The organism is Methylocystis sp. Sn-Cys, from assembly GCF_016745395.1.
GTDB classification, from domain to species: Bacteria; Pseudomonadota; Alphaproteobacteria; order Rhizobiales; family Beijerinckiaceae; genus Methylocystis; species Methylocystis iwaonis.
The window spans coordinates 114,369-170,425 of the sequence record NZ_JAERVJ010000004.1; the positions used below are offsets into that span (position 1 = coordinate 114,369).

54 protein-coding genes and 1 tRNA gene (1 of these 55 only partly in view) are annotated in these 56,057 nt (G+C 64.3%); 23 read left to right on the forward strand and 32 right to left on the reverse strand.

Translation table 11 applies throughout. The features are described from left to right. Positions 1 to 3: 3 nt before the first annotated feature. The 5 genes from JJT62_RS09920 to rpmG form a co-directional block, all read right to left on the reverse strand. The gene (locus JJT62_RS09920) at positions 4 to 438 is read right to left on the reverse strand and encodes an HIT family protein (RefSeq protein ID WP_202072565.1); all 435 of its coding nucleotides are present in this window, start codon (positions 436 to 438) and stop codon (positions 4 to 6) included. A gap of 15 nt (positions 439 to 453) precedes the next feature. After that, entirely contained in the window at positions 454 to 1,317 is an 864-nt protein-coding gene (locus tag JJT62_RS09925) for a prephenate dehydratase (RefSeq protein ID WP_202072840.1), read from the reverse strand. An 11-nt stretch (positions 1,318 to 1,328) separates the two neighbouring features. Then, positions 1,329 to 2,057: a 3-deoxy-manno-octulosonate cytidylyltransferase gene (locus JJT62_RS09930; RefSeq protein WP_370568519.1), complete on the reverse strand. Its 729-nt coding sequence runs from the start codon at positions 2,055 to 2,057 to the stop codon at positions 1,329 to 1,331. A gap of 26 nt (positions 2,058 to 2,083) precedes the next feature. Then, positions 2,084 to 2,488, reverse strand: a complete 405-nt coding sequence (locus JJT62_RS09935; RefSeq protein WP_202072566.1) for a hypothetical protein — start codon at positions 2,486 to 2,488, stop codon at positions 2,084 to 2,086. Positions 2,489 to 3,040: 552 nt separating this feature from the next. After that, the gene (gene rpmG, locus JJT62_RS09940; protein WP_016918986.1) at positions 3,041 to 3,208 is read right to left on the reverse strand and encodes a 50S ribosomal protein L33; all 168 of its coding nucleotides are present in this window, start codon (positions 3,206 to 3,208) and stop codon (positions 3,041 to 3,043) included. A gap of 253 nt (positions 3,209 to 3,461) precedes the next feature. Between rpmG and ribH the strand changes: the two genes are divergently transcribed. Continuing rightward, on the forward strand, positions 3,462 to 3,944 hold the full coding sequence (ribH, locus tag JJT62_RS09945) for a 6,7-dimethyl-8-ribityllumazine synthase (RefSeq protein ID WP_202072567.1): 483 nt from the start codon (positions 3,462 to 3,464) through the stop codon (positions 3,942 to 3,944). Further along, positions 3,941 to 4,393, forward strand: a complete 453-nt coding sequence (nusB, locus tag JJT62_RS09950; protein WP_202072568.1) for a transcription antitermination factor NusB — start codon at positions 3,941 to 3,943, stop codon at positions 4,391 to 4,393. The genes ribH and nusB overlap by 4 nt, the downstream gene beginning before the upstream one ends. 69 nt (positions 4,394 to 4,462) lie before the next feature. Here the strand turns inward: nusB and JJT62_RS09955 are convergent, their stop codons facing one another. Next, entirely contained in the window at positions 4,463 to 4,585 is a 123-nt protein-coding gene (locus JJT62_RS09955; RefSeq protein ID WP_202072569.1) for a DUF1192 family protein, read from the reverse strand. A gap of 438 nt (positions 4,586 to 5,023) precedes the next feature. Here JJT62_RS09955 and ppdK point away from each other — a divergent pair, with 438 nt between their 5' ends. After that, positions 5,024 to 7,702, forward strand: a complete 2,679-nt coding sequence (gene ppdK, locus JJT62_RS09960) for a pyruvate, phosphate dikinase (protein WP_202072570.1) — start codon at positions 5,024 to 5,026, stop codon at positions 7,700 to 7,702. 18 nt (positions 7,703 to 7,720) lie between these two features. On the opposite strand, the gene JJT62_RS09965 is transcribed toward ppdK, so the two are convergent. Further along, positions 7,721 to 8,425, reverse strand: a complete 705-nt coding sequence (locus JJT62_RS09965) for a Crp/Fnr family transcriptional regulator (RefSeq protein ID WP_202072571.1) — start codon at positions 8,423 to 8,425, stop codon at positions 7,721 to 7,723. Positions 8,426 to 8,717: 292 nt separating this feature from the next. Continuing rightward, positions 8,718 to 11,750 carry a DNA methyltransferase gene (locus tag JJT62_RS09970; protein ID WP_202072572.1) on the reverse strand — a complete coding sequence of 1,011 codons (3,033 nt, stop codon included), beginning with the start codon at positions 11,748 to 11,750 and terminating at the stop codon, positions 8,718 to 8,720. A gap of 88 nt (positions 11,751 to 11,838) precedes the next feature. Between JJT62_RS09970 and JJT62_RS09975 the strand changes: the two genes are divergently transcribed. Next, on the forward strand, positions 11,839 to 12,255 hold the full coding sequence (locus JJT62_RS09975; RefSeq protein WP_202072573.1) for a secondary thiamine-phosphate synthase enzyme YjbQ: 417 nt from the start codon (positions 11,839 to 11,841) through the stop codon (positions 12,253 to 12,255). A gap of 332 nt (positions 12,256 to 12,587) precedes the next feature. On the opposite strand, the gene JJT62_RS09980 is transcribed toward JJT62_RS09975, so the two are convergent. Next, complete coding sequence (locus tag JJT62_RS09980) at positions 12,588 to 13,841, reverse strand: FAD-dependent monooxygenase (RefSeq protein ID WP_202072574.1); 1,254 nt, start codon at positions 13,839 to 13,841, stop codon at positions 12,588 to 12,590. A 181-nt stretch (positions 13,842 to 14,022) separates the two neighbouring features. On the opposite strand from JJT62_RS09980, the gene JJT62_RS09985 reads away from it, so the two are divergent. From JJT62_RS09985 to rlmH, 3 genes are all read left to right on the forward strand, one after another. Next, positions 14,023 to 14,994 (forward strand): quinone oxidoreductase, encoded by a 972-nt coding sequence (locus JJT62_RS09985; protein WP_202072575.1) that lies wholly within the window; start codon positions 14,023 to 14,025, stop codon positions 14,992 to 14,994. Positions 14,995 to 15,477: 483 nt separating this feature from the next. Next, on the forward strand, positions 15,478 to 15,903 hold the full coding sequence (gene rsfS / locus JJT62_RS09990) for a ribosome silencing factor (protein ID WP_202072579.1): 426 nt from the start codon (positions 15,478 to 15,480) through the stop codon (positions 15,901 to 15,903). A 169-nt stretch (positions 15,904 to 16,072) separates the two neighbouring features. Further along, a complete protein-coding gene (rlmH, locus tag JJT62_RS09995; protein WP_202072581.1) occupies positions 16,073 to 16,552 on the forward strand; it encodes a 23S rRNA (pseudouridine(1915)-N(3))-methyltransferase RlmH in 480 nt (159 codons plus the stop codon). 36 nt (positions 16,553 to 16,588) lie between these two features. Here rlmH and JJT62_RS10000 read toward each other — a convergent pair whose 3' ends face one another. Together JJT62_RS10000 and JJT62_RS10005 are read right to left on the reverse strand one after the other, a co-directional pair. Then, a complete protein-coding gene (locus JJT62_RS10000; protein WP_202072582.1) occupies positions 16,589 to 16,807 on the reverse strand; it encodes an AbrB/MazE/SpoVT family DNA-binding domain-containing protein in 219 nt (72 codons plus the stop codon). 133 nt (positions 16,808 to 16,940) lie between these two features. After that, positions 16,941 to 17,390: a DUF2892 domain-containing protein gene (locus JJT62_RS10005; RefSeq protein WP_202072583.1), complete on the reverse strand. Its 450-nt coding sequence runs from the start codon at positions 17,388 to 17,390 to the stop codon at positions 16,941 to 16,943. Positions 17,391 to 17,577: 187 nt separating this feature from the next. Between JJT62_RS10005 and JJT62_RS10010 the strand changes: the two genes are divergently transcribed. Then, entirely contained in the window at positions 17,578 to 18,873 is a 1,296-nt protein-coding gene (locus tag JJT62_RS10010; protein WP_202072584.1) for an adenylosuccinate synthase, read from the forward strand. Between the two features lie 249 nt (positions 18,874 to 19,122). On the opposite strand, the gene JJT62_RS10015 is transcribed toward JJT62_RS10010, so the two are convergent. The 9 genes from JJT62_RS10015 to JJT62_RS10055 form a co-directional block, all read right to left on the reverse strand. Continuing rightward, the gene (locus JJT62_RS10015) at positions 19,123 to 21,831 is read right to left on the reverse strand and encodes an EAL domain-containing protein (RefSeq protein WP_202072595.1); all 2,709 of its coding nucleotides are present in this window, start codon (positions 21,829 to 21,831) and stop codon (positions 19,123 to 19,125) included. Continuing rightward, positions 21,824 to 22,303, reverse strand: coding sequence for a hydrogenase maturation protease (locus tag JJT62_RS10020; RefSeq protein WP_202072596.1), 480 nt, complete (start codon positions 22,301 to 22,303; stop codon positions 21,824 to 21,826). The genes JJT62_RS10015 and JJT62_RS10020 overlap by 8 nt, the downstream gene beginning before the upstream one ends. Next, entirely contained in the window at positions 22,300 to 23,817 is a 1,518-nt protein-coding gene (locus tag JJT62_RS10025; protein ID WP_202072597.1) for a nickel-dependent hydrogenase large subunit, read from the reverse strand. Before JJT62_RS10025 ends, JJT62_RS10020 begins: the two co-directional genes overlap by 4 nt. 1 nt (position 23,818) lies before the next feature. Beyond that, entirely contained in the window at positions 23,819 to 24,760 is a 942-nt protein-coding gene (locus tag JJT62_RS10030) for a hypothetical protein (protein WP_202072598.1), read from the reverse strand. Positions 24,761 to 24,909: 149 nt separating this feature from the next. Beyond that, entirely contained in the window at positions 24,910 to 25,638 is a 729-nt protein-coding gene (locus JJT62_RS10035; protein WP_202072600.1) for a YkgJ family cysteine cluster protein, read from the reverse strand. Between the two features lie 249 nt (positions 25,639 to 25,887). After that, a complete protein-coding gene (locus tag JJT62_RS10040) occupies positions 25,888 to 26,310 on the reverse strand; it encodes a group II truncated hemoglobin (RefSeq protein WP_202072601.1) in 423 nt (140 codons plus the stop codon). Between the two features lie 382 nt (positions 26,311 to 26,692). Beyond that, positions 26,693 to 27,031: a hypothetical protein gene (locus JJT62_RS10045; protein WP_202072602.1), complete on the reverse strand. Its 339-nt coding sequence runs from the start codon at positions 27,029 to 27,031 to the stop codon at positions 26,693 to 26,695. Positions 27,032 to 27,122: 91 nt separating this feature from the next. After that, positions 27,123 to 27,413, reverse strand: a complete 291-nt coding sequence (locus JJT62_RS10050; protein WP_202072603.1) for a YARHG domain-containing protein — start codon at positions 27,411 to 27,413, stop codon at positions 27,123 to 27,125. A gap of 233 nt (positions 27,414 to 27,646) precedes the next feature. Next, positions 27,647 to 27,722 (reverse strand) — tRNA-Glu (locus JJT62_RS10055). 109 nt (positions 27,723 to 27,831) lie between these two features. Between JJT62_RS10055 and JJT62_RS10060 the strand changes: the two genes are divergently transcribed. The 3 genes from JJT62_RS10060 (at position 27,832) to JJT62_RS10070 (ending at position 30,407) form a co-directional block, all read left to right on the forward strand. Further along, a complete protein-coding gene (locus JJT62_RS10060) occupies positions 27,832 to 29,127 on the forward strand; it encodes a glutamate-5-semialdehyde dehydrogenase (RefSeq protein ID WP_202072604.1) in 1,296 nt (431 codons plus the stop codon). A 195-nt stretch (positions 29,128 to 29,322) separates the two neighbouring features. Further along, positions 29,323 to 29,616 carry a GIY-YIG nuclease family protein gene (locus JJT62_RS10065; protein ID WP_202072606.1) on the forward strand — a complete coding sequence of 98 codons (294 nt, stop codon included), beginning with the start codon at positions 29,323 to 29,325 and terminating at the stop codon, positions 29,614 to 29,616. 224 nt (positions 29,617 to 29,840) lie between these two features. Continuing rightward, the gene (locus tag JJT62_RS10070; RefSeq protein ID WP_202072608.1) at positions 29,841 to 30,407 is read left to right on the forward strand and encodes a nicotinate-nucleotide adenylyltransferase; all 567 of its coding nucleotides are present in this window, start codon (positions 29,841 to 29,843) and stop codon (positions 30,405 to 30,407) included. On the opposite strand, the gene JJT62_RS10075 is transcribed toward JJT62_RS10070, so the two are convergent. Together JJT62_RS10075 and rimO are read right to left on the reverse strand one after the other, a co-directional pair. Further along, the gene (locus JJT62_RS10075) at positions 30,408 to 30,707 is read right to left on the reverse strand and encodes a hypothetical protein (RefSeq protein WP_202072610.1); all 300 of its coding nucleotides are present in this window, start codon (positions 30,705 to 30,707) and stop codon (positions 30,408 to 30,410) included. Positions 30,708 to 30,788: 81 nt separating this feature from the next. Beyond that, positions 30,789 to 32,135: a 30S ribosomal protein S12 methylthiotransferase RimO gene (gene rimO / locus JJT62_RS10080; protein ID WP_202072611.1), complete on the reverse strand. Its 1,347-nt coding sequence runs from the start codon at positions 32,133 to 32,135 to the stop codon at positions 30,789 to 30,791. Between the two features lie 700 nt (positions 32,136 to 32,835). Here rimO and JJT62_RS10085 point away from each other — a divergent pair. The 9 genes from JJT62_RS10085 (at position 32,836) to ligD (ending at position 42,887) form a co-directional block, all read left to right on the forward strand. Beyond that, on the forward strand, positions 32,836 to 33,819 hold the full coding sequence (locus JJT62_RS10085; RefSeq protein WP_202072612.1) for a beta-ketoacyl-ACP synthase III: 984 nt from the start codon (positions 32,836 to 32,838) through the stop codon (positions 33,817 to 33,819). A gap of 382 nt (positions 33,820 to 34,201) precedes the next feature. Then, positions 34,202 to 35,278: a signal recognition particle-docking protein FtsY gene (gene ftsY / locus JJT62_RS10090; RefSeq protein WP_202072614.1), complete on the forward strand. Its 1,077-nt coding sequence runs from the start codon at positions 34,202 to 34,204 to the stop codon at positions 35,276 to 35,278. Between the two features lie 5 nt (positions 35,279 to 35,283). After that, positions 35,284 to 35,916, forward strand: a complete 633-nt coding sequence (locus JJT62_RS10095; RefSeq protein ID WP_202072616.1) for a septation protein A — start codon at positions 35,284 to 35,286, stop codon at positions 35,914 to 35,916. A gap of 339 nt (positions 35,917 to 36,255) precedes the next feature. After that, complete coding sequence (locus tag JJT62_RS10100; RefSeq protein WP_246744816.1) at positions 36,256 to 36,978, forward strand: L,D-transpeptidase; 723 nt, start codon at positions 36,256 to 36,258, stop codon at positions 36,976 to 36,978. Between the two features lie 69 nt (positions 36,979 to 37,047). Next, positions 37,048 to 37,191, forward strand: coding sequence for an oxidoreductase (locus JJT62_RS10105; protein ID WP_202072618.1), 144 nt, complete (start codon positions 37,048 to 37,050; stop codon positions 37,189 to 37,191). Between the two features lie 10 nt (positions 37,192 to 37,201). Further along, complete coding sequence (locus tag JJT62_RS10110) at positions 37,202 to 38,161, forward strand: tyrosine recombinase (protein WP_202072629.1); 960 nt, start codon at positions 37,202 to 37,204, stop codon at positions 38,159 to 38,161. A 163-nt stretch (positions 38,162 to 38,324) separates the two neighbouring features. Then, positions 38,325 to 38,915, forward strand: a complete 591-nt coding sequence (locus JJT62_RS10115; protein ID WP_202072630.1) for a polymer-forming cytoskeletal protein — start codon at positions 38,325 to 38,327, stop codon at positions 38,913 to 38,915. 444 nt (positions 38,916 to 39,359) lie between these two features. Then, a complete protein-coding gene (locus JJT62_RS10120) occupies positions 39,360 to 40,283 on the forward strand; it encodes a Ku protein (protein ID WP_202072634.1) in 924 nt (307 codons plus the stop codon). Beyond that, complete coding sequence (gene ligD / locus JJT62_RS10125; RefSeq protein ID WP_202072635.1) at positions 40,284 to 42,887, forward strand: DNA ligase D; 2,604 nt, start codon at positions 40,284 to 40,286, stop codon at positions 42,885 to 42,887. Between the two features lie 155 nt (positions 42,888 to 43,042). Here ligD and JJT62_RS10130 read toward each other — a convergent pair whose 3' ends face one another. Continuing rightward, the gene (locus tag JJT62_RS10130; RefSeq protein WP_202072636.1) at positions 43,043 to 43,195 is read right to left on the reverse strand and encodes a hypothetical protein; all 153 of its coding nucleotides are present in this window, start codon (positions 43,193 to 43,195) and stop codon (positions 43,043 to 43,045) included. A 347-nt stretch (positions 43,196 to 43,542) separates the two neighbouring features. Here JJT62_RS10130 and JJT62_RS10135 point away from each other — a divergent pair, with 347 nt between their 5' ends. After that, positions 43,543 to 43,848 carry a hypothetical protein gene (locus JJT62_RS10135; protein WP_202072637.1) on the forward strand — a complete coding sequence of 102 codons (306 nt, stop codon included), beginning with the start codon at positions 43,543 to 43,545 and terminating at the stop codon, positions 43,846 to 43,848. Positions 43,849 to 44,361: 513 nt separating this feature from the next. Here JJT62_RS10135 and hemW read toward each other — a convergent pair. Further along, a complete protein-coding gene (hemW, locus tag JJT62_RS10140; RefSeq protein WP_202072638.1) occupies positions 44,362 to 45,528 on the reverse strand; it encodes a radical SAM family heme chaperone HemW in 1,167 nt (388 codons plus the stop codon). Positions 45,529 to 45,633: 105 nt separating this feature from the next. Here hemW and JJT62_RS10145 point away from each other — a divergent pair, with 105 nt between their 5' ends. After that, a complete protein-coding gene (locus tag JJT62_RS10145) occupies positions 45,634 to 46,887 on the forward strand; it encodes an SDR family oxidoreductase (RefSeq protein WP_202072639.1) in 1,254 nt (417 codons plus the stop codon). Further along, complete coding sequence (locus JJT62_RS10150; protein WP_202072640.1) at positions 46,888 to 47,361, forward strand: DUF2269 domain-containing protein; 474 nt, start codon at positions 46,888 to 46,890, stop codon at positions 47,359 to 47,361. A 160-nt stretch (positions 47,362 to 47,521) separates the two neighbouring features. Here JJT62_RS10150 and JJT62_RS10155 read toward each other — a convergent pair whose 3' ends face one another. From JJT62_RS10155 to recQ, 8 genes are all read right to left on the reverse strand, one after another. Beyond that, positions 47,522 to 48,817 (reverse strand): L,D-transpeptidase family protein, encoded by a 1,296-nt coding sequence (locus JJT62_RS10155; protein ID WP_202072641.1) that lies wholly within the window; start codon positions 48,815 to 48,817, stop codon positions 47,522 to 47,524. A 136-nt stretch (positions 48,818 to 48,953) separates the two neighbouring features. Next, on the reverse strand, positions 48,954 to 49,229 hold the full coding sequence (locus JJT62_RS10160) for a (2Fe-2S) ferredoxin domain-containing protein (protein WP_202072642.1): 276 nt from the start codon (positions 49,227 to 49,229) through the stop codon (positions 48,954 to 48,956). After that, positions 49,226 to 49,525, reverse strand: a complete 300-nt coding sequence (locus tag JJT62_RS10165; protein WP_202072643.1) for a type II toxin-antitoxin system RelE/ParE family toxin — start codon at positions 49,523 to 49,525, stop codon at positions 49,226 to 49,228. Before JJT62_RS10165 ends, JJT62_RS10160 begins: the two co-directional genes overlap by 4 nt. After that, positions 49,522 to 49,773, reverse strand: a complete 252-nt coding sequence (locus JJT62_RS10170) for a type II toxin-antitoxin system ParD family antitoxin (protein ID WP_202072644.1) — start codon at positions 49,771 to 49,773, stop codon at positions 49,522 to 49,524. The genes JJT62_RS10165 and JJT62_RS10170 overlap by 4 nt, the downstream gene beginning before the upstream one ends. Positions 49,774 to 49,930: 157 nt before the next feature. Continuing rightward, the gene (locus JJT62_RS10175; RefSeq protein ID WP_246744817.1) at positions 49,931 to 50,785 is read right to left on the reverse strand and encodes a carbon-nitrogen hydrolase family protein; all 855 of its coding nucleotides are present in this window, start codon (positions 50,783 to 50,785) and stop codon (positions 49,931 to 49,933) included. 105 nt (positions 50,786 to 50,890) lie between these two features. After that, positions 50,891 to 53,323 (reverse strand): DNA topoisomerase (ATP-hydrolyzing) subunit B, encoded by a 2,433-nt coding sequence (gyrB, locus tag JJT62_RS10180; protein ID WP_202072645.1) that lies wholly within the window; start codon positions 53,321 to 53,323, stop codon positions 50,891 to 50,893. Between the two features lie 183 nt (positions 53,324 to 53,506). Then, entirely contained in the window at positions 53,507 to 54,112 is a 606-nt protein-coding gene (locus JJT62_RS10185; RefSeq protein WP_202072646.1) for a glutathione S-transferase family protein, read from the reverse strand. A 332-nt stretch (positions 54,113 to 54,444) separates the two neighbouring features. Further along, positions 54,445 to 56,057, reverse strand: partial view of a DNA helicase RecQ gene (gene recQ, locus JJT62_RS10190; protein ID WP_202072647.1) — the 3' portion only. It continues 187 nt past the right edge of the window; 1,613 of the gene's 1,800 nt are visible here — the last part of the coding sequence; its start codon lies off the right edge, out of view; the stop codon is at positions 54,445 to 54,447.

Sequence of the window (56,057 nt, forward strand, 5' to 3'; positions counted from 1 at the left end):
CCCTCATCCCACGAACGGCGTCAGAGCCGCTTTGATCTTCTCAGCCTGCTCCGCAAGCTTGTCGTTGTCGCCCATCGTTCCCGGCGGGCGAAGGGAGACGCCATCCCAGCGCGGCAGCAGATGGAAGTGCAGGTGGTAGATCACCTGTCCGCCAGCGCTCTCGTTGAATTGATGCAGGGTCAGGCCGTCGCATTGGAAGGCGGCCTGCAGCCCCTTGGCGACATGTTGCACGCGCTTGATCAGTTCCGCGAGCGTCGCCGGCGACACATCGACGAGCGTGCGCGCGCCCTCTTTGGGGATCACCAGCGTATGGCCCTCGGTGCGCGGCATGATGTCCATGAAGGCAAGAGCGACGTCGTCTTCATAGATCTTGTGCGCGGGGATCTCGCCGCGCAGAATCTTGCCGAAGATATTGTTCGGATCATATGCGGCGGCCATGTCTCTTCCCCCTGGTCAGTCCCCATATTCGAAGGCGCGGATATTGGTGACGCGGAACGCCGCCGCCGGATAAACGCCGAGTATCTCCACTTCCTTCGAGAAGAAGCGCAGCTCCTCCAGCGCGCGGGCGAGGGCCGGCTGCTCGGGATGGCCGTCGACATCGGCGAGAAACTGCGTCGCCGCGAATTCGCCGCCGACCATATAGCTCTCCAGCTTGGTCATATTGACGCCATTCGTCGCGAAGCCGCCGAGCGCTTTGTAGAGGGCGGCGGGCACGTTGCGCACGCGAAAGATGAAAGTCGTCATCGTCGCGCCGCCATTGACGGGCGCCCATTGGCTCGTCTTCGACAGCACGACGAAGCGCGTCGTGTTATGCGCCTCGTCCTCGACATTCTCGCCGAGCACGTCGAGACCGTAGATGTCGGCCGCAAGCCGCGGCGCCAGCGCCGCTTTCGTGGGATCGTTCCATTCCGCCACCTCGCGCGCGGCGCCGGCGGTGTCGCCCGCCGTATGGGCGACGAGCCCAAGATCACGAATCACGCGGCGGCATTGACCGAGCGCATGGACATGGCTGTAGACGGCGCGCAATCCCTCGCGCGTCGCGCCTTTGGGCGCCATCAGATGAAAATGGATCGGCAGAAAATGCTCGCCGACGATATGCAGGCCCGAATGCGGCAGGAAATGATGAATGTCCGCGACGCGGCCGGCGATCGAATTTTCGATCGGAATCATCCCGAGCGCGGCGCGGCCTTCGGTCACGGCCGCGAAGGCGTCTTCGAAGCTCGCGCAGGGGAGGGGGGTGAGGTCGGGATAGGCTTCGCGGCAGACGATGTCGGAGTTCGCGCCGGGCTCTCCCTGATAAGCGATGAACTGGTTCACTTGCGGAACTTTCACGATTCGCTCATCCCTCGGGACGAGGAAACTCGGCGCACGGCTTCGAGGTCGCGCCCGGTATCTACCGATGGGCTCGTTTTGTCCAGCACAGTCGCGTCGATCCGCATTCCCGCCTCGAGCGCCCGCAATTGCTCGAGGCGCTCGCTCAGCTCGAGCGGAGACGGCGCAAGCGACGCGAAGCGCTCCAGCGCGGCGCGGCGGAAAGCGTAAACGCCAATATGCTTGTAATGCGGCCCTTCGCCCCAGGGCGCGCGGGCGCGGGTGAAATAGAGCGCGCGCAGGCGGCGCGGCGTGACATGCGTTCCCACGAGCTTGACCGCATTCGGATCGTCGGCCTCTTGCGGCGCGGCGGGCGCGGCGACCGTTCCGATGTCGACGACCGGGTCATCGAGCAGGGCCAAAGCCCCCGCAAGCGCGTCCTCCGGGAGGAAGGGGTTGTCGCCCTGGAGGTTGACGACAGAGTCGTATCGGCCCTCCGGGTCGATTGCGCGCAGCGCCTCGGCGGCGCGGTCGCTGCCGCACAGATGCGCGCCCGTCGTAAGGAGAGTCTCGCCGCCGGCGGCCCGAACGACTGTCGCGATTTCCTGCGAATCCGTCGCAACGACGACGGGGCCCAGCGCCGCTTCGATGGCGCGCGCCAAGACGTGAACCACCATCGGCCGCCCGCCGATGTCGGCGAGCGCCTTTCCCGGCAGCCGGGTCGAGCCCAGCCGCGCGGGGATCACGACAAGCGCACGCGGTTCCAAGAGACTCAGTAGACGTTGTTGTCTTCGGCCATCCAGCCTTTGTCGGTTTTCACGAAATGCAGCGTGCCTTCGCTCGTATGCACTTCGGCTTTTGCAAAGGTGCGATCCTCATCGAGGCCGAGGAAGGCGCATTTTCCGCGCTCGTGCTCTTCGCGGCACTTGGCCTCGAAGCCTTCGGGGAACTGGATTTCCGCCTCGTACATCAGCTCGAAGGCGTCGACCTTGTCGTGATTGACCTCACGCGCGTTGACCTTCTTGAAGGAGACGATCTTGGCGCCGACGCCATTCTTCTCGAGAATGTTGCGCAACACTTTCGCGCCGGTGGCGTCGCCGGGCTGGTGATCGCCGCAACCAGCGAGCGCCAAAGCGGCCACGAGCCCGATGGACAGGCGCAAACCATGAGCAGTCATCTATTTCCTCCGAAGCGGGCGCGTCTGGGGCGCGCGTTTTTTGGTCTCTTTAGCGGAAAAGCGCCGGTTCGTCGCGGTCTTTCATTTTTCAAATTGCCCCATTGTGAAAAACCATATCAGGCGGTTGCAATTTTGTGCAGCCGGGGTAACTTGATGCCCGCCAACTGGATTACGTGGCCGGGCGGCGGCGCAAGGGCTAGCAATAAAGCCCACGCCGTAAGTTAAGCGTTCGATGCGTAACGGCAGAACTCGAATACCCTGCGGAGTGCTCAGGTCCGCCGCATCTCCTGGGTCCGTGGGGTTGGCCGGCTGACGATGGTTGGAGTGGCCTCCTTGAAGCCATTGTCAGTCGGCCGCCTTCATTCTGTTGGATGAAGGCGGTCGCATCAGGCGCTTCTTCTTTCGACAACTCGTCTCAGCCGATTCGCCTCTTCGCATCCGGAAGGCGATCGTTGGGCGTTGTCGATTCGTGCCTATGGCCAAAAAAATTGGCCCCGCTGTCGGCGAGGCCATTTCGCGACGTTAAAGAGCGGCGGCGTGGCCGCCGACGCTTTACTTGATCTTGGTTTCCTTGAACTCGACGTGCTTGCGCACGACGGGGTCGTATTTCTTGAAAGCGAGCTTTTCGGTCTTGGTGCGCGCATTCTTCTTGGTGACGTAGAAATAGCCCGTATCCGCCGTGGACAGGAGCTTGATCTTGATCATGGCGGACTTGGCCATAGCGCTCGTTCCGATTCGAGTGAGAATAGAAAATCGTCCCCGCCGCAGCGAGCGGCGGGCGACGAATTGGCGCGCAACATACGTGCGGCGCGTGGGATGTCAAGCTATATAGGCGGGGGCCGAAAGGCGCGCGCGTTAGAGACGGGTTCTTCCGTCGCCGCCGCCACCGCCAAAATCTCTCCTGTTTCAACACGCCCCTATGGTGGAGCGTGAGCGAAAAGTGTATCCATCGCCGCCCAAGGAGTTACAGGCAATGGCAGGTTTTGCACCCGGCGACATCGCCGCGGCGCCCGTCCCGGGCGCGCGGATTCTCGTCGTCGCGGCGAGGTTCAACGCCGACATCGTCGGCTTGCTGCGCGAGGGCGCATTGGCGGCGATCGAGCGGCTCGGCGCCGACGCGACAGTGATCGACGTGCCCGGCGCGTTGGAGATTGCAACGGCGGCCGCGATCGCGCTCGATGCGGCCGAGCGGGCCGGCGCGCCCTATGACGGTCTTGTCGCGCTCGGCTGCGTCATTCGCGGCGAGACCTATCACTTCGAGATCGTGGCGAATGAAAGCTCGCGCGCCTTGACTGACCTTTCGGTCGCGCGGCGTCTCCCCTTCGGGAATGGAATTCTGACAGTGGAAAACGACGAACAGGCGATTGTGCGCGCCGATCCGAAACAGGGCGACAAGGGCGCCGATGCGGCGCTGGCGGCGCTGTCCCTCATCCGCCTGAAGCGGAGCCTTGCATGAGCCTCGATCAACGCTCCGCCGCGCGTCTCGCCATCGTGCAGGCGCTTTATCAGATGGAGGTCGCGGGCAAGGGCCTCAACGAGATTTACGCGGAATTCGAGGCTCATTGGATCGGCCGCGAAATCGAGGGCGTGCAATATAAGCCCGCCGAGCTGACGTTCTTCCGCGACGTGCTGCAGGGCGTGCTGACCGATCAGGTGGCGATCGACCGGCAGATCGACCGCGTGCTTTCCGGCGGCTGGCCGCTGGCGCGCATCGAGGCCGTGATGCGCGCCGCCTTGCGCGCCGGCGCCTATGAGCTGCGGTCCCGGAAGGATGTGCCGGCCCGCGCCGTGATCAAGGAATATGTCGACGTCGCCGGCGCCTTTTTCGGGCCGACAGAGTCGGGCATGGTCAACGCCGTGCTCGACAAGGTCGCGCGGGAAGAGCGGGCTGGGGAGATGGGGTAGCCCCCCTTCTGCCGTCTAAGGCCGCTAGGCGCGGGCCATCTCCCCACGAAGGAGAGGGCGCGCCGGCGGTCATTTTCGGAAAAACGCCTCGGCCGCGGACGTCGCCGCGCGTTTGGCCTGCGCAGCCGCCTCGAGGCGGGCGATCTCTTCTTGCAGCATCAGAATTCGCGACTCGATTTCCGCAATCGACAAAAGTTCGAGGGGCTGGCCGACGTCATAGGCGGGGGCGGGGCGCGTCGTCTTCCGTCATGAGCTTTCCTCTCGAGGGTCAATCGACAAAATAGCTCTGATGCGCGCGCATGGAAATGTGACGCGCGCCGGGGCGCCTATTATAGCCCAAGCGGATGTATTTCCTGGAGTAATGCGCATGCGCCGCGTTCGGTCGGCTCATTCCCCCGCGCTCGCGCGCTTTCCGTTCGCGGGGGTCATGCGCGCGATAAGCAATCGCGATAAATAAAAATGCAGGAGGGGCGCCCCAGCGGGCTGGTTGGGGCTCGGGCCGAAAAATCAGCCCTCGTCGCGACAATTGTTTAGGCCTATCTGCTATTGTGCGCCCGCGAAGCCGAACGGGGTTCGTCCGGCCGCGGCAAAGACCGGCATTCGACCGTCATTGGCGGAAAGACGAGAGCGATGACGAAGTGGGTTTACAGTTTCGGCGGCGGCGCGTCCGAGGGCTCGGCGGCCATGCGAGACCTTCTGGGCGGCAAGGGCGCCAATCTCGCCGAAATGGCGGCCCTTGGGCTGCCGGTGCCGCCGGGCTTCACCATCACCACTGAGGTCTGCGCCCATTTTTACGCCAAAGGCCGCAGCTTCCCGGCCGATCTCGAGGCGCAGGTCGAGGCCGCGCTGGCGGAGATCGGGCGCGTCGCCGGCCACGCTTTCGACGACCCGAATTGGCCGCTGCTCGTCTCCGTGCGCTCCGGCGCGCGCGCCTCCATGCCCGGCATGATGGATACGGTGCTCAATCTCGGCCTCAACGACGAGACCGTCGAGGCGCTCGCCACTTACTCGGGCGATGCGCGCTTTGCCTGGGACTGCTACCGGCGCTTCGTCGAGATGTATTCCTCCGTCGTGCTCGGCGTCGAGCATCATATTTTCGAGGACGCGCTGGAGGAGCTGAAAGAATCGAAGGGGCTCACGCTCGACACGCAGTTGACGGCCGACGATTGGCGCGCGGCGGTGAAGCAGTTCAAGGCCATTATCGAGGCCAATGCCGGCGTCGCCTTCCCGCAGGACCCGCGCGCGCAGCTCTGGGGCGCGATCAAGGCGGTCTTCTCCTCCTGGATGAACCACCGCGCCATCGTCTATCGGCATTTGCACAATATCCCGGAAAACTGGGGCACGGCCGTCAATGTGCAGGCCATGGTCTTCGGCAATCTCGACGCCAATTCCGCGACCGGCGTCGCCTTCACCCGCAATCCCTCGACCGGGGTGAAGGAGCTTTACGGCGAATATCTCTTGAACGCCCAGGGCGAGGACGTCGTCGCCGGCCTGCGCACGCCGCAGCCGCTGACCGAAGTCGCCAGCCGCGCCTCGCCGGGCGAGAAGATTTCGCTCGAAGCGACCATGCCCAAGGTCTTCGCGGAGTTCGTTGAGGTCGCCGGTCGTCTCGAACGCCATTACCGCGACATGCAGGACATGGAGTTCACCATCGAGCGCGGCAAATTGTGGATGCTGCAAACGCGCGCCGGCAAGCGCACGGCGCGCGCCGCCTTGAAGCTCGCGGTGGATATGGCGAAAGAGGGCCTCATCACGCGGGAAGAAGCGCTGCTGCGTGTCGAGCCGACATCGCTCGATCAATTATTGCATCCGACGATCGACCCCGCCGCGCGGCGCGACATTCTGGCGACCGGCCTGCCGGCCTCGCCCGGCGCGGCTTTCGGCGAGATCGTCTTCAACCCGGAAGAAGCTGCGGCCTTCGCGGCCTCGGGGCGCAAGGTCATTCTGGTGCGCACCGAGACGAGCCCGGAAGACATCCATGGGATGCACGCCGCCGAGGGCATTCTGACGGCGCGCGGCGGCATGACCTCACATGCGGCGGTCGTGGCGCGCGGCATGGGCAAGCCCTGCGTGACGGGCGTTGGCGCCTTGCGCATCGACTATGAGGAGCAATGCTTCACGATTGCCGGCAAGCGTTTCGTGAAGGGCGACAAGCTGACGATCGACGGCTCCGCCGGCCATGTCATCGCCGGCGAGGTGAAGATGCAGCGGCCGGAGCTTACCGGTGAATTCGCCGTGCTGATGGGCTGGGCCGATCAGGTGCGCCGCCTCAAGGTGCGCGCCAACGCCGAGACGCCGTCGGACGCGCGCGCCGCGCGCCGCTTCGGCGCCGAGGGCATTGGCCTGGCGCGCACCGAGCATATGTTCTTCGAGGGCGAGCGCATCGTCGCGGTGCGCGAGATGATCCTGGCCGATGACGCGGAGGGGCGGCGCGCGGCGCTCGCCAAGCTGCTGCCGATCCAGCGGGAGGACTTCAAGCATCTCTTCGAGATCATGGCCGGGCTGCCGGTGACGATCCGCCTGCTCGATCCGCCCTTGCACGAGTTTTTGCCGCACACCGACAGCGAACTTGCGCAGGTGGCGCGCGCCATGGGCGCAGACCCCGTTAAGCTGCGCCGCCGCGCGCTGCAGCTTTCCGAATTCAATCCGATGCTGGGTTTTCGCGGCGTGCGTCTCGCGGTGGTGTTCCCGGAGATCGTCGATATGCAGGCGCGCGCCATTTTCGAGGCGGCGATCGAGGCGAGCCTCTCGACCGGCGCGCCCGCGCAGATCGAGATCATGGCGCCGCTCGTGTTTTCGCGGGCCGAGCTCGATCTCGTCAACGCCCGCGTCGACGCCATGGCGAAGCTCGTCGAGGACGAGACCGGCCTTCGCCCGCGCTATCACATCGGCACAATGATCGAGCTGCCGCGCGCCGCGCTGCGGGCCGGGGAGATCGCGCCATCGGCCGATTTCTTCTCCTTCGGCACCAACGACCTCACACAGACGACGCTCGGCATTTCGCGCGACGACTCAGGCTCGTTCCTCGGCGCCTATATCGAGAAGGGCGTGCTGCCGCATGACCCCTTCGTGTCGATCGACCAGGAAGGCGTCGGCGAGCTTGTCGCGCTCGGCTGCCAGCGGGCGCGCGCCGCGCGCCCCGACATTGCGCTCGGGGTCTGCGGCGAGCATGGCGGCGATCCGGCGTCGGTCGCCTTCTTCGAGAAGATCGGGATCGATTACGTGTCGTGCTCGCCCTTCCGCGTGCCGATCGCGCGGCTTGCCGCGGCGCAAGCGGCTCTGGGCAAGACGGCGGAAGGGACGGCGTAGCGCCGGCCCGGCCGTTCGTCAGGCCTGCTCGGGGGCGGCGGCGGGTTGGAGAGGGGCTCCCGCTATATCGTCTTCGACGTGGTTTTCCTCGAACCGGCGCACGATCAGCCGCACGAGGTAAAGCCCGAATTCCGGGTTCTGGAAATAGAGCTGCTCGAACTGCTCATAGGTGATCGCCAGCAGGCGGACGTCCGTCACGCATCTTGCGCTCGCCGTGCGCTTGCCGGTCTTGGTGAAAAGCGCCATCTCGCCGAAGAGCGCGCCGGGTCCGACCGTCACGCCGCGCTCGATGATCTCGACCTGGCCTTCGACCACGACATAGGCTTCTCCGCCCACGTCGCCCTTCTTGAAGATGAAGTCCGTCGCCGGCAGGCTCTCCGGGTGCATGAAGGGCTTCAGCCATTCGATGTTGAGATCGTTGGCGTTGGCTTCGCGCACGCTGTCGATCAGACGGCGCATCTCCCGCAGGCGTGAGAAGTTGAGCGGCAGATTGATCGCATGCTTGGCGATGGTCGGGAAGGTTCCGGTCAGCAGCCCGTAAGTCAGGCCGAGGCAATTGCAGACCATGGCGGTGATCCGCAACGGAATCATGCGCTTCATATAGGCGCTGCCGACGACGGTCGCGGCTTCCGCCCAGGCCAGGGCGGCTAAGGCGATTCCGCCGGCGGCCTTGCCGGTGTCGGAGGTCGCCCAGGTCGTGACGGCGTCGATCAGGTCGGACATTCTCGCTCCTTGCGTTCCGCCCGCGCTTAGCCGTTGCGCGGGCCGCAGACAAGCGCCCATAACGCCGTCGGCTGCGGACTTTCCTGCGCGCTGACGCACATCTCCCGTCAGGCGAGATCCGTTTGATCTGTGCGGTGTCATTCCCGACGCTCGCAAAGCGAGCGATCGGGAATCCAGTGCCGAATCAGTGTATTTGCGGCTCTCGATTCCGGGTCGGGCTTTCAGCCGTGACACGCCCCATTCCGAGCTGTTCGAGCGGAAAAAGTATCACGCGGTAGGCGGCAAGACTCGATCAGCCCTCCGCCGCTCTCTTCAAATTCAGCTCCAGCAGCTTGGCCAGCGCGTCTTCAGTTGAAATATCCTCGGGCCAGCCATAGGCGGCGGCCACGGCGCGGTCGAGCTTGTCATGCGCGTTGACGAGCCATTGCGGGCGCTGGTTGTAGAGATTGGTCAGCGTGCGCTCTTTGAGCTTCACGGCGGCTTGCGCGTCTTTCGGCAGGATACGGTCGGGATAGCCCGGAACGACCTCGGGGACGATCTCGACGAGGTCCGGCGGATTGAGCCAGTTGCGCCGCGCCTCATCCAGCGCCCGCGCGGCCTCGGCGATGCGCTGGGCGCGGGGATCGTGGGCGTAATCGGCCGCGGGGATGTTGGGCGTGAGGCCTTCGGGGAAGGGGAAGGTTTCGAAGGTGGTGGTGGGGGTGTAGCGGGGGTCGTTGCCGACGCCGAGCCATGTGCAAAGGCGCAGCGACCATGCCTCGTGGAAGCGTGAATGGAGGATGCCGAAGGTGGTGTCGTCATCGCGAGCGATGGCGTCCAGAAGATTCGCAATCAAGCACCGGCTGTCGAGCCAGACGAAGGCGCGGTGCTTCGCGACGACAGGCGTTGCGATGAATCTTCTGAGGTTACAGAGTTTGTTTCGGAAGGTAGGCCTGTCCCGTTCAAAAAGCCACCAACGCTCCCTTGTTCTCTTCGCCCGGTCGTTTATCCGAACCGGGTGCACGTATCCTTTTGCGTGCTTAAAGGGCTCTTGATAGAAAGCAGCTTCTTGCTCGGATAGGCCCGAAAAATCGACGACCCACGTATCCGAGTTCGTTCGCATGACATCCAAGGCGTTCAACCACGGCTTCAGCACGTCGCTGTTGGGGCGTCCATTTGCGTTGAGCGGTTCCATCAACCAAGCCCGTGCGATATTCCCAGGAATATCGAAGGGGCCATACTTCTTGTAGCCTTCAAAACATACGGCTTGGTTTTCAATCTGACTCTTGGCTTCAATCAGTTTGAGTCCTGCCGTAAGATCAGCGTTGATCCTTACCGCGACAACGCCATCGAGCCGGCAAGCAACCTCCTCCTGAGGAGCCTGCGAAGCAGGCGTCTCGAAGGACGAGGTTGCGTGATCCGCCCTCGTGCTTCGAGACGCGCCCTTCAGGCGCTCCTCAGCATGAGGGCTTGGTTGCGAGGCTGCGCCACCCGCCCTCGTGCTTCGAGATGGGCGCTGCGCGTTCTCCTCCGTATGAGGGCGCGCAAAACACACGATGCTCACCCGCACCGCCGCGCCCTCGACCGTCCACGGCTCGTCGCTCCACGCCTCGAAGATCGCGCCCGCCTCGGCGATCGGCTCCAGCACGCGGCGATTGGCGCCGCCGCGAATGGAATTCGTCGCGACGAGGCCGGCGCTTTTCGCGCGGCCAGAACACACCATGGCCCACGCCTTGGCGAACCAGTAACAGACAAGATCGGCCTCGGCGGGCATACGGCCGTCATAGGCGGCGAAAAGCCGATCGACGTAGCCGTCGCCCAATCCCCTGCGCAGCAGCTTCCCGCCCAAAAACGGCGGGTTCCCAACGATAAAATCTGCCTCCGGCCACGCCGCCTCTTTCCCGTCCGCCGTCAGCACCGCGTCTCGTTGCTCGATCGAATCGAGCTTTTTCAGGAACGGCTGCGGGCGGGTGAAGATGGCGTTCTTGATCGCCCACTGAATGTCGCCGATCCAGATGGTGGTGCGCGCCAGCTCGGCCGCAAAAGGGTTGATTTCGATCCCGTGCAGAATTTCCGGCCCCACGCGCGTCGTGGGGCGGTCGAGGCCCAGCGTCTCGCAATCGTTGATCGCCGCATATTCGAGATCTTTCACGCCCTGCAGCGCGAGATAGAGAAAGTTGCCCGAGCCGCAGGCGGGGTCGAGTATGCGCAGCTTCGTCAGCCGCTCGATGAAATCGTCGCGAAGCTTCTCGGCTTTCGCGCGCGCGGCGGCGATCTTCTTTCCCTGATTGCGCGCGCCCTCGCGGCCCGCGAGACCCGCCTCGCGCGCGGGCGCCATCACCCTCTCGATCTCGCCCCGCACATCGGCCCATTCGCGACGCAAGGGCCGCAGCACGACCGGCTCCACGATGAGCATGATCTTTTCGGGATCGGTGTAATGGGCGCCGATCTGCGCGCGCTTGTCAGGATCGAGAAAGCGCTCGAACAGCGTGCCGAAAATGGTCGGGTCGATGAGGCTCCAATCGAGGCTCGTGGCGTCGATGAGGTTTTGGATGTCGACATGCGCCAGCGGCAAGGCGCGGCTGCCGTCGAAGAGCCCGCCGTTGAACCAGGCGATCTCGGTCAGGTCCAGCTCGCCGCCCTTCTCCATCTGCTCGAAGAGCTTGTCGAAGTAATCCTTCGATTTGGCCGGTCGCCGCTCGCAAGTGAGCAGCAGCTTTTTCAGCAGGCCCTCGGGGAGAAGCTTCACGCTGTCGGCGAAGAAGCAGAAGACGAGCTGGTTGACGAAATGCGCGACCGCCTCTCGATCCGGGTGGCGGCTCTGCAGCGCGTCGGAGACGGCCTGGAACTTGTCGGCGGCGTCGCTCGTGAGCTTGGCGCGCGTGCGGACGGGCTTCAGCGCGTCGGGGTCGTGAAAGACCGCCCGCAGCAGCTTGAATTTTTCCGGGTCAGCAAGTTCTTCGAGTTCGAACTCGTATTTTTTGGTTTCGAGATTGGTCCAGGTTGTCTTGATCTGGAAGCGGATGGTGTCGCAGGCGACGAGCAGCGGCGGGCTTTCGAGCGAGGCGGCGTAGCGCGTGAGCTGCGCCATGGCGTCGTCGAGATTGCGTTTGCGCTTCTTATATTCCCAGGCGAAGTAGCCCTTCTTCCAGACATCCGCCCAGCCGTCGCCGCCGCCGACGATGGCCGCGCCCTTTTCGAAGGTGAATTCCTTGCCGGTCGGATCGGCCTCGGCTGGCGTCGGGTGACCGAAAAGATGGCACAGGTCGATGAAATGCTCCTGCGCGGCCGCGCGCTCGGTCAGCGCGTGGTCCTTCCATTTGCGAATGAATTCATGCGGCGTCATGGCCGGTGACTAGCACGATTCCAGCGCAGGCGCCGCTCCCCGGCGAGGCCCGCTGGACTTTCCCGCGCGCTTACGCACATCTCTCGTCATGCGACAGGCGACAAGAATACTCAAAATCGAGACAGGCGGGCGCGGCTTTTATGACGTCACGCCGGGGCTCGCGGATTTCGTGCGCAGCGCGCGCATGGGCGAGGGGCTGCTGACGGTCTTCTGCCGGCACACATCGGCGTCGCTTCTCATTCAGGAAAACGCCGATCCGAGCGTTTTGCGAGATCTCGAGAACGTCTTCGCGCGGCTCGCGCCCGAGGGCGCGGATTACGCGCATGACACGGAGGGCCCCGACGACATGCCGGCGCATATTCGCGCGGCGTTGACGCAGACGCAGTTGTCGATCCCGATTATCGGCGGCGCGCTGGCCCTCGGCACGTGGCAGGGCGCCTTCCTCTTCGAGCACCGGCGGCGGCCGCACCGGCGCGAGATCGCCTTGCATGTGATCGGGGAATAAGGGCGGCTGTCAGTCCCGGCGCTTCGCGCGATAGGGAATCCAGAATAGGAACAATGTTATTACGTTGGCCCTGGATTCCCGCCGGGAATGACAAGTCTCCGCTCGATTGGTTCGGCGCCATCCCCGACGCTCGCGCCGTTTGGACACAGAGGGGATCACCGCCGTCATTGCGAGGAGGCGGAGCCGACGAAGCAATCCAGAGCCGCATCGCCGCCCTGGATTGCTTCGCTTCGCTCGCAATGACGGGCTCTGGGCAAAATCAGCGCTCTGGCTCTGGATTCCCGATCGCTCGCGTTGCGAGCGTCGGGAATGACATTGCTCCAGGTCGGGGGCTAACCCGCGTGCGCGCGCACGGGGTGGCGCATCATCCGGGGCAGCACGAGATGGGGCAGCACGCCCTCGCGGATCACCGCGCGGCGCAACGGTCCGAGCGCCGCCACGGCGATGAAGCTCGCGCCGCGGAAGAGATCGACCGGCAGATAGGGGATGATGAGCGAGCGGTTCAGCACGTCGACGCCATTGGTGCGGAAGCCGATGTCGGCGCGGCGGTGCCGGTCGTAGCGGATAAGCGCGCGAGAGAGTTCGCGCTCGTTGCGCAGATCGACGCTGGCGAGGCAATCTTCGAGATCGGCGACGTCGCGCAGGCTGAGATTCAACCCTTGCGCGCCGATCGGCGGGAAGATGTGGCAGGTCTCGCCGACGAGCGCCAGGCGCCCCTTGGCGTGCTCCGACACCTGCATCCCGCCCATGCGGAACTGGCCGATGTCGCTTTCGATCTTCATCGCGCCGAACTCGGACTTGGCGTAGTCCTCGATCTCATATTCCAGCTCTTCGCGCGGCTTGGCGAGGCGGCGGCGCGCGTCGTCGACGCTCATCAGCCAGACGAGGCTCGAGCGATGGGGGGCGTCCTCGCGCGCGGGCAGCGGCACCAGCGTGAAAGGGCCCGAGCGGGTGTGCCACTCCGTCGAGATATTGTCGTGCGGGAACTCGTGCCGCAGCATCATGGTGAGCGCGACCTGCGGATAGGTCCATTCCTTCACGTCGATGCCGGCGACGGCGCGCGCGCGGCTGTTGCGGCCATCGGCGGCGACGATGAAATCCGCCTCCAGCCGCCGTCCGTCGGCGAGCAAAGCGGCGGCGGAAGCGCCATTGACCTCATAATCGGCGATATCGGCGTCGATGAACTGGATCTCCGGAGACGCGCGCACGAGGTCGAGCAGCACGCCGACCAGCTCATCGTTGGAGATATTGACGCCCAGCGCCGGCAGGTCGATCTCGCTGGCGCGCAGCGTCAGCTCCGGCACGGGGAAGAGCTGATCCGTGTCGTCGATCATGCGGATGCCCTCGATCGGGCAGGCGAGCGTCTTCACCCGCTCCAAGGCGCCGAGCGCGTCGAGGAAGCGGACGGAGGCCTCGAAGAGCGCGATGGTGCGGCCGGGCAGGGGCGGCGGAATGCGGCCGACCAGCGCCGTCTTGAGCCCCGAGCGCGCAAAGGCCAGCGCCGCCGCGAGCCCGGTCGAGCCGGCGCCGGCCACGAGAATATCGGTCTTCGTCGTCTCGCCGGTCGGCGCGGAAGGCTGGGTCATCGCTCATGATCTCCTTGATCTTCGCGCTCTCTATATAGGGGGAGGCGCGCAAGGGCGAGGGCGGTTGCGCGCGCCTAAGGTTGCGGCTTTGAGCTTTGCGAGTTTGGGCGGTAAATGGGGCGACAGGCGGGACGGTCTCCCCGGTTTTTCCCGCCGTTTGCATTGGCGAGTGGAGGTTTCGATGGTCAAGGCGATTCGCGTGCACCACCCGGGCGGCCCCGAGGCGCTGCAGCTCGAAGAGGTGGCCCTGCCGGCCCCGGGGCCGGGCGAGGTGCAGATTCGCCATCGCGCCATCGGGGTGAACTTTATCGACATCTATCGCCGCACGGGAGCGTATCCGGCGCAATATCCTTTCATTCCCGGCCATGAAGGGGCGGGGCAGATTGTCGCGGTCGGCGAGGGCGTGACGGATTTCGAGGAAGGCGACCGCGTCGCCTATGTGGGCGCGCTCGGCGGCTACAGCGAGGCGCGCAACATCGCCGCCGATTCGGTGATCCATCTGCCGAAGTCGGTGAGCTATGAGCAGGGCGCCGTGGTGATGCTCAAGGGCCTCACCGCGCAATATCTCCTGCGCCGCACCTTCCGGGTGAAGAAGGGCCATCGCGTGCTGGTGCATGCCGGGGCGGGCGGCGTCGGCCAGCTTTTGTGCCAATGGGCGGATGCGCTCGGGGCCAAGGTCATCGCCACCGTGGGCTCGCCCGACAAGGCGGAGATCGCTCTCAAAGCCGGCGCGCGGGACGCCATTCTTTACCGCACCGAGAAATTCGAGGAGCGCGTGAAGGAGATCACCAAGGGCAAATTATGCGACGTCGTCTATGACGGCGTCGGACGCGCGACCTTCCCGGCTTCGCTCGACTGTCTCGCACCCTTCGGCTTGTTCGTGAGCTTCGGCTCGGCTTCCGGACCGATCGAGAGCTTCGACATCGGGCTGTTGACGCAGAAAGGCTCGCTCTTTGCGACCCGGCCCTCGCTGTTCGACCATATCGCCAAGCGCCGCGACTATGAGGATATGGCCGAGGACATGTTCCACGCCATCAAGCGGGGACATCTGACGATCGAGCCGCCACAAAGCTTTCCGCTGGCGGAGGCGGCGCAGGTCCATGCGGCGCTCGAATCGCGCCAGACGGCGGGATCGATGGTGCTGATTCCCTGACGCCATTCCTGTTTGAATGGCGCGCAGCGGGAAATCCGGAGCTGCCGGTCCAATCGAGTGATTCGGGGGTCCCTAGCCCGATTGGATGACTTCCGAATTACAATTCATGCTTGTGTTGCCGATTGGCCACGCGCGAAACGGAGTCGGTTGTAAATTGCTCACAACATTTTGAAATCATGCTCATTTCTAGTGGGCATCGGGTTGTTGGGCGTCGAAAAATCCAGTGGAAAACCGGGGTTTTCCGCGCCCCAGCTCGAGCCTGCGACGAAAAAGGCGCGAGCATTTTCCCCAAAATGGGCTATCTTGAATATGTTCCGGCTTTGAGGTTCCTCCCACCTCTCGATTAGCCCGAACCGCCTCAAAGACCCGGCCGTCGACGCCGGGTTTTTTTCGGCTCCCGCCCGGCAGCCGGGCCGCTTTCATGTTGCAATCCGGGACAAAGAGTCCCATCCTCTAGGCGCGGCCGGAAATTGGCCGTGAAGCATGAGGGTTGCAACGCTGTCGACAAGTGTTCATCCGGGAGCGGGCGTCACCGTCTCCCAGCCGAAGATCGGCGCGCGAGCGCCGCTTGGCGGCTCGATCGTGCAAAATGTCCTCAACGCCCTGGACGAGACAAAGGCCGAGGACATCATCTCCATCGATCTGCGCGGAAAGACCGCTCTCGCCGATGAAATGATCATCGCGACGGGCCGCTCGACCGTGCATGTCGGCGCCATTGCCGACAAGGCGATCAAGGCCTTCAAGGCGGCGGGCGTTTCGGCGCGCGTCGAGGGCCTGCCCCAGTGCGACTGGGTGCTGATCGACGCCGGCGACATCATCGTCCACATTTTCCGTCCTGAGGTGCGCCAGTTCTACAACCTCGAGAAAATGTGGGGCGGCGATCGCCCGGTGGAGATGCGGCTGGTCTGACGCATCATCCCCAAAAGTGCGCAGCGGTTTTGGGGCAAAGATGATGCGAAAGAGCGCATCATCCCCAAAAGTGCGCAGCGGTTTTGGGGCAAGATGATGCGAACGAGCGCATCATCCCCAAAAGTGCGCAGCGGTTTTGGGGCCAAGATGATGCGAGAAAGATAGCCGCGTGCGATTGGGCATCATATGCGTGGGCCGGTTGAAGGCCGGCCCCGAGCGCGAGATCTACGCGCGCTACGCCGAGCGCATCGCTGCGCTGCGGCGCATTGGTCTCGACGGCCTCGATCTCAAGGAAATCGACGAAAGCAAAGCCAAGAGCCCGGCCGAGCGCATGGCGCGCGAGGGCGAGGAGATGCGCGCGCTGCTGCCGGAGGATTCGGCGCTCATCGTCTTCGACGAGCGCGGCAAGGCGGCGGATAGCGCGGCTTTCGCCGCCTTCATCGGGCGCGAGCGCGACGCGGGGCGCAAGGCCATGTGGTTCGCGATCGGCGGCTCGGAGGGGCTCGATGCTCGCGTACGGGCGCGGGCGACGGCGGTGTTTTCCTTTGGCGCGATGACGCTGCCGCATCAGATTGTTCGCATACTGGCGGCTGAGCAGATTTACCGGGCGATGACGATTTTATCGGGCCATCCATACCATCGGGCGTGAGGCGGGCTTGCCGTTCGTCATGCAAGCGAGAGGCGCTTAATTAGCCAACGCGCGCAGTGTGTTGCGATAGCGCCGCATAATCTCGTCCGCCTTCTCGATCTTCTTTGGGTCGTAGGGCGTCAGTAGATAGCCGCCGTCCGCAGCCTCGATGGCGTAAAGTGTATCGCCCTTTCCGGCGTTCATCCGCGTAAGCATCTCCTTAGGCAGGACGACGCCGGTAGACGTTCCGATTGGGATGAGTTTCAGCTTCGTCATCGCCCTCTCAACAATAAGAATGTTTTGTAATACCGGGTGGCCGTCATTGCGAGGAGCAAAGCGACGAAGCAATCCAGAGCCACATTGCTGCCCTGGATTGCTTCGCTTCGCTCGCAATGACGGATGTAGCCCCCTACACCCGCTGCTCATGCATCGTCTTCTGCAGCCGGCCCATGGCCTGCTCGACTTTCTGGAAATCGCCGCGCAAAGCTTTCAGCGCATAGCGTTCCTGGTCGATCTCATGCTGGGTGCGGAAGCCAAGCCGGCGCAGCAGCGGCAGCGGCGGGCACCAGCCCTGGACGGCGTGCTGGAACAAGAACCCGGCGACGAAGACCGGCAGGGCGAGCCAGCGGCGGTCGGCGACGATCCCCGCCGCGAGACCCGCGAGGGCCAGCGTCGACGCATTGGCTTCGAGCGCGCGCTCGACGTCCCATTCGCGATCGAGTTCGTCGATGCGCTCGTCGATCTTGCCGGGATGCAGCGCGAAATAGACGAGCCGCTCCGTCATCGCTTCGTGGATCATGCGGTTGACGGCTTCGCTCGTGTGGTTCTGGACGCGATCGACGGCTGCGGCTGTGGCCATGGCGGGGACCTCTCCTGACCAAGCGCCAACCGGCGAGCCGCCGCGAAGTTCCCTCGGGCGGACCGTCGGCGGCGCGGGGATTACGGTCTTTACCGCCCCGCCGTCCTGCGCTAAACCTCACCCGTAACGAGCCCTTCGCGTTACCGCGTGGGGCTTTTGCCGTTTTAAGAAGCGTGAAGACAAGATCATGGCGAATGTGGCGGTGGTCGGCGCCCAATGGGGCGACGAGGGCAAGGGCAAGATCGTCGACTGGCTGTCGCTGGAGGCGGATGTCGTCGTGCGCTTCCAGGGCGGCCACAACGCCGGCCATACGCTCGTCATCGACAGCACGACCTATAAGCTCGCGCTGCTGCCCTCCGGCATCGTCCGGCCGGGCAAGCTCTCCGTCATCGGCAATGGCGTCGTGGTCGACCCCCACTTTCTGGTTGGCGAGATCGAGCGGCTGCGGGCGCAGGGCGTCGAGATCGCGCCGGAGAATTTCAAGGTCGCCGAGAACGCGCCGCTCATCCTGTCGCTGCATCGCGAGCTCGACGCTCACCGCGAGGAGGCTTCGGGCGGCGGCGCCAAGATCGGCACGACCAAGCGCGGCATCGGCCCCGCCTATGAGGACAAGGTCGGCCGCCGCGCCATCCGCCTGATGGACCTCGCCGAGCCGGATACGCTCGACGACAAGATCGAGCGTGTTCTCGCCCATCACAATCCGCTGCGCCGGGGCCTCGGCCTACCGGAAGTCGCGCCGCAGACGCTGCGCGAGGAGCTGCTCTCGGTCGCGCCGAAAATCCTGCCCTTCATGGACGCGGTGTGGGACCTGCTCGACGAGCAGCGCCGCGCCGGCAAACGCATCCTCTTCGAGGGCGCGCAGGGCGTGCTGCTCGACGTCGACCACGGCACCTATCCTTACGTCACCTCGTCCAACACCGTCGCGGCTTCGGCGGCGAGCGGCTCGGGCCTGGGACCGGGGGCGATCGGCTATGTGCTCGGCATCGCCAAGGCTTACACGACGCGCGTCGGCGGCGGGCCGTTCCCGACCGAGCTGACCGACAGCATTGGCGAGCTGATCGGCGACCGCGGCCATGAATTCGGCACCAATACGGGCCGGCGGCGGCGCTGCGGCTGGTTCGACGCGGTGCTGACGCGCCAGGCGGTGAAGACCTCCGGCATCAACGGCATCGCGCTCACCAAGCTGGATATTCTCGACGGCTTCGACGAGATCAAGATCTGCACGCATTACATGCTCGACGGCAAGCGCATCGACCGCCTGCCGGCCTCGCAGTCGGCACAGGCGCGGGTGACGCCCGTCTATGAAAGCTTCCCCGGCTGGAAGGAGACGACGAGCGGCGCGCGTAGCTGGGCGGAGCTTCCGGCGCAGGCGATCAAATATGTCCGCCGCATCGAGGAGCTGATCGGCGCGCCCGTGGCGCTGCTCTCGACGAGCCCCGAGCGCGACGACACCATCCTCGTGCATAATCCTTTCCAGGATTGACGACTTCGGCTTGAACGGCTCGCATTGGCGAGTATCCGGCCGACGCTCGCGCCGTTTGGACAGGCAAGAAATCACTGCCGTCATTGCGAGGAGCGCAGCGACGAAGCAATCCAGAGCCGCATCGCCGCCCTGGATTGCTTCGCTTCGCTCGCAAGGACGGGCTCTGGGCAAAACCGCGCTCTTGCGCCCTGGATTCCCGATCGCTCGCTTCGCGAGCGTCGGGCATGACATGTGCGAGCGGGAGGCGCGTTAGGCCCGGCGACGGTGGCGCCCGCCGGGCTTTTCACCGGCCGGGCCGGTGCGCGGCAGGAGCTGGGTCAGCGGGGCAGGGGCGCCATGTTGCGTGAGCAGCGCTTCCATGCCCGCGGCGTCGAGCGGGCGGCTGAACAGAAAGCCCTGCGCTTCCTCGCAGCCTAAACCCTTCAAAAACTCGGCTTGAGCCGCAGTTTCGATTCCCTCCGCCAGGACTTTCAGATGCAGGCTGTGGCCCAGCGCGACGATCGCGCGGGTAATCGCCGCTTCATTCTCGCCGCTGGGAAGATCGGAGACGAAGGAGCGGTCGATCTTCAGCTTATTGACGGGCAGGCGTTTCAGATAGGCCAGGGAGGATTGCCCCGTTCCGAAATCGTCGATCGCCAGCGATACGCCGCAAGAGCGAAGCCCGTCGAGAACTTTCACGTTCTTCTGGGCTTGCCGCATGACATAGGTCTCGGTGATCTCGAGCTCGAGAAATTTGGACGGCAATCCCGTCTCGGCCAGGACATCCGCCACGAGGCCGACGAGATCCGAGCGCTCGATCTGCACGCCGGAAATATTCACGGCGATGCGATGCAGCCCCAATCCCTTGCGCATCCATTCCATTGCCTGGCGGCAGGCGGCGCGCAGCGCCCATTCGCCGAGCTGCGTTATCAGGCTCGTCTCTTCGGCGATGGGAATGAATTTATCGGGCGGAATGATCCCGCGCTCGGGGTGGCGCCAGCGCAAGAGCGCCTCGGAGCCGACGAGTCTTCCGTCGGCCAGATCGACTTGCGGCTGATAGTTCAGGAACAGCTCGCCCTGTTCCAGCGCCTTGCGCAGCTCGCCTTCCAGGAACTGCCGCTCCTGCGCCTGATCGGTCAGATGCGATCTGTAGAACAGATATTTGCCGCGCCCTTCCTCCTTGGCTTGATACATCGCGAGATCGGCGTTCTTGATCAGCGTCGCCGAGTCTTCGCCGTCGCCAGGATAGCAGCTCAGGCCGATCGACGCGCCGACCTCCAGTCGATGGCCTTGCACGATGAAGGGGCTGGATAAAACTGCGATGATCTTGTGGGCGACCTCCTGGCCGTCCTCCGGACCTTGGGTGTTTTGCAGCAGCACGACGAATTCGTCGCCGCCCAAACGGGCGATCATGGCGCCCTGTCGCAGGTTCTGCATCAACCGCCGCGCGACGGCGCGCAGAAGCTCGTCGCCGATGGGGTGGCCCAGGCTGTCATTGATATATTTGAACCGATCGAGGTCGAGAAAGAGCAGACACATTTTTCTCCCGGTCCGATGGGCCAATTTCATGGCCTGCTCGCAGCGTTCGTTGAAGAGCTGGCGGTTGGGAAGATCGGTGAGGGAGTCGTAATAGGCCAAATGGTGGATATGCGCCGCCGAACGCTTCTGCTCGGTCAGATCGTAGAAGACGCTGATGTAGTTCTTCACGCTGCCGTCGCCGTCGCGCACCGCCGAAATATTCTGCCAAAGCGGGATGCTGTCGCCGTCCTTGCGGCGATCCCAGATTTCGCCGTGCCATTCGCCCTCGCTCTTCAGCTTGGCCCAAAGCTGCTTGAAGAAGGCGGCGTTGTGCCGTTTCGATCTGAAGATATTCGTTCTCTTGCCGATGACGTCGTCGGGGGCGTAACCGAGAATACGGCTGAACGCGGGATTGACCTTGATGATCCGCGCCTCTGCGTCGGTGATCACCACGCCGTTCAGGCTGGTTTCGAAAACGCTGGCCGCCAGGTTCAACTGCTCGTCGGTCTGCCGCTGGGCGGTGACGTCCTGCAGGGTTCCGTTCGCCCGTACTGGTCTTCCGTTTTCGTCGCAGAGCGTCACGCCCCGGAGCTGCGCCCATTTGATCCTGCCGCCCGCGAGACGGAGGCGGCAGCTTGCGTTGAAAAGGCGACGGTCGCGGATCGACGCCTGGAAGGCTTCGTCCACCGCCTGGCGGTCCTCCGGATGGATGATTGCGAGACAATCGTCGTATCGTCGTGGCAGCGCGCTCGTCTTGCAGATATGGGCCATTTCCTCGGAACGATAGATCACCTCATTCGTGGTCAGATCGACTTCCCAGCGGCCGATTTGGGCGATGCGCTGCGCTTCCCTTAGCTCCCGCTCGCTGTCGAGCAGCGCGTCATGTTGCTTCTTGATTGCGGTGATGTCGGTGGCGCAGACGACAGCCCCTTCCTCCTTGCCCTTGGGGTCGTGCTGGAGGGTCGCTTCCAGCCAGTAGAAGCGATACTGGCCGTCTTTCGCGAGGAGCCGATGTTCGGCCGCATAGGAGCCTGCGCCGCGCACGCGCTCGAACAATGGCGAATGCGCCGGCCAGGGCAGGCGGGGGAGCGATTGCTCGAGCCGGCGCCTTTCCTCCGGCGGCAGCCATTCGTCGAGGACACGCTCCGCGATCTCTCCCTCCGGCGCGCATAGATCGACGGAGAAGCGACGATTGACCTGGCCGATCCGTCCCTCGGGTCCGAGAACGATCAAGAGGGCGCTGGACGTGTCCATCACGCGCTGGGTGAAGTTCGCCAGATTGGCCTGCCGCTGATTGGCCTCCTGCAGGGCCTCCGCCTGCAGCTCCATCGTGCGCAGCATCTCGTCCGTCTGCGCGGCGTCGAGGCTCATCTGCTCCTGAATGGCGGCGTTGGCGAGGCGGAGCGACTCGACCTCGGCGCGCAGGCGTTCCACTTCTTGTGTGAGCGCGTCTTCACTCATGGCGGTCATTCTCGAAATAGGCGCCGAGCAGCATGGCGACCTCGTCCACGGCGCGCGCGACCGGCTCTGAAAGCCCAATGTGAAATGGCGTAATAGTCTCGACTTCCGCCCCGATGATCTTAATGGCCGGGGAGGTTTCGGGAAATGCGGCGAGCGCGCGCAGGACATAGCCGAGGCCGAGCCCGTGGGCTGCGGGCGTCGTTTCTTCCATGATCATGGCGAGGGAGGGCCGATGCACGCGGCCGGGCTTTCCTGCGGGCGCCAGGGCGTCGACGATGACGACTTCGTCGCAGTCCTCGAAGAGCGCCAGCGCCGCCGGGCCGGGCGCGCCAGCTTCCGTCAGGCGTAGATCGGCCGGGCGCTCGCGCGCCGCCAGCCGTTCATAGACCGCCGGGCCGAAGCCGTCGTCGCCATGCAGCGGATTGCCGAAGCAGACGATATGGCGCCGGATGATGGAAGGACTCTGGTTCATGCGTTGAAATGAACCTTCCTCCCGGTGTCCAGCATATGGACCGTGCAAACAAGGCAGGGATCGTGGGAGCGGATGATGTGGCCGATCTCGACCGGATCGTCCGGGTCGCGCACCTCGACGCCGACCAGGCTCTGCTCCCAATGGCCGGGCTGGCCGGCGCTGTCGCGCGGCGAGGCGTTCCAGGCGGTGGGCGTGACGATCTGATATTTTTCGATGACGCCGTCTTTGATCTTGATCCAGTGACCGAGCGCGCCGCGCGCCGCCATGATCAGGCCGTAGCCGTCGCCATCGGATTCATTGGCGGGCGGGATGAAATGCTCTCCCGCGAGATCGGCGGCGAGTTGATCGAGCATGCGCCGTGCATGCAGGAATTCATGGGCGATGCGCCGCGCCCGCGCGAATTGCCGCAGCCAGGCGCCGCCGCCCTCCAATGCGTTGAGCGAGGCGATCAAAGGATCGCCGCCGATCAGCAATTCCGCGAGCGGGCCGGTCTGGACGACCTTTTCGCCATAGCGCGGCGCCTTGGACCATGTGTAGCGATCGCCGCCCGGCTCGTAATTGGGGATGGTTTCGCCGTTCCACGGGTGGCGGCCGCCCTCATAGTGGCGGAACCAGGAATGGCGCACATGCTCATTGATCTGCGTCTGATCGAGCGGCGCGATCGTCCCCGTTTCGCCGTCGTAAAAGCCCGACGCCAGCAGAGTCGCATCGGCGTCGGTCGTCGAAGGATCGCGCCACGCGCCGTAGCTCAGCATATGTTTGGCGCCCGCCGCGGAGCGATGAAGCCCCAGAGCGCGCACGCAACGGCTGAGCATGCCAAGCGCGCTCGCCGCATGGGCGGGCGCGTCGAGCCAGGCGAAATAGTCTTCCGCTTTGTCGAGCGCCAGCCAACGCTCGAGCGGCGCGCCGACGATGCGCTGCTCATACCAGCGTTGCGCGTCGTCCAGCACGGCGCGGCAGGCGGAAATCCGGCGCAGATCGGCAGGAAGCGTCACGCCGCCGGGGGCCATATAGGAGGAGTGCGGCCACTGTCCGCCAAAATGCGCCACGATCTGCACGACCTTCCGCGTCACCGCGAGGGTTTCGAGATAGATCGTTCCGCGAAACGGCTCGAAGGCGGCCATGATCTCGTCGAACCAGGGTTCGGCGGCGTAGCGCGGATTGCAGAAATCCGGCGTGAAGAACAGGAAGGTCTGGCGCAGATCGTTCTGAATGCCTTCCGCCATCAGGCAGAGATTGCGGATGCGCGTGGCGTTGGGCGGCGGGACCGCGCCCCAGGCGCGTTCCAAAGCGAGCGCCGACGAATAAAGATGCGCGGTTCCGCAAATGCCGCAGACGCGCGGCGTGATCACAAGGGCGTCGCGCGGCGCCCGGCCGATGAGAATCTGCTCGAAACCGCGATACATCGTGCCGATGGTGCGGGCTTCCGCCACCACGCCGTCGTCCAGCGTCACGGCGAGCTCGAGATCGCCCTCGACGCGGTTGAGGCTGACATTGAGCTCGACGCGCGCCATGTCAAACGTCCATCTTCTTGTTTCGGACGCGCGCGGGCGCGGCGGCGCGGGCGAGATTCTTATAGGCCATGTAGCGGGCGCGCTCGACGCCGACCGGCAGGCGCAGCGGAATGTCGCCGATCTTCGCCGTTGCGAAGAGGTCCGTTTCGCGCGGGAAATTGGGCGCCGTGCAGCCGAAGCAGGGGACGCCCGCGCGCGTCTTACTGTTGACGCCGTTCCAAAGATCGCTGTTGCAGACCGCCTGGGTCAGCGGGCCCTGGCAGCCCAGATTATAGAACAGGCAGGCGCGACCCCCGAGCTCCAAATCCTCGACGTCATATTCGTGGTATTCGTTCCGCGTGCAGCCTTGGTGCGCCAAAGTGCTGAAGAAAGCGGCAGGCCGGTTCAGCGGATCGAGGGCGAGCGGCAGGTCCTGGGCGATCGCCTCCAGCGTCTGGGTCATGGCGTGGGGATGGGCCGGGCAGCCGGCGATATTGATGACCGGCAGGCCCGAACCGGCGCGCCAGTCCGCCGGCAAAAGGCCGCCCGGCGTCTCCCGGTCGAATTGCAGGCCGATGCAATCGGCGGGGTTGGGGCTCGCCGCGTGAACGCCGCCGAAACTGGCGCACGTGCCCATGGCGACGACGATATTTGCGCGCCGGGCGAGCGCGCGCGTGATCTCCATACGCGCCCGGCCCCGGTAGCTGTCGTAAAGGCCGGTGCCGCGCGGCGCGGTGACGACGCTGCCCTCGACGCAGAGGATGTCGAGCTTTTGGGCGCCCGACGCGATGTTTTCGATCAGCGCGTCAAAACGCTTCATCGGCGCATGCGAGAGGGAGGGGTGCCAGAGCAGCTCGATCCCGCAGGAGGCGAATAATTGCTCGAAGCTCGGCGCTTCAGCGCTCAGAATTGCAAGCGAGTCGCCGCCGCAGGCCCCAGTCTGCAACCAGAACAAGGTTTTCACGAGCGCTTCTCTCCATCACGCGCACGCCGCGATTAGGCGCTCAAAAGCTTGAGACTTCTTGAATGGTTTAGCTAGCCCTAAAATTCGCGGCTTGGTTGAGTAAGGCCGTTCGGTTGCTGTCCGGCGCCAGCGAACGCCGTTTTTTTAAATCACGCGATCCCGTCAAAAAGCGCGGCGGCCTCGCCGAGATCGAATTCGGCGATGAGCGCGGGAGACAAAGGGTCTTCGCCGCCGAGCCAGGACTCGATCGCCGCGGGAGCCCGCAAGGCGATCTCCAGCGCTTTGGTGATCTCGTATAGTCCCCAGGCGAGGCCCGACTGGCGCATGGCGTTCATCATGGCGTTTTGCACGAGACTGCGAACGACCAGATGCGGCGTCGATACGGTCGCCTCGTCTCCCTCGCCCTCGGCCGCCGAAATGCAGGCGAGCTTATCCAACGCCGCATGACCTCGGCACGCAAGCGGGCGGAGCCGATAGGCGAGGCAGAGGTCTTTCTCGATCAGCGGGCAATAGTGCTTGGCCGCCAAGCGCGACGCTTCATCCAGGCTTCCAACCGTATTCGCCGCCTCGGCGATGCGGCGCGGAAGGTCGATCCCCCGCGCCTCGAACGCCGGGGCGTTGACGTCCACGAAACGGGCCAGCAGGAAAACCTCGGGCGCCGTCGCCACGACGCGAAGACGGCAGCACGCCGCGCATTCGCCATGACAGGCGATCGCCGGCGCGCCTTCGGCCTGGATGACGACATTTTTCTCGAAAAGGTCGAAAGCCTGCGCGCAAAGGGCGCCGACGAGATCAGCCTGGTTGCGTCGCGCGGCGACCGTATCGCCGAACGCCCGGCTTGTCGCCCGGAAGAAGGAAGCGGGCCCGTCCTTGCGCATGTTTTCGAGTCCCTGTCGTTAGAGCGCATTCCGCAAAACTCGATAGACTTTTGCGAAATGCGATCCAGCTTTCTCGTCCATCCGCAAAACCTATATCCCAGTTTGGCGACGACAGTGCGCGCCGCGCCAGGGGAGTGGATTCCGGTGCTGGACGCTTGCTGATAATAGCTGGCGCCGAGCCGTGCAACGCTCGACGGCGGTCAAGGGCAAGACTCTAGGCGCGGCGACGCCGTCGCGAGCGGCGCGGCGTCAATGCGCTTTGTCGTGCGCGTTGTCGGGATCGTTACGCATCCAATCGGCGAGCTTGGCGAGCGCCTGCGCGATCGATCCTCGCGCCGCCGGATCGGTTATGCACGCGTCCAGCGCCGCGTCCATGCAGATGAGCCAGGCGTCGCGCTCCGCGGGGCCGATGTGGAAACGCGCGTGACGCATTCTGAGCCGCGGATGGCCGCGTTTCGCCGAATAATTCGCGGGGCCGCCCAGCCATTCGGTCAGATAGAGCTTCAGGATCGCCTTGGTCGGACCGAGGTCTGTCGTATGCATGGCGCGTATCCCCCGCGCCGCCTCCATTGTGTCCATGTTGCGGTAGAACGCTTCCACCAATTGGTCGACAGTGGAGGCGCCGCCGATATGGTCGTACAAAGTCGCATTCCGAGCGTTATTCGTCGTCATCTCAGACTTCCAGCAACATGGGCGCCAGGGCGAGGCCCTCATAGCATCTGCGGTTGAAGAGCGCGCATCGGGTTGTCATTCCCGACAAGCCGAAGGCCCGACCAGAGCCCGTCATCGCGAGCGACGCGAAGCAATCCAGGGCGGCGATGCGGCCCTGGATTGCGTCGTCGGCTTCGCCTCCTCGCAATGACGGCGGCAATCCAATCGAGCGGAGCGCATATTATTCGTTGGCCCTCCCGACGATCATGCGGCGGCGCAAGGCGATGGAGACGAGGGCAATTTGCTTTCCTAAAAACAAAACGGATCGAGAGCGTCGTCTCGATCCGTGTCTCTTGTGCGCTTTCCGCGCGCATGAGGTCATGCGCGCGAGTGCGGCGTTCGATTACCAATGGCCGTGATGACCGCCGCCGTGATGGCCGCCGTGATGACCCCATCCGCCGTGATGTCCCCACCCGCCATGATGACCCCAGCCGCCGTGGTGGCCCCAGCCGTAACCGCCGCCCCAGCCATAGCCGCCGTGGTAATGGCCGGAATGGCTCCACCAGCAGCGGCCGTAGCGGCAGACCCAGACTGCATGAGCCTGCTGCAGCCCCGCAGAGTCGTTCGACTGCGCGAGCGCGTCCTTCGAGGCCGCGGGCATGGCCGAGGCGGTGAGCGGATTGGCGGCGAGCGCCGCGATCGCGACAAGCGACGCAGCCGTCGTTTTGGCGTAAGCGTTCATGTAAATCCTCTCGGTTACGGGGTTGAAAAAAGCAGAGTCGCCGCCGCGCTTTCTCATCGCGCGCATGATTTTCATGCGAGCGGAAAGCGCGCTAGTTGCAGCCATTGCGGCTTTCCCACATCTGGATTTCATTCACCCTGCGACGCTCCCATCCGCGCAGGTCGCCATAGGGCGGGAAACAGCCGGGGCCGAATTCGGCGCGGGCCCGCGCTGTCTTGAAGCAATATCCGTTGCGCGCATAAATCTTGTTGCGCTCGTACCAGAGCTGGCCGCAAGACATTTCAGACGGATGCTGCGCTTTCGCCGGCGCTGCGACGAGCGCCGTCCCGGCGACAACGGCCGCAAAGCTCACGCGCGCGCAAGAGAACCAAAATTGTTTCATTCTTGCTCCTTCATGCGCCCCCGAAGAGAAGCTAAAGGATCTGCTTAACCTTATATTTTCAAAGCATTTTATTCGCCGCAGCCCTGTGGGGGCATGACTGGGCGGCGCAACAGTATATTACGCGAGCCTAACGAATGGTTGGAAAATCTCGCCCGTTTTGAGCATTGCCCACAGGAGATCGCGGCCCTGCGCGAAGCCGGGCGCGCACGCGGCGCGGAGATGTAGAAGGTAATTGGCGCTCCCTAGGGGACTCGAACCCCTGTTTTCGCCGTGAGAGGGCGACGTCCTAGACCGCTAGACGAAGGGAGCGGGGAGCCGCTCTATAGACCGGCCGGAGCGGCTCGGCAAGGGCCTCGCCGAGACTTTCGCGCTTTCTTTTGCCGTGATAGCCATCGGGCCTGATTTTGGGACGATGACGATGACGCAGATCCTGACCAAAGAAACGCCCGAGGCGCAAAGCCTCGAGGCCGCGCTTGCCGCCCTTGGGCGCGCCGCCCGCAAGGCGGCGCGGGCCGTGGCGCTCGCGCCAGCGCAGGTCAAGGATCAGGCGTTGCGCGTCGCGGCCTCCGAAATCCGCCGCCAGAGCGGCGCGATTCTCACCGCCAACGCCCTCGACGTTGCCGACGCGAAGGCCCGCGGCACGGCGGGCTCCTTCATCGACCGGCTGACGCTCGACCCTGGCCGGGTCGAGGCCATCGCCCGGGGTGTCGAGGAGATCGCGGATTTACCCGACCCGGTCGGCCGGCTGCTCGCGCGATTCGAGCGGCCGAACGGCCTTGTCATCGAGCGCGTCGCCACGCCGCTCGGCGTCATCGGCGTGATCTATGAGAGCCGCCCGAATGTCACCGCCGACGCCGGCGCTCTATGCCTCAAGGCCGGCAACGCCGCGATTCTGCGCGGCGGTTCGGAGAGCCTGCGCTCGTCGCGGGCGATTCACGACTGCCTCGTCGCCGGGCTGAAAGCGGCCGGGCTGCCGGAGGCGTCGATCTCGCTCATCGAGACCAGCGACCGCGCTGCCGTCGGCGCCATGCTCGCGGGGCTCGACGGCAATATCGACGTGATTGTGCCGCGCGGCGGCAAGAGCCTCGTCGCGCGCGTCCAGCATGAGGCGCGCGTGCCGGTCTTCGCGCATCTCGAAGGCATTGTGCATGTCTTCGTCCATAAGGACGCCGATCTCGACATGGCCAAGCGCGTGCTACTGAACGCCAAGATGCGCCGCACCGGCGTTTGCGGCGCGGCCGAGACGCTTCTCGTCGACAAGGCTTGCGCGGGGACGCATCTCGCGCCGCTTATTGCCATGTTGATCGACGCCGGCTGCGACGTGCGCGGCGACGCGGCGGCGCAGGCTGCCGACACGCGTGTGAAGCCTGCGACGGAGGACGACTGGCGCGCCGAATATCTCGACGCGATCATCGCCGCCAAAGTCGTCGACGGCGTCGAGGCGGCGATCGAGCATATCGAGACCTATGGCTCGCATCACACCGACTGCATCATCACACGCGACGACGCTGTCGCGCGGCGTTTCATGCAGGAAGTCGATTCCGCCATCGTGCTGCACAACGCCTCGACGCAATTTGCGGATGGCGGCGAATTCGGCTTCGGGGCGGAAATCGGCATTGCGACCGGCCGCATGCATGCGCGCGGGCCGGTGGGCGTCGAGCAACTGACGTCGTTCAAATATCGCGTGCATGGCGCGGGGCAGGTGCGGGGGTAGGGCAGGCGATTTCGCGGGTGCGTCGCTGTCGCTCTGGATTCCCGCTTTCGCGGGAATGACAGTTCTGTAGTCGCGGGACAAGCCATGCGAGCGACTGTCATTCCCGGCGGGCCGAAGGCCTGACCGGGAATCCAGGGCCGCGGCGGCCGTCTTGGAGGTTGATCTGGTCTGAACGTCGGGCGCGTGAGCAGCGCGATGGAACGAAACTACTTTGTCTATATGCTTGCCAGTCAGCGAAACGGGACGCTCTATATTGGCGTGACAAATGATCTTGCGCGAAGGGTTCGCCAACACAAGACGAAGCAGCTTCCCGGTTTTACGTCCAGGTATAACGTGCAGATGCTTGTCTGGTACGAGACCTACGCCGATGTCACTGAAGCGATCACCCGAGAGAAGCAGTTGAAGAAATGGGAGCGTCGCTGGAAGTTGGAGCTGATCGAGAGCGTGAATCCGATGTGGCGGGATCTTTATCTGGATCTCAATTGCTGAGCGTGGCGTTGCTGCTCTGGATTCCCGCTTTCGCGGGAATGACAGTGGGCGTCTTTCGCGGTCCACGACCTGGGGGTGGTTGTCATTCCCGGCGGGCCGGAGGCCCGACCGGGAATCCAGGGCCACCACGACGATCTCAGAGATTGCTCTGGAGTCCCCGGGCGTCAGGCGCGGGGCTGTAAACTTTGAGCCCGCCGCCTCGCCTCCCGCCCCACGCGCCCGGCATGCGCATCGGCCTCTTCGGCGGCTCCTTCGATCCGCCGCACGAAGGCCACGCGCTCGTTTCGCGCCTCGCTTTGACGCGGCTGCGGCTCGATCGGCTGTGGTGGCTCGTTACGCCCGGCAATCCGCTGAAAGACACGCACGGCCTCGCGTCGCTCGAGGCGCGCATCGCCGCGGCGCGCAAGACCGCGCGCGATCCGCGCATCGTGGTCACGGGGCTCGAGGCGGAGATTGGCGCGCGCTATACCGCCGACACGCTGCGCTTTCTGCACAGGCGCTGCCCCGGCGTGCGGTTTGTCTGGATCATGGGGGCGGATAATCTCCTGCAGTTCCATCGCTGGCGGCGCTGGGAGGAGATCATGCGCACGACGCCGATCGCCGTGATCGACCGGCCGGGCGCGACGCTGAAGGCCGCCAGCGCGAGAGCCGCGCTGCGCTTTCCCGGCGCCCGCAGAAAAGAGCGGGAGGCGCCGCTACTGGCGACGGCGACGCCGCCGGCGCTTGTCTATCTGCACGGGCCGCGCAGCCCGTCCTCCTCAACGGCGCTGCGGCGGAAGGCTGGGCGCTGATTACTTCTTCTCGAAGAGCGGCAGAATCCAGTGCTTATAGGCCCAGAAGCTCGCTGGAATGCCGATGAAGATGGCGACCCACATCATGGCCGAGTTGTCGATGCCGTTCTCGTAGAAGCTGCTGCCTTCCTGGACAGCTTGCGAGTAGGGATTCCGGACGAAGAGCGTCAGCACGAAGGAGCCGATGATGATCGCGCCGGTGACATAGAAGAAGCTCTTCGGAATGAGGAGCGTCGGCGGCGGATTTCGTCCGGGCTTCTGGTTCTGCTGCGGGCGGCTGTCCTTGGGGTCTTCCGACATTTTCTCTAAGCTCCCTGAGCGTTTTCTTCGCCCCCTAATATGGGCCAGGGCGCAGGCTTACGCCATAGGCCCGCCCGTGGCTCAACCGGCCGCGCCGTAGACGTCGTAGGCGTCGGCGCGATCCACCTTGATCGTCACGAGGTCGCCGGGACGCAGCGGGCGGCGTGAGGCGACGAAAGCGGTTCCGTCGATCTCCGGCGCGTCGGCCTTGGTGCGGCCCTTGGCGAGCGCGCCCGTAGGGCCGCCTCCCGCCTCGTCGATGATGACCTGCAGGCGCTTGCCGACCTTGCGCTTCATCAGCCGGGCGGAGACCGCCTGCTGCTTCTCCATGAAGCGCTTCCAGCGGCTTTCCTTCACCTCGTCCGGCACGGGCGCGAGGCCGAGGTCATTGGCCGGGGCGCCGGCGACGGGCTCATATTTGAAGGCGCCGGCGCGGTCGATCTCCGCCTCGTCGAGCCACTGAAGCAAGGTTTCGAAGTCTTGCTCCGTCTCGCCGGGGAAGCCGACGATGAAGGTCGAGCGCAAAGCGAGATCGGGGCAGGCGGCGCGCCAGCTCTTGATGCGGGCGAGCGTCTTCTCTTCATTCGCCGGGCGCTTCATGGCCTTCAGCACATTGGGCGCGGCGTGCTGTAAGGGGATGTCGAGATAGGGAAGGATCTTTCCTTCCGTCATGAGGCCGATGACATCGTCGACGTGAGGGTAAGGGTAGATGTAGTGCAGCCGCACCCACATCCCGAACTCGCCGAGTTCTTTGGCAAGGTCAAGGAAACGCGCGCGCACGGCGCGGTCGCCGAATTGGCTCTCCGCATAGCGCAGGTCGCGGCCATAGGCGCTGGTGTCCTGCGAGATCACCAGCAATTCCTTGACGCCGGCGCGCGCCAGCTTCTCGGCCTCGCGCAGCACATCCGCCGCCGGGCGCGAGACGAGCGGTCCGCGCAGATGCGGGATGATGCAGAAGGAGCAGCTATTGTCGCAGCCCTCGGAGATTTTCAGATAGGCGTAATGGCGCGGCGTGAGCTTGACGCCCTGCTCGGGCACGAGATCGACGAAAGGATCATGCGCGGGCGCGGCGGCGCGGTGCACGGCCTCGACGACGCTCTCATATTGCTGCGGGCCGGTGACGGCGAGAACGCCGGGAAAGCGCCCGGTGATGGCCTCGGGCTCGGCGCCCATGCAGCCCGTGACGATGACCTTGCCATTCTCGGCGAGCGCCGCGCCGATGGCTTCGAGCGACTCCGCCTTGGCGCTGTCGAGAAAGCCGCAGGTGTTGACGACGACGACATCCGCGCCGGCGTGATGGCGCGCGAGCTCATAGCCTTCGGCGCGCAATCTCGTGACGATGCGCTCGCTGTCGACGAGCGCCTTGGGGCAGCCCAGCGACACGAAGGAAACGCGCGGGGCGGCGGCCGATTTTGGATTTTCCTGCATCGCGCCCGATTGCCATGGCGCGCGGCGAATAGCAATGGACCGCGAGCCTTTGGGCTCGCTCGAAAAATGCGATTGCCGGGAGAACCGCTCGACGCCCCTCGTGCTTCGAGACGCCTGCTGCGCAGGCTCCTCAGCATGAGGGGCTTATGCAATTTCCTTCAAACACTTAGGCCTCATCCCGAGGAGCGAGCGACGCTCGCGTCTCGAAGGAGGAGGCCGCCTCGGAGACTATCCAAAAAATGATGCGAGCCTGAAGGCTCGCGGTCCGAGGGGTCAGACTGTCAGGGCGCCGACGAGGGCGTAGATGGCGACGAGCGCTAGAACGAGGGCGTGAATCATGGACGCAAACTCCAACTGGCGCGCGGAATGAAGCGCGGCAAGGCGATCGAAATTTTCTATTATTGGAACCGGACGGCGGCCCGCCGCTCTGGTATCTTGTTAATAGTTTCGAGAGCTTAAGAAAAAGTTTCGACCGCGCGGAATTCGCAGGTCGAGAGTTTGGACGTCCGCTCCCGCCATGCCGCGGCAGAAGCTTTTTTATGGGTTTGAAACAATGGCTTAATAAACAGACGGCAAAAATCCTTTGCGCTTCCTGCGCGCGCCACTATGAATAGCCGCGCCGGAGCCTTCCGGGCGCGAGGGGCGCCTTGGCTCGTTAACGCTTGGCGCGCCGCCTGAGCCTTTCAGAAAGACCCTGACCTTGCCGAATTCCATTGTTCTCGGGACCGGTTCCTATGCGCCCGAGCGCGTCCTCTCCAACGCCGATCTGGAGAAGATGGTCGCCACCAACAGCGAGTGGATCGTCAGCCGCACGGGCATAAAGGAGCGGCATATCGCCGCCGATCACGAGGCGACCTCCGACCTCGCCGCGGCGGCCGCACGCAAGGCGCTGGATTTTGCGGGCGTGAGCGCGGCGGAAGTCGATATGATCGTCGTCGGCACGGTGACCGGCGACACGCCGACGCCCTCTTGCGCCGCTTATGTTCAGGAGCTGCTCGGCGCGCGCAACGCTTTCTGTTTCGACGTCGCCGCCGCCTGCGCGGGCTCGCTCTACGGCCTCACCATCGCCGATCAGTTCATCCGCACCGGCATGGTCAAGCGGGCGCTCGTCATCGGCGCCGAGACCTTGAGCCGCTACGTGGACTGGACCAACCGCGAGACCTGCGTGCTCTTTGGCGACGCGGCGGGCGCGATCCTGCTCGGCGCGACGGAGGAGGAGGGGCACGGCCTGTTGGCGGCGACGCTCCGCACGGACGGTTCTTTGACGAAAATCCTCGGCATCCCTGGCGGCGGCAGCCGTTTGCCGCTGTCGGAAGAGATGCTGACGACCAAAGACAGCAAGATCAAAATGCGCGGCCGCGAGGTCTATCGGGTCGCGACAAGGCTGCTGCCCGAGGTGGTGGCGGAGACCCTGGCCAAGGCGGGACTTTCGGCCGATGACGTGACCCACGTCATCGCGCATCAGGCCAATCAGCGCATCATCGAGTCCGCGCTCGACAATCTCGGCGTGCCCCGCGACAAATGCTGGATCAATATTGACCGCTTCGGCAATACGTCGAGCGCCTCCATGCCGATCACGCTGGACGAGGCCAATCGCGCCGGCAAGCTGAAGAAGGGCGACATCATCGCCATGATGGCCATCGGCGCCGGCATGACCTGGGGCGGCGCCGTTCTGCGGTGGTGATACGAAATCCGCTTGATTGGTTCGCTGTCATTCCCGACGCTCGCAAAGCGAGCGATCGGGAATCCAGAGCAAAACCGGCGCTTTTGTGGCTCTGGATTCCCGGTCGGGCTTTCAGCCCGCCGGGAATGACACATCCCATGCGAGCGGAAGTGGTATGAGAAGGCTCAGGCAGGCGGACTTTGCGTCCGCCCGCCCTCGAAGGGCCATACGGCGATACGCCGCCGCAACGCGGCCCCCGTAACATCTAGGCGCGCGCCTGCCTGAGAAAAGCGTGGCGCGACAATAATTTGATAGCGAAGTTTTGCGTAACGGCGCATTCCGTGCGCGTCCTGCTGGCCCTTTATGCCCGACTGGTGTAGGCATTTCGTCAATCGAGGGACGCATGAGCACGGACGCAGACGGGTCTAAAAAGCGTGGCATGTTCGCCCGCCTCTTCGGCAGGGGCGGCGCGGAGCCGGCGGCGGAGGCGCCCGAGGCGCCGGTCGAGGAGACGCCGGAGGAACCGCCAAAGCGCTCCTGGTGGCAGCGGCTCACCGGCGGCCTTTCGCGAACCTCGCAGGCGATCAGCCAGGGCGTCACGGACATCTTCACCAAGCGCAAGCTCGACGCGCTCAAGCTCGAAGAGCTGGAGGATGTGCTGCTGCGCGCCGACCTTGGCGTCGGCGCCACCTCGCGCATCATCGACGCCGTCGGCAAGGCGCGCTACGAGAAGGACATCGCCCCCGAAGAGGTGCGCGCCATTCTCGCGCGCGAGGTGGAGGCGGTTCTCACGCCCGTCGCCCAGCCCCTGGAGATCGACGAGACCAAGAAGCCTTTCGTTTTCCTGGTCGTGGGCGTCAATGGCTCGGGCAAGACGACGACCATCGCCAAGCTCGCCGCGAAATGGCGGGGCGAGGGCAAGAAGGTGGTGCTCGCGGCGGGCGATACGTTCCGCGCCGCCGCCGTCGACCAGCTCAAGATTTGGGGCGACCGGCTCGGGGCCGAGGTTGTCGCGGGCAAGGAGGGGGCGGACGCGGCCGGCCTCGCCTTCGACGCCATCAAGCGCGCCCGCGAGATAGACGCCGACATTCTCCTGATGGACACCGCGGGACGCCTGCAAAATCGTGCCGAGCTGATGGCCGAGCTTGAAAAAATTGTCCGGGTCATGAAAAAAGCCGACCCGGAGACCCCACATTCGGTATTGCTGGTGCTCGACGCCACCGTGGGTCAGAACGCGCTCCAGCAGGTCGAGATTTTCGGCCGTGTGGCGGGCGTCACCGGCCTCGTGATGACCAAGCTCGACGGCACGGCGCGCGGCGGCATATTGGTGGCGATCGCCGAGGCTCATGGTCTGCCGATCCACTTCATCGGCGTCGGCGAAGGCCAGGACGACCTCGAGCCCTTCACCGCCCGCGATTTCGCCCGCGCGATCGCCGGCCTGAATGAGGAAGACGCGCCGGAGGCGGCGCCGGAAAGCTGATAGGGATGACGCAGGAAACGACGACCGCGCCCGGCCTCGAACGGCCGGCGGCTCCAAAGAAGAAGCTCGACCCGAGATTGAAAGTCGCCCTCGAGCTTGGGCCTCTCATCATCTTCTTCATCGTCAACAGCAAGTTCGGCATCTTCTACGCCACCGGCGTGCTGATGGTCGGCGTGCTGGTGACGCTCGCCGTCTCCTGGTCGGTGACGCGCCATCTACCGGCCATGCCGGTCGTGACGGCGCTATTGGTTTTGGTCTTCGGCGGGCTGACGGTCTTTCTGCAGAACGAAACCTTCATCAAGCTGAAGGTGACGATCCTTTATTCGATGTTCGGCGCGACGCTGATCGGCGCCCTTTACTTCGGCAAGCTCTTGCTGCCGATCGTTTTCGACATGGCGATCCATATCGACGACGCAGGATGGCGCAAGCTCACCTGGCGCTGGGGCTTCTTCTTCTTCTTCCTGGCCGGCCTCAACGAGGTGGTGCGGCGCGTGGTCACCACGGACGAGTGGGTGAACTTCAAGGTCTTCGGCATTCTCCCGCTGACGATCCTCTTCGCGATCTCCCAGGCGCCGTTGATCATGAAGCACCAGATACCGGAGGAAGAGGATAATCCGGAATCTGAATCGCATTTCTAGACCCGCACTGGCCTTCTTTCCGCTCGAACGGCTCGGATCTGGCGGGCTGAAAGCCCGACCGGGAATCTAGAGTCACAAAACGCTGGTTTTGCTCTGGATTCCCGATCGCTCGCTGCGCGAGCGTCGGGAATGACAGCTCACCCAGCCAAGCGGGCTCCGCCTAAACCCATTTTTCATCATTAATATTCACCTGCACCTAACCAAGTAATGGTTGACGTTTTCTCATTGATAACCACGAGAACTGGTTAGTATTTACCGTAAAATTTGACGCTATATCATCATGACCATCGCCAATCGCGTCATTCGAAAAGCAATGGCGCGCTCGCAATGGTTTTTGTCATGCGTAAACGCACCGTCTTTCTTAGCTGCGCGGCTTCGGTCGCGTCTGCCGCGCTTCTCGTCATCCCGGCTCGGGCCAATCCGGTTGTCACGGCCGCGCCGCCCGTTCCCGGTTATTATTACCAGGAGCAGAGCCCGCTCGGCGGTGGGCTCATCGAGGCGCTGGTCGGCGACGAGCCGAGGCCAGCGCGCTACGCCGCGCCGCCGGCGGCCTACCCCAATCCTCGCACGCAAACGGCCGCCTACGCGCCGCAGTCCGTCGAAATGGAGCGCGCCGCCGACCCGAGATATATGCGGGCAGACGTCGAATATGCGGGCGGCGAGGCGCCCGGCACCATCGTCGTCGATACGTCGAACAAGTTTCTCTATCTCGTTCACGGCCGCGGCCACGCCACGCGCTATGGCATCGGCGTGGGCCGGCCGGGCTTCGAATGGTCGGGCGTGAAGACCATCAGCCGCAAGGCCGAATGGCCCGATTGGACGCCGCCGGCCGAGATGCTCGCCCGCCGCCCCGATCTGCCGCGGCATATGGCGGGCGGTCCGGCCAATCCGCTCGGCGCCCGCGCGCTCTACCTTGGCTCGTCGCTCTACCGCATTCACGGCACCAATGAGCCGCATACGATCGGTCAGAATGTCTCGTCCGGCTGCATCCGCATGATGAACGACGATGTGGTCGATCTTTATAATCGCGTGGGCGTGGGCGCGCGGGTGGTCGTCCGCTGAGCGCTCACGGTTGCAATCGCAGGCGCTTCGGGCGATAGCTCGGAGCGTCATTGACCAAGAGTCGCCGCCTTGCCGAGCCTCATCCGCTTTCTCGTGATCGTCGCCGCCCTCGTCGCGCTGGTCTATGGCGCGATGGTCGCGGTCGTTTCCTTTGTCACGCCGCAGCCGCGCGAGATGAGCTATACGATCCCGGCGCAGCGCCTGAACAAATAGGCTTGCGCCCATGAGCGCTCCCGCCGCCGCGCTTTTGCTCGACGCCTTTCTCGATATGCAGGCGGCCGAACGCGGCGCGGCGCACAACACGCTGGACGCCTATCGGCGCGATTTGACCGACTATATCGATTTTCTGCGCGCCCAGGGCCGGGGTCCGGTCGGCGCCACCATCGAGGATCTGCGGGCCTATCTTGTTGAACTCGACACGCGCGGCATGGCGCGCGCCACAGTGGCGCGGCGGCGCTCGGCGGTGCGGCAGTTTCACAAATTCCTCTACGTCGACCGCCATCGTAGCGACGATCCGGCCGCCGCACTGGAAGGCCCCCGGCTGGTGCGCAGCGCGCCGGGGGTGATGTCGGTCGATGAGGTCGACCGCCTGCTCGCCACGGCGCGCGAGGGGTTGGACGATGAAAAGCGTCCCCTGCGCGAGCGATTGCGCGCCGCGCGGCTCTACGCGCTTCTGGAGACGCTTTACGCCACGGGGCTGCGCGTCTCGGAGCTGGTGTCGCTGCCTAAAAGCGCGGCGCGGGCGCGCGATCCCTTCGTCACGATCAAGGGCAAGGGCGGGCGCGAACGGCTGGCGCCCTTGACGGAACGCGCCAAGCGCGCGCTCGTCGATTACCGCAAGCTCATCGAGGCGGTTTCGCCGGAGCTTGCGCAGGGGCCTTTCCTCTTTCCCGCCGACAGCGACAGCGGTCATCTCACCCGGCAGGCTTTCGCGCGCGAGCTGAAGACGCTCGGCGTCGCGGCCGGATTATCCGCGGCGCAGGTCCATCCGCATGCGCTACGCCATGCCTTCGCCAGCCATCTATTACAGAACGGCGCGGATCTGCGCGTGGTGCAGGAGCTGCTCGGCCACGCTGATATTGCGACGACGCAAATTTATACGCATGTGCTCGACGAAAGAATGCGGGCCATGGTTCGCGACCTGCATCCGCTCACGGATGAGTCTCGTTCGGAGCAAGGGTAGATTCGTCAGCTTTGTTGGTAAGACGAATGGCCGAGAAGCATAGTCACGCTTGGCGCCGCTTCTCGGTCCAATTGTCGTCAGCCCATTTTTTATTGTGGTAAGGCTTCTGTTAACGTAAGGTCGCCGCAAGCTAATATTATGGCTCAGCTTCAGAGGGACGGAAATGGCTGCCAACGCGATCGCCGGTTTCAGGCCGGAGCAGGAGAACGTCGTCTATATCGGCGCTGGCGTGACGGTGAAGGGCGCGTTCTCCGTTCCTGATCTGCTCGTCGTCGACGGCGTGGTCGAGGGCGACGTCACGGCGCGCGGCGTCGTCGTCGGACGATCGGGCGTGATCCGCGGCCATCTCGTGGCCGAAGAGGCCGACGTCAGCGGCTCGATCAGCGACCACGTGGAAATCTCCGAGCTTCTCACCGTCCGTTCGACCGGCCGCGTCGAGGGGCGGGTGATCTATCGGGAGATGGAGCTGGAGAAGGGCGCCGTCGTCACCGGCGATCTTTCCGCCACCAGCGAGGAGCGCGCCGGCGCAAGGCCCGCGCCCGCCGCCAAGATCGTTCCACAGCTTCGCGAAGAGCGCGCCGAGCCGGCGCCGGTTGCGCCCAAGATCGGGAGGACGAGCGCTTCCCTCGATCGGCTGAGCGAGGCCGCGCGCGCCGCCCGAAAGAGCGCCGCGAAAACCGTCGCGAGCGAGATCATCGCGGAGCGCCGCAATGTGCTGCGCACGCCGATGTCGAGCCGCAAAGGCCGGGCGTGATTTTCGCTCGCTCGCCAGGATGAGGCCTAATACCATTTCCGTTTGAACGGCTCGTATCGGGGCATGTCATTCCCCGGGCTGAAAGCCGACCGGGAATCCAGAGCCACAACGGCGCTGGTCTTGCTCAGAGTCCGTCATTGCGAGCGAAGCGAAGCAATCCAGGGCAGTGATGCGGCCCTGGATTGCTTCGTCGGCTCCGCCTCCTCGCAATGACGGCGAGCCAACCAAGCGGATCTCGTATAAGCGATTGTTGTAAAATTCCTTCATGCTGAGGAGCCTGCGCAGCAGGCGTCTCGAAGCACGAGGGGCGTCAACGCCACTTTGTCACTGATATGCGCTCGCTCCAGTGCGGGCGTTTTCATTTGGCGTCCGCGAAGCCTCTGCGCATTGCGCCGCGGCGCCTTATCTAATGGCCATCCCAAACTGCGCGTGCAGGAGCGAGTGATGGCCGAGTCGGCGCGCACATTCTGGAAGGGCTATCTGCGTCTGGCCCTTGTTTCCATTCCCGTCCGGCTGGTGGCGGCGGAAAAGGCCGAGTCGGAAATCCGCTTCCATCAGGTCGACCGCAACTCCAAGCAACGCATCCGCTACCTGAAGGTCGCGCCCGGCAAAGGCGAGGTCAAGAAGGAGGACATCGTCCTCGGTTACGAGGTCGAGCCGGGAAATTACGTCTTCATGGAAGACGAGGAGCTCGACTCGCTCAAGCTCTCCACCCGCCATACGATCGACCTCCTGCAATTCGTCGACGCGGAGGAGATCGAGCCGCTCTATTTCAACCGGCCTTACTATGTTCTGCCGGACGGCGAAGTCGCAGAAGAGGGTTATCGCGTACTGCGCGACGCGCTGTGGGCCAAGCATAAGGTCGGCATCGGCCAGCTCACCTTGCGCGGACGGGAGCATCTCGTCGCTTTGTTCCCGATGGGCGAAGGGCAGGGGCTCGTGCTCGATACGCTGCGCTACGACAGCGAGCTGAAAAACGCGGACGACATCTTCTCCACGATCGGCCGCGAGAAGCCGCGCGAAGATATGGTGCAGATGGCCGAGGATTTGATCGAACGGCGCAGCGAGCCTTTCGATCCGGCGAAATTCCGCAACCACTATGCCGAAGCCTTGCGCGAGCTGGTGAAGGCAAAGCTCGGGCGCGGCGAGACCGTGCCGGTCGAGGAGCAGGTCGAGCCCGGCGCCAAGGTGCTCGATTTCATGGAGGCGCTGAAACGCTCGGTCGCCGCAAGCGGGGGCGGCGGTGGCGAGGCGCCGCCGGAGCCGCCGAAGAAGGGCAAGCGGCCGTCCGCCCCACCCGCGAAGAAAGCCCCGGCCGCGAAATCCTCCAAGGCTGCGAAGGCGCCGGCGCGGCGCCGGGCCGGATAAATGCCGACGCGCGCCAGGAAAGACGATAGCGCGCTCGGCGCCTATCGCGCCAAGCGCGATTTCAAGGTTACGCCGGAGCCGCAGGGAGGGGTTTCGCATGGCGGCGCGCCCCGTCTCGTGGTGCAACGGCATTTCGCGCGGCGCGAGCATTTCGACCTTCGGCTCGAAATGGATGGCGTGTTGAAGAGCTGGGCCGTCGCGCGCGGCCCGTCGTCTGACCCGGCCGACAAGCGTCTGGCTGTCCGCACCGAGGATCATCCGCTCGATTACGGCGATTTCGAAGGGCTGATCCCCAAAGGCGAATATGGCGGCGGGACGGTGATGCTCTGGGAGGACGCGACCTTTACGCCGCAGAACGGCGATCCGCTCGCCGCGCTGGAGAAGGGGGAGATCAAGTTCCTGGCCCAGGGCGCGCGCATGAAGGGCGGCTGGGTTCTGGTGCGCATGAAGACGCGCGACAAAGGGGAGAACTGGCTTCTGATAAAGGAGCGGGACGAATACGCCGATAAGGACGAGGACCTCGCTGGGCGATATGTGACGAGCGTCACGACCGGCCGCACGCGCGAGGAGATCGAGCGAGGCGCGAAAGCGAAAGCTGCGTCGTTAGCCACCCATACCTCCCCTTTACGGGGAGGTCGGCGGCTGAAGGCCGCCGGGTGGGGCCCGCGCAGCCACGACGATGTTGGGGCCGGACCCCACCCGACCCCGCTTCGCGGGGCCACCCTCCCCGTAAAGGGGAGGGATAAGAGCCCCGAGATTGCTCGATCACGGGCGAAGTCTGCCTATTGGTCGGATAAGCCCATCGCCACCGCGCCGACGCCGAAATTCATCGCGCCGCAACTCTGTGAGACGGCCGAACAGCCCCCCTCCGTAGGCGACTGGATTTTCGAGTTGAAATATGACGGCTACCGCCTGGAGATTGCGACCGGCGTCGACGGCGCGCGCGTCTATACGCGCAGCGGGCTCGACTGGACCGAGCGCTTTTCCGGCCTGGCGCGCGCGGTTTTCGCGCTGCCCTGCCGCAACGCGCTTCTCGACGGCGAGGCGGTTGTCTTCGACGAGAAGGGGCTTTCCGATTTCGCCATGCTGGTTTCGGCGCTGGAGGCGGGGCGCAGCGAGCGCGTCGAGTTCGTCGCTTTCGATCTGTTGATGCTGGATGAGAAGGACTTGCGGCGCGAGCCGCTGCGCAAACGCAAGGAGCGCCTCAAACAGCTTCTTGCGAAAAGCGACGGCGCTATTCGCTATGGCGATTATATCGAAGGCGACGGGCAATCTGTCTTTGCGCAGGCCACGCGCGCCGGCGCGGAAGGGATCATCGCCAAGCGCGCCGACGCGCCCTATCGCAGCGGCCGTTTTTCCGATTGGCTGAAGATCAAGGGCGACTTTCGCGAGGATGTGCTGATCGTCGGCTACCGCCCTTCCGAGAAGGGCGAGTCATTTGCGTCGCTCGTCGCCGCGAAAGAAACGCCGGAGGGCCTGCGTTATGTGGGACGCATCGGGACGGGCTATGACGCCGCGACCAGACGCACGCTCGCGCCTTTATTGGCAAAGCGCGCGAAAAAGGGGAGCGGCCCAAAGCTCCTCGCGGCGGACAAGATTCCAAAGGGCGTCGTCCTCATCGAAACGCCCTTTCCGGCGGAAGTGCGCTTCGGCGGCTGGACCATGGACGGGCAATTGCGGCAGGCGCGCTTTCTCGGCGTGCGCGAAGACATGACGCCGAAAGCGCCCGCGCAACAGGAGCCGCCAAAGCTCTCGCGCATCACCCACGCGAGCCGCGTCGTCTTTCCCGCCGATGGGATCACCAAGGGCGAGATCGCCGCCTATTACGACGCCGTTGCGCCGCGCATGGCGCCCCATCTCGCCGATCGGCCGATCAGCCTGTTGCGCGCGCCGGAGACGGTCGAGGAGCTGTTCTTCCAGCGTCATCCGTTGAAAGGGATGAGCAAGGGCATTCTGACCGTCGAGAATGAAGACGAGCCCTATATTGCGCTGGACGGCGCGCTCGGCCTGCATACGGCCGCGCAATTCGGCGCGATCGAAATTCACGGCTGGATGTCGCTTGCAAGCGATCTCGACCGGCCGGATCGGATGGTTTTCGATCTCGATCCGGACGAGGATTTGCCGTTCCGTGACACCTGCAAGGCCGCCGCGGATATTCGCGATTATCTGAAGGCGATCGGCCTCTCATCCTGGCCGCTGCTGACAGGCGGCAAGGGGATTCATATCGTGCTGCCGCTCGACCGTTCGCTCACTTACGCGGATACGGAAGTGTTCGCGGCGGGCTTTGCGCGCGGGCTGGCGCGACAGGAGCCGCAACGCTTCGTCGCGACGATGAGCAAGCGGCGCCGGGCCGGGCGCATCTTCATCGATTGGCTGCGCAACAAAAAATCCGCGACGGCGATCCTGCCGTGGTCATTGCGCGCCCGCCCCGGCGCGACGGTGGCGGCGCCTCTGTCATGGAAGACGCTCGCCGCCGCTGATAGCGCCAGCGATTATGACATCAAAAGCGCGCTCGGCTTGAAGGATGAGTGGCGCGGGTTTTTCGAGACGCGCCAGACCATCGCGCCTGGGGCGCTGAGTTTTATGAAGACAAATGGCGCATGACGCCATTTCAGCTTGAACCGCTCGCTTGGGGGTTGTCATTCCCGGCGGGCTGAAAGCCCGACCGGGAATCCAGAGCCATAATAGCGCTAATGTCGCTCTGGATTCCCGATCGCTCGCTGCGCGAGCGTCGGGAATGACAACGAACCCACTAATCATCACACGTCGGCTGGCACCGGTTCCAATCCGAACAGCATCCGCTGCATGTGCAATCGGCGTTGCTGTCGCAGGCGATTGGCAACTGAACGCAGGCCACCTTGTTCTTTTGCAGTCGGATCGAGCTGCTCGATTTCGCGCAGCACTTTACGCATTCGCCCGTGCCGCCGATGTCATGCCGGCAGCACCATTGGTCGGAGCCGCATGTGATGGCGTAAGCGGCGTTGGCCGCGCCCATGAATGCAAGCGCCATCAATAAACGCATCCATCTCATGAAATTGCTCCCTCGCGATCCCACGCCTTGTCAACGCAAAGATCTCGGCGGGAGTTCCAGTTCGCGCTCGCTTTTGGCAATCGCTATTCTTGAACATTTTAATAGAAGACTTGAACGATGCGACGAGATGCCGCGAGTTTCCTGCTGGTCCGCTTGCCGGCAAGGAACCTAAATTAACGCCAAGCGCTCATGCATTGCGGCGCACGCCTGACCAGAAGGAAGGGCAAAATGAAAGCCAACAGCGTCGACATTGAACGGTTGTTGAACGCGCGTTCTGCAGAGGCCGTTATGGCGATAATTGCCGCCGCAATGTTCTTGGGCGGGGGCAAGGCGGATGCATCCCAGGCTTGTTTCATGCGCTGCGAGGCAATCCGCGCAGAAACATGCTCGGGGCTCGACGAAGTTTCCGTCAATTTTTGTCGTATGAGCAAAGAGCCAAGATACGCCGATTGCCGGGCGCGTTGCCAGATTGAAGAAGGAAGCCGAAAGACCGAGCGTCTTCGCCGGTCAGATCGACGCGGCGGCAGCCGATAGTTGGTTTCTGCTTCCTATGGCTCGGTTTCGTTTGTCTAGGAGGGTCTGATGCTTTCTATGAAAACGATCAGCGAAATCTCGCTGTGTTTCGCCATGGCGACACTCGCAACAGGCGCCGCTGCGGCGCTCCCTTCGGCAGGCCCGCTAAACGCCGCAAACGCGCAATTCCAGAGAACAGATTATTGGACGTGTTACGATAACTGCAACAATCAGCGCCTTCGGTGCGACGCCGGTTGCCCCTATGACGATCCAAACACCACGTGGGACGAAAACCAGATTTGCGTGGATAGATGCGAGTCGGGTGGCGAGGCCTGCGAGGCGCGGTGCCAATAGCAGCTTGTTCGGTGTCATTCCCGACGCTCGCTTGAGCGAGCGATCGGGAATCCAGAGCAGAACCAGCGTTCTTGTGGCTCTGGATTCCCGGTCGGGCTTTCAGCCCGCCGGGAATGACAAATCCCAATGCGAGCTGTTCAAATGGAAACGGCCGTCCAGCAAGAAGCGCGAGAGTGACGTTTACGCCGCCAAATCCGCCACTACTGCGTCGAGCACCGGAAAGCCTTCCGAGCTCACGCGGAGCCTGTTCTCGCGCGTGACCTCGACGAGGCCGTCGCCGATCAGCTCGGAAATACGCGACTGCGAGAGCTTCTTTCCCGTCAGCAGGAAATAGCGTTGCGGATCGATGCCTTCGCGCAGGCGCAGACCCATCAGCAGGAACTCGTCGCCCTCCTGCTCCGGATTGAGTAATTCGTCCTCGACGAGGCCGTGGCCTTCGGTCTCCACGCAAGTGAGCCACATCTCCGGGTGGCGCTCGCAGGCCTGGGCGCGGCGGCCGCGCGTCGTGACGAGGCGGCCATGCGCGCCGGGGCCGACGCCGATATATTCGCCGTAGCGCCAATAGACGAGATTATGCCGGCATTCCGCGCCGGCCCGCGCGTGGTTGGAGACCTCATAGGCCGGCAGGCCGTGGCGCGCGGTGACTTCCTGCGTCACGTCCCATAGCGCGCGCTGCGTGTCGGGGTCCGGGAGCGTCATCTTGCCCGTGTTCACCAGGCGCTCGAACATGGTCTCAGGCTCGATGGTGAGCTGATAGAGCGAAATGTGCTCGGGCGCACGGGCCAAGGCGAGGTCCAGCTCCTTGCGCCAGGCGGCGGGCGTCTGCCCGGTGCGGCCGTAGATGAGATCGAAAGAGGCGCGCTCGAAAGTGGCGGTCGCGACGTCGAGCGCCATCAGCGCCTCGGCCACCGAATGCTGGCGGCCGAGCGCCTTGAGGTCGATGTCGTTCAATGCCTGCAGGCCGAGCGAGACGCGGTTGACCCCCGCCGCCTTGAAACCCTTGAAGCGCGACGCCTCGACGCTCGTCGGATTGGCCTCGAGCGTGATCTCGACGTCCTTGGCCATGGTCCAATGCTTGGCGATCTCGCCGAGGATCGCGCCCGCCGTCGAGGGCGACATCAGCGAGGGCGTGCCGCCGCCGAAGAAAACCGAACGGACCTCGCGGCCCGGGACAAGCTTCGCGCGATGCTTGAGCTCCACCGCGAAGGCCGCGACAAAGCGATCCTCGTCCACGTCGCCGCGGCGGACGTGGCTGTTGAAGTCGCAATAGGGGCATTTCGACAGGCAGAACGGCCAATGGATGTAAACGCCGAAGCCGGGGTCGAATGCGTTTCGAATCGTCGCCATACCCCCCTTATCGCATGAATTGGCTCAAAACGCAGGGCGTGCCCCCGCTACGTTCCTATATGCTTGGCGTCGGATTGCTTGTTTGTTCGAAAAAAGGGGGCGCATTTGGCCCGTGTTTTGGTGATCGGCGGGACCGGCTTCATTGGCCGGCACATCGTCGGGCGGCTCATCGCTGAAGCGCATGCGGTGTCGGCCGCTGGCCGCGCCGAGGTGGACATCGCCCGCGACGACGTCGAGAAGCTGGAGATCAAGCTGGCGGGCTTCGAGGTCGTCGTCAATTGCGCCGGCCTCGTCCGCAACCAAGGCGCCAACACCATGGACGCCGTGCACGCCGAAGGCCCCGTCCGGCTTTTCACGGCCTGCGCCGCCGCGGGGGTAAAGCGCTTCATCCATATCTCGGCGCTGGGCGCCGCGCCGCAGGGCGAGACCGACTATCAGCGCAGCAAAGGGACGGCGGAGGCCTTCTTTGCCGACGCCGATCCTTACGGGCGGCGGCTCGACTGGCGCGTGCTGCGTCCCTCGGTGGTGGTCGGCCGGGGAGGGGCGAGCACGACCTGGCTGCTGGCCTCGGCGACGCTGCCCATATTGCCGCGTATCGGCGCCGATGATTGGCGGTTTCAGCCGATCCATGTCGACGATCTCGCCGAGCTTATGGCGCGGCTTGTCGAGGGCGTCGAGTCGCCGCGCATGATCGACGTTGTGGGTCCAGAGCCGATGACGGCCTATGAGCTAACCCGCATCCTGCGAAGCTGGCTCGGCCTGCAGCCGACGGGCGCCATCCGCATCCCCGACCGCCTGTTGGCGCTCGCGACGCAGATCGGCGGACGGTTCACCAGCGGGCCGCTCAATCCGGATGTGATGAAGATGCTCGCGCGCGGCAATGTCTCCGATCCCGGCCCGCTGACCATGGCGCTCGGCCGCCCGCCGCGCGATCTGCGCAGCGCGCTGGCGCGCGAGCCGGGGTCGTATGCAGACCGTGTGGCGGCGCGGCTCTTCTTCGTGCGGCCGATGCTGCGCTGGAGCCTCGCGCTGCTGTGGATCGCCACCGGCCTCCTGTCCTTCGGGCTTTACCCGATCGACAAAAGCTATGAGATGCTCGCCGCCATCGGCCTTTACGGGCCGCTCGCCGCCGCCGCGCTCTATGGCGGCGCGGCCATCGATCTTGCGCTCGGCGCGGCGCTTCTGCGCGGCTTTCGGCCCGTCGTCGTCGGTTGGCTGCAGCTCGCGAGCATGGCGGCCTTCACGCTGCTCGCGCTCGGCCTTCCCACCGAGTACTGGCTACATCCCTTTGCGCCAATCCTGAAGAATTTGCCGATCGCCGCCGCCATTCTCGTGATGATCGCCTTGGAGGCCGGATGAATGTTCGACACGATTACTTTTCTGAAATGGCTCCATATCATCAGCTCGACCGTTTTATTCGGCACAGGGCTCGGCACGGCGTTTCACGGCCTTGCGAGCAATATGCGCGGCGATCTGCGCGCCATTGTCGCCGGCAATAAAAACGTCGTCCTCGCCGATTGGATCTTCACGGCCCCGGCGGTGATCATTCAGCCGGCGACGGGCGTCGCGCTCATGCTCGAAGAGGGTTGGCCGTTCGACACGCATTGGATATTGGCGTCGGTCGCGCTTTACATTTTCGTCGGCGCCTGCTGGCTTCCGGTCGTGTGGCTGCAGATGCAAATGGCGCGCATCGCCGAAGACTGCCTTACGACCGGCGCGCTGCTGCCGTCGCAATATAAGCGCTATTTCTGGTGGTGGTTCGCGCTCGGCTGGCCGGCTTTTATCGCCATGCTCGTGATCTTCTGGCTGATGGTGGCGAAGCCGGATTTCTGAAGCTTCTCTCCTGAACAGCTCTTCATGGGGATGTCATTCCCGGCGGGCTGAAAGCCCGACCGGGAATCCAGAGCCATAGTAGCTAGTGTGGCTCTGGATTCCCGATCGCTCGCTGCGCGAGCGTCGGGAATGACAGCGAACCACTCAAGCCGATCTCCTATCACCTGCGGCGCGCCGGCGTTCGTGCGCCCTTGTCGAGGTTATAGATGTCGTGGCGGAAAAAGGCGGGACCGTCATCCTCCGCCCAGCCTGTCATATAGACCCAAGCGACGGGGACGCTCTGGCTCAGCCTGATCTTTTCGCTGCGGCCACTGTCGATGGCGTCGCGGAGAGCGTCGGGAGTCCAATCACGCGAGGTCTCATCGAGAAGCCAGGAGGCGAGATCATAGACGCCTTCGACGCGCACGCAGCCATGCGACAGGAAGCGATAATCGCGGTCGAAAAGCTTCTTGTTCGGCGTGTCGTGCATATAGACGTCGTGGCTATTCGGCATGGAGATGCGCAGGGAACCCAATGCGTTTTTAGGTCCCGGCTCCTGACGAAACGTGAAGCGCGCCGCGCGCTTATTCGAGACGCGCCGCAGTTTCAGCGGATCGACCTCGCGGCCTCGCGCGTCGAGAATGCGGATGTTTTCGCGCTCGAAATAATGCGGGTTGCGTCTGAGCTTCGGCGCAAGCTCCTTCTTGATGATCGAGGCCGGCACTGTCCATGTCGGATTGATGTCGATCGCGACGATCCTCGCGACCACTTGTGGCGAGGGGTGGCGGCGTCCCCCGACGACGGCCGTGAAGCGCTCGACCGCATTGCCGTCTTCCACGGCTTCGACAGAGGCCGCCGGAATATTGACGTCGACATAGCGATCGCTGAAGCGAAAATGCATCTTCGCCAGACGCGCCGCCGTCATCTCCAGTTCACGCGCGCGGGTTGCTGCAGGGATGTTCAACTCGCGCAATGTCTCGCGTGAGACATCGCCTGTTTGCTCGAGGCCCATATGCGCCTGGAAACGGCGCAAGGCGTCGCTCAGCGCGTCATCCCATGCGTTGTCGCCGCTGTCCTGCGCATTGGGGAGATAGCCTTCGATGGCGAGCCTGCGGCGCAGCAGCGCGACCGGCTTGCCGCTGGCGTCGGGGCCGAGCGGCTTGGCGATGCGCGGCCAGCCGCCGGACGCCGCGATCGTCGCATAACGCCGCGCGGCGTGGGCGGTGGCGTTGGCTGTTTCGGGACCATAAGCGGGTGAGGCGCGCCGGGGCTGTTCGGCCCGTGGGCGCGCTTCTCGGGGCTGTTCGTCTAGAGGCTGCTCGTCTCGGCGCGGCGGCGCGACGGGCGCGTTATCCGGTTGCTCATATCCCGGCCGCGGCGCGTCTGGTTCTTGCTGCGCGCCCGCCGGCGCGAGGGTGAAGAAAATGGCGGCGGACGCCAGCAGCTTGAGGGCGCCGGCGCAAGGCACTTTGAGCATCGGAATGGCTCGCTGCGCCGGGATAACGGCGCGCCCCTGTAACTAGAGCGCATTTCGCAAAAGTTGATAGACCTTCGCGATAAGAATGCGCTCCAGCTTTTTGAATTAGGCGCGCGCAGACGGCGGGGATTGGCTGCTAACGCAGCGCCGCCGAAATCTCGCGGATCAGCTCATCCACATCCGGGTCGGAGAAGGCGTCGCCCGAAGGCTCCAGCCGCACGACGGGATCGCGCGTGCAAAGCCGCAGGCACTGGCGCGTCGAGATTTTGAGGCGGCCGCCGGCGAGTTCGTCGGGAAAGGCGGCGGAAAGCGCCGCCTGAACCTCGGCCAGCAAGGCGCGCCCGCGGCCATGAGCATCGCAGTTCGGGCCGACGCAGACGATGAGGCGGGCGGGCGGGGGAGATTCACTCATTCGGTTGGGAAAAGGATCGGCTCGTAATCTCGCGCGCCGTGCAGGATATGCAGGACGTCAACGGTCTCGGTAGACACGCGATAAAAGACCAGGAAGTTGCCATGAACCATCCGGCGGACGCCCGACGTTTCGTGTTGCGGCACAAGCGGAAAGCGCTTCGGCAGGTCGGATAGTTTTTCGCAGTGAGCCCGTAAGCCTTGCACGAAGGCGAGCGCCTGGGATGGACTTTCCGTTGCTAAGTAGTCGCCGATACTCTCCAGATCGGCCTCGGCCTCGCTTGTGAAGACGACTTTCACTTGGAGGCCAGTGACTGATATTTTCTCTCGAGGCGATCGAAGACATCGTCGGCAGGCGTAACACGTCCAGCTTCAGCGTCGGCTATGCCCCGAGAGAGGGCGGCGTCGAGTTTTTCGAGTTTGCGTTCGCGTTCTTCGAGCAGGCGAACGCCTTCCCGAATGACTTCGTCCTTGGACGAAAACCGCCCAGTGGCTACCAGCCGCTCGATGGCATGTTCTACCGTGGAGGACGTGGTAAGGTTTCGCATTTCGTATCCGGAAGACGTTTTGAACCCTTACAGTATTGGATTTTTTCTCCGGCGCAAGATCAAGGCGGCGTCTGGCGCGCGAATCGTCCGGTCGATAAAAGCATTAAGTTCAACTCGCGCGCGCTGGATTCAGGTTTTCACCCATCCTTCCGGTTGGTCAAACGGTGAAGAATGACATTCGATCATCGCTCGGAGTGTCCGCCACGCGACGTTCGGCATATATTGCACCAGATCTCGCGGCAGCGCGCCAGGGACGCGCCTTATTAATCGCAATATCGAATTGCGAGTTCTTTTTATTGATCTCTCCATGAACCAAGAGTTCCGCGCCCTTCGTTCCGGCTCGGGCGAGCCAATAGCCGTCAGGTCCGATGAAACCCGCGGACAGGCGATTGCCCGGTAACGCGGGAATCGAGAGGCTTACCCAAAAGTTGTTGGCTGCAGCGTGAGCCCGCGACAAGAGCTCGTGAATGGGATCGTCGGAATAGGCGGAGAACAGCATGCATTCCACGCCTCGTCTCCCATAGTCGATAAACAATTCAGGAAAATGCACTTCGATACAAAGCGCGGCCCCAAAGCGTACCCCGTCAACATCGAATACGAAGGCTTCGGCGCCCGGCGTGTACCAATCGTTCAGTTCGGCATTCGAACACATACGCTTGTCGTAGCGTCCGGCCAATTTCCCCTCATTCGATATGACGTACAGGCTGTTGTACGGACGATTGGGCGGCTGGAGTCGGTGATTGCAGCCGATCACCGTCCATAGGCCGAGCCGAGCGGCATGTTCCGAGACCGCATCCAATTCCTCGCGCAGCGCTCTCCAGTCCACGGCAGTCCAATCGTGGATCTGCGATTTCAGGTATCCTGAGAGAGCGCCCTCCGGAAAATGGACAAGCCGACAGCCCATTGATTTGGCCGCCGACATCATATCGCGGACTCGTCGCCCGTTCTCGCGGACATCTGGAGTGATGCCGCTCTGTGCGGTCGCAATGCGGAAAGGAGTTTCCATGGGCATGCGCGACCTCGACGCTTATGTCATAAGTAAATCCGGCGTCCACGCAGACAAAATCAGAGTACCTCCTCGAAGAGTCTGACTCTGCATTTTTTGTCACAAAAATCCTTACACATCCAAATTCGCCACGCTCAACGCATTTTCCTGAATGAACTCGCGGCGCGGCTCCACCACGTCGCCCATCAGCTTCACGAAGATGTCGTCGGCCTCTACGGCTTCCTTCACCTTCACCTGCAGGAGCGAGCGCGCGTCGCGGTCGAGCGTCGTCTCCCAGAGCTGCTCGGCGTTCATCTCGCCCAGGCCTTTGTAGCGCTGGATGGTGAGGCCCTTGCGGCCGATCTGGTTCATGGCGTCGTAAAGCGCCACAGGCCCGGAGAGCTGCGCCTCGTCGCCGCGGCGGATCAGCGTCGCGGGCGCCGAGAAGACGTCGCGCAGCGAGTCCGCGCGCTCCTGCAGCTTGCGCGCTTCGGATGAATTCAACATGGCGGCGTCGAGAACCACCGCCTGCGTCACGCCGCGCAGCGTGCGCTTGAAGACATAGCCTCCCTCGCGCGGTTCGCCTTGCCAGCCGCGTTCGGTTTCTTCGGCGATGGCGTCGAGACGCCCCGCGACCTTCAGTGCAAGACCCTCGCTCTCGCCATTTTCGCCATGCGGCTTCAACGCGCCGGCCATGGCCGCTTGCTCCACGACGCTGCGGTCGTAGCGCGAATGCAGGCTTCCCATCACCGTGCGGAAGGCGCGCGCGTCCTCCAGCACCTTGCGCAGATCGGCGCCGGCGCGATCTTCCGTTCCCGTGCGCAGCACGGCGCCGTCGAGCAGCGCGTCGATGAGATAATCTTCGAGCGCGCGTTCGTCCTTGAGATATTGCGTCGACTTGCCGCGCGTCACCTTATAGAGCGGCGCCTGCGCGATGAAGACATGGCCGCGATCGATCAGCTCCGGCATCTGCCGGTAGAAGAAGGTCAGGATCAGCGTGCGGATATGGGCGCCGTCGACGTCGGCGTCGGTCATGATAATGATCTTGTGATAGCGCAGCTTGTCGGCGTTGAACTCGTCGCGGCCGACGCCGGTGCCGAGCGCCGTGATCAGCGTGCCGATCTGCTCGGAGGAGAGCATTTTGTCGAAACGCGCGCGTTCGACATTGAGGATCTTGCCGCGCAGGGGAAGCACCGCCTGGAAGGCGCGATCGCGCCCCTGCTTGGCGGTGCCGCCGGCGGAGTCGCCCTCGACGATGAAGAGTTCGGCCTTGGCCGGATCGCGCTCCTGGCAGTCGGCGAGCTTGCCGGGAAGGTTCGCGACATCGAGCGCGCCCTTGCGGCGCGTCAGCTCGCGGGCCTTGCGCGCCGCCTCGCGCGCCGCCGCCGCCTCGACGACCTTGGAGACGACGTTCTTCGCGTCCGCCGGATGCTCCTCGAGCCATTGGCCGAGGATTTCATTCATGACGTTCTCGACCGCCGGACGCACCTCCGACGAGACGAGCTTGTCCTTCGTCTGGGAGGAGAATTTCGGGTCCGGCACTTTCACCGACAGCACGCAGGTGAGGCCCTCGCGGCAATCGTCGCCGGAGAGATCGACCTTCTCGCGTTTGGTGAGGCCCGACGAGTCGGCATAGCCGGTGATCTGGCGCGTCAGCGCCGCGCGGAAGCCGGCGAGATGGGTGCCGCCGTCGCGTTGCGGGATGTTGTTGGTGAAGGCCAGCACATTCTCGTGATAGCTGTCGTTCCACCACAGCGCGACTTCGACGTTGATGTGCTCGCGCTGGCCCTTGATGAGGATCGGCGCGGAGACGAGCGGCTGCTTGGTGCGGTCGAGCCAACGCACGAAGGCCTCCAACCCGCCTTCGTAATAAAGCTCCTCCTGCTTCAGCTCGGCGTGGCGCGCGTCGGTGAGGAGGATGCGCACGCCGGAGTTCAGAAAGGCGAGCTCCCGCAGGCGATGCTCGATGGTCGCATAGTCGAAATCGACCATGGTGAAGGTCGCGGGCGAGGGCAGGAAGGTGACTTCCGTGCCGCGCTTGGGCGCGCCGTCCTCGACCGGCGCCGCGCCGACGACCTTGAGGTCCTCGACGGCGTCGCCATGCGAGAACTCCATGGCGTGCTCTTTGCCGCCCCGCCAGATGCGCAGCTTGAGCCAGACGGAGAGGGCGTTGACGACCGAGACGCCGACGCCGTGCAGGCCGCCCGAGACCTTGTAGGAGTTCTGGTCGAATTTACCGCCGGCGTGGAGCTGGGTCATGATGACATTCGCCGCCGACACGCCCTCTTCCGGGTGGATGTCGGTCGGGATGCCGCGGCCGTTGTCGGTGACGGTGCAGGAGCCGTCGGCGTTGAGCGTGACCGTGACGCGCGTGGCATGGCCGGCGAGGGCTTCGTCGATGGCGTTGTCGACGACCTCATAGACCATGTGATGCAGGCCGGTGCCGTCGTCCGTGTCGCCGATATACATGCCCGGACGTTTGCGGACGGCGTCCAGGCCACGCAGCACCTTGATCGATTCGGCGCCATATTCGGCAGGGTCGTTCGGCTTCTCGTTATCGCTCATTTCGCTCGGCTTTTTGGGGGATTGGGCCCCTTGATTCGTAAAGCCCATTCTACTCCGGAAGGGCTTATGAATGCGAGCGAAGAAAGGGGTTTTGCCTGTGTTGCAAGTTGCTGAATTAACGTGGTTTTTTGAAACTCCTCCCGGCGTCGCCGCCAAGCCGTGGGGGCAGGGGCTTTAGCGCCCTCAGCGGTAGCCCTCCTCGGCGAGCACCTGGCGCACGGCGGGTCGGGTCTTCATGCGGGCGTAATGGGCGGCGCAATTGGCGGGCAGATCCATGCCGATCTTGTCGGCCCAGAACTCCACATAGAACAGCGCCGCGTCGGCGATGGAGAAGGCCCCGGCGGCATAATCCCGGCCGGCGATCTCGCGATCGATCGCCTCGAAGGCCGAGGCGGCGATGGCGCGCCCTTCGGCGATGGTGGTTTCCCGGTCCGGGCCGTAGCGCTCGGGGGTGAAGACGCGGCGGAAGCCTTCGCCATGGATATGGCGCGTGCAGAAATCCAGCATCGCGCGCGCTTCATCGGCCAATACGGGGTCGTCGGGCAGAAGCCTGCGGCGCGGATATTTTTGCGCCAGCCATGTCGCGATGCTGACGAAGTCCGTCAAAGCGGTCCCGTCGTCGCGCAGCAGGGTCGGGATCGTGCCATTGGGGTTGATCGCCAGATATTCCGGCTTCAAATGATCGCCGCGCGGCAGATTGAGCACATAGGCCTCGAAAACGAGGCCGATTTCCTCGAGCAAAATATGGATGCCGGTCGAGCAGGAGCCCGGCGTCATGTAAAATTTCATCTGGGCGCGCCTTTCGGTTGAGGCCGTTTTGCAACCAGGGCGCCAGATGGGACGCTGAGCCGTCATTGCGAGGAGGCGCAGCCGACGAAGCAACCCAGAGCGCCATGGGGCCTGCTGACAAAGTGGCTGACGCCCCTCGTGCTTCGAGACGCCTGCTGCGCAGCCTCCTCAGCATGAGGGGCTTCTGCAACAATCACTTAGGCCTCATCCTGAGGAGCGAGCGAAGCTCGCGTCTCGAAGGACGAGGCCGCCTCGGAGATTTGTCAACAAACTGGGCCGATGGGCTGCCCTGGATTGCTTCGCTTCGCTCGCAATGACGGGCTCGGCGCAGTTTACCGCAAAGCCTCCTCCAGCGCCTCCAAGAAGGCGTCGCCATAGCGCGCGACTTTTCTTTCGCCGACGCCATGCACCGTCAGCATTTCATCGAGCGTCGCAGGCCGCTTTTCGGCCATGTCGATCAGCGTGCGGTCGGCGAAGATCACGTAAGCGGGCACGCCTTCCTCCTGCGCGAGCTCGCGCCGCTTGCGTTTTAAGGCGGAGAGGATGCGGTCCGTCGCCTCGTCGAGATTGGCGGCTGCTTTCTCGCGCCGCTCGCGGCGCCGCAAGGGATCGCTGCGCAGCAGGATGGTTTCGCGGCCGAAGAGAATATCCTCGCCTTTGGGCGTCATTGCGAAGCCGCCATGTTCCGCGCTCGCCGTCCGCAAGGCGCCGGCGGCGAAGAGCTGGCGCAGGATCGAGGCCCATTCGGTCTTGGAGTGTTCCTTGCCGACGCCGAAGGTCTTGATCGCGTCATGGCCATGGCGGCGCACGGTCTCGGTGGCCTCGCCCGTCAGCACATCAGCGATATGGGTGGCGCCGAAGCGCTGGCCGGTGCGATAGACGGCCGAAAGCGCTTTTTGCGCGGGGATGACGCCATCGAAGACGGCGACCTTGCCCTGACAGACGTCGCAGCTCCCGCAGGGGCCCGCTTCCTCGGCGAAATAGGCGAGCAGCGTCTGACGGCGGCAGCGCGGCGTCTCGCAGAGCATGGCGAGCGCCGAGAAGCGATCATGCTCGATGCGGCGGCGCTCCTCGTCGATGTCCTTCGCGTCGATCTGCCGACGACGGAAGGCCATGTCGTCGAGGCCGTAGAGCGTCAGCGTGTCGGCCGGCAGGCCGTCGCGCCCGGCGCGGCCGATCTCCTGATAGTAACTTTCGACCGACGACGGGATGTCGGCATGCGCCACGAAGCGCACGTCCGGCTTGTTGACGCCCATGCCGAAGGCGATGGTCGCGACGGCGATGACGCCGTCCTCGCGCAGGAAGCGGTCGCCATTGCGATTACGCGTCTCCTGGGCGAGCCCCGCGTGATAGGGCAGCGCATCATAGCCTTGCCCGGCGAAATAGGCCGCGAGGTCCTCTGTGCGCTGGCGCGACGAGCAATAAACGATGCCGCTTTCGCCCTTGTGGCGTTCGAGAAAACGCGACAACTGCCGGCGCGGCTGATCCTTCAACGCGAAATTGAGCGCGATGTTCGGCCGGTCGAAACTATGCAGGAAGAGGCGCGGCGGCGCGGGGAAGAGGCGGCGCGCAATGTCGTCGCGGGTCGCGGCGTCGGCGGTGGCGGTGAGGCCCACGACCTGGATATTGCCCAGCGCTTCCGCGGCGCGGCCGATCTCGCGATATTCGGGGCGGAAATCGTGCCCCCATTCCGAGACGCAATGGGCTTCGTCTATGGCGAGGCGGCGGGGCTTGGCCCGCTTCAGCTCTGCGAGGAGGCCGTCCATCATCAGCCGCTCGGGCGAGACGAAGAGAAGCCGCAGCCCGCCCTCGCGCATGGCGCGGCGGGCCTCCTCGTTTTCCTCCGGGCCGTTCATGGAATTGAGCGTCGCGACCCCCACGCCGAGCGCGCGCATCTGGCGCACCTGATCCCGCATCAGCGCGATGAGCGGCGAGACGACGACGG

Bases quoted from the DNA above. Each gene is read 5' to 3' on its own strand.
- nusB (WP_202072568.1), top strand. From the start codon at position 3,941: ATGAGCCTCGATCAACGCTCCGCCGCGCGTCTCGCCATCGTGCAGGCG.
- JJT62_RS09935 (WP_202072566.1), bottom strand. From the start codon at position 2,488: ATGACTGCTCATGGTTTGCGCCTGTCCATCGGGCTCGTGGCCGCTTTG.
- ligD (WP_202072635.1), top strand. From the start codon at position 40,284: ATGCCGACGCGCGCCAGGAAAGACGATAGCGCGCTCGGCGCCTATCGC.
- JJT62_RS10175 (WP_246744817.1), bottom strand. From the start codon at position 50,785: ATGCCCATGGAAACTCCTTTCCGCATTGCGACCGCACAGAGCGGCATC.
- rpmG (WP_016918986.1), bottom strand. From the start codon at position 3,208: ATGGCCAAGTCCGCCATGATCAAGATCAAGCTCCTGTCCACGGCGGAT.
- JJT62_RS10000 (WP_202072582.1), bottom strand. From the start codon at position 16,807: ATGACGAAGCTGAAACTCATCCCAATCGGAACGTCTACCGGCGTCGTC.
- JJT62_RS10115 (WP_202072630.1), top strand. From the start codon at position 38,325: ATGGCTGCCAACGCGATCGCCGGTTTCAGGCCGGAGCAGGAGAACGTC.
- JJT62_RS10010 (WP_202072584.1), top strand. From the start codon at position 17,578: ATGGCGAATGTGGCGGTGGTCGGCGCCCAATGGGGCGACGAGGGCAAG.
- JJT62_RS10160 (WP_202072642.1), bottom strand. From the start codon at position 49,229: ATGAGTGAATCTCCCCCGCCCGCCCGCCTCATCGTCTGCGTCGGCCCG.
- JJT62_RS10150 (WP_202072640.1), top strand. From the start codon at position 46,888: ATGTTCGACACGATTACTTTTCTGAAATGGCTCCATATCATCAGCTCG.
- JJT62_RS10015 (WP_202072595.1), bottom strand. From the start codon at position 21,831: ATGAGTGAAGACGCGCTCACACAAGAAGTGGAACGCCTGCGCGCCGAG.
- JJT62_RS10155 (WP_202072641.1), bottom strand. From the start codon at position 48,817: ATGCTCAAAGTGCCTTGCGCCGGCGCCCTCAAGCTGCTGGCGTCCGCC.
- JJT62_RS10120 (WP_202072634.1), top strand. From the start codon at position 39,360: ATGGCCGAGTCGGCGCGCACATTCTGGAAGGGCTATCTGCGTCTGGCC.
- JJT62_RS09980 (WP_202072574.1), bottom strand. From the start codon at position 13,841: ATGACCCAGCCTTCCGCGCCGACCGGCGAGACGACGAAGACCGATATT.
- JJT62_RS10065 (WP_202072606.1), top strand. From the start codon at position 29,323: ATGGAACGAAACTACTTTGTCTATATGCTTGCCAGTCAGCGAAACGGG.
- JJT62_RS10185 (WP_202072646.1), bottom strand. From the start codon at position 54,112: ATGAAATTTTACATGACGCCGGGCTCCTGCTCGACCGGCATCCATATT.
- JJT62_RS10035 (WP_202072600.1), bottom strand. From the start codon at position 25,638: ATGCGCAAGGACGGGCCCGCTTCCTTCTTCCGGGCGACAAGCCGGGCG.
- ribH (WP_202072567.1), top strand. From the start codon at position 3,462: ATGGCAGGTTTTGCACCCGGCGACATCGCCGCGGCGCCCGTCCCGGGC.
- JJT62_RS10025 (WP_202072597.1), bottom strand. From the start codon at position 23,817: ATGGCGCGCGTCGAGCTCAATGTCAGCCTCAACCGCGTCGAGGGCGAT.
- JJT62_RS10040 (WP_202072601.1), bottom strand. From the start codon at position 26,310: ATGACGACGAATAACGCTCGGAATGCGACTTTGTACGACCATATCGGC.
- rimO (WP_202072611.1), bottom strand. From the start codon at position 32,135: ATGCAGGAAAATCCAAAATCGGCCGCCGCCCCGCGCGTTTCCTTCGTG.
- JJT62_RS10005 (WP_202072583.1), bottom strand. From the start codon at position 17,390: ATGGCCACAGCCGCAGCCGTCGATCGCGTCCAGAACCACACGAGCGAA.
- JJT62_RS10075 (WP_202072610.1), bottom strand. From the start codon at position 30,707: ATGTCGGAAGACCCCAAGGACAGCCGCCCGCAGCAGAACCAGAAGCCC.
- JJT62_RS10060 (WP_202072604.1), top strand. From the start codon at position 27,832: ATGACGCAGATCCTGACCAAAGAAACGCCCGAGGCGCAAAGCCTCGAG.
- JJT62_RS10050 (WP_202072603.1), bottom strand. From the start codon at position 27,413: ATGAAACAATTTTGGTTCTCTTGCGCGCGCGTGAGCTTTGCGGCCGTT.
- JJT62_RS10020 (WP_202072596.1), bottom strand. From the start codon at position 22,303: ATGAACCAGAGTCCTTCCATCATCCGGCGCCATATCGTCTGCTTCGGC.
- JJT62_RS09975 (WP_202072573.1), top strand. From the start codon at position 11,839: ATGCGACAGGCGACAAGAATACTCAAAATCGAGACAGGCGGGCGCGGC.
- JJT62_RS10135 (WP_202072637.1), top strand. From the start codon at position 43,543: ATGAAAGCCAACAGCGTCGACATTGAACGGTTGTTGAACGCGCGTTCT.
- JJT62_RS10070 (WP_202072608.1), top strand. From the start codon at position 29,841: ATGCGCATCGGCCTCTTCGGCGGCTCCTTCGATCCGCCGCACGAAGGC.
- JJT62_RS09965 (WP_202072571.1), bottom strand. From the start codon at position 8,425: ATGTCCGACCTGATCGACGCCGTCACGACCTGGGCGACCTCCGACACC.
- ppdK (WP_202072570.1), top strand. From the start codon at position 5,024: ATGACGAAGTGGGTTTACAGTTTCGGCGGCGGCGCGTCCGAGGGCTCG.
- JJT62_RS09920 (WP_202072565.1), bottom strand. From the start codon at position 438: ATGGCCGCCGCATATGATCCGAACAATATCTTCGGCAAGATTCTGCGC.
- JJT62_RS10130 (WP_202072636.1), bottom strand. From the start codon at position 43,195: ATGCGTAAAGTGCTGCGCGAAATCGAGCAGCTCGATCCGACTGCAAAA.
- JJT62_RS09985 (WP_202072575.1), top strand. From the start codon at position 14,023: ATGGTCAAGGCGATTCGCGTGCACCACCCGGGCGGCCCCGAGGCGCTG.
- ftsY (WP_202072614.1), top strand. From the start codon at position 34,202: ATGAGCACGGACGCAGACGGGTCTAAAAAGCGTGGCATGTTCGCCCGC.
- JJT62_RS10110 (WP_202072629.1), top strand. From the start codon at position 37,202: ATGAGCGCTCCCGCCGCCGCGCTTTTGCTCGACGCCTTTCTCGATATG.
- JJT62_RS10170 (WP_202072644.1), bottom strand. From the start codon at position 49,773: ATGCGAAACCTTACCACGTCCTCCACGGTAGAACATGCCATCGAGCGG.
- gyrB (WP_202072645.1), bottom strand. From the start codon at position 53,323: ATGAGCGATAACGAGAAGCCGAACGACCCTGCCGAATATGGCGCCGAA.
- rsfS (WP_202072579.1), top strand. From the start codon at position 15,478: ATGAGGGTTGCAACGCTGTCGACAAGTGTTCATCCGGGAGCGGGCGTC.
- JJT62_RS10095 (WP_202072616.1), top strand. From the start codon at position 35,284: ATGACGCAGGAAACGACGACCGCGCCCGGCCTCGAACGGCCGGCGGCT.
- JJT62_RS09970 (WP_202072572.1), bottom strand. From the start codon at position 11,750: ATGACGCCGCATGAATTCATTCGCAAATGGAAGGACCACGCGCTGACC.
- JJT62_RS10045 (WP_202072602.1), bottom strand. From the start codon at position 27,031: ATGAACGCTTACGCCAAAACGACGGCTGCGTCGCTTGTCGCGATCGCG.
- JJT62_RS10100 (WP_246744816.1), top strand. From the start codon at position 36,256: ATGCGTAAACGCACCGTCTTTCTTAGCTGCGCGGCTTCGGTCGCGTCT.
- hemW (WP_202072638.1), bottom strand. From the start codon at position 45,528: ATGGCGACGATTCGAAACGCATTCGACCCCGGCTTCGGCGTTTACATC.